At 72.5% G+C, this 56,395-nt stretch carries 48 protein-coding genes, 1 tRNA gene, 1 rRNA gene and 1 pseudogene (1 of these 51 cut by a window edge); 19 read left to right on the top strand and 32 right to left on the bottom strand.

The annotated features are described in order from the left end of the window. From hemB to ACZ51I_RS30035, 10 genes and pseudogenes are all read right to left on the bottom strand, one after another. Window positions 1-104: the start of a porphobilinogen synthase gene (hemB, locus tag ACZ51I_RS30080; protein WP_468882102.1), read on the bottom strand. The gene continues 916 nt to the left of window position 1, outside the view; only the first 104 of its 1,020 coding nucleotides appear in the window; the start codon lies at window positions 102-104; its stop codon lies beyond the left edge, outside the window. 112 nt (window positions 105-216) lie between these two features. Beyond that, a complete protein-coding gene (locus ACZ51I_RS30075; protein WP_030692337.1) occupies window positions 217-1,017 on the bottom strand; it encodes an aspartate/glutamate racemase family protein in 801 nt (266 codons plus the stop codon). Continuing rightward, a pseudogene (locus ACZ51I_RS30070) lies at window positions 986-2,293 on the bottom strand (FAD-dependent oxidoreductase); the annotation flags it as partial. The pseudogene ACZ51I_RS30070 and the gene ACZ51I_RS30075, both read right to left, overlap by 32 nt. Then, window positions 2,284-3,075: a maleate cis-trans isomerase family protein gene (locus ACZ51I_RS30065; protein ID WP_468882099.1), complete on the bottom strand. Its 792-nt coding sequence runs from the start codon at window positions 3,073-3,075 to the stop codon at window positions 2,284-2,286. The gene ACZ51I_RS30065 and the pseudogene ACZ51I_RS30070, both read right to left, overlap by 10 nt. 161 nt (window positions 3,076-3,236) lie before the next feature. Next, complete coding sequence (locus ACZ51I_RS30060) at window positions 3,237-3,650, bottom strand: tautomerase family protein (RefSeq protein WP_468882096.1); 414 nt, start codon at window positions 3,648-3,650, stop codon at window positions 3,237-3,239. A gap of 44 nt (window positions 3,651-3,694) precedes the next feature. Beyond that, window positions 3,695-4,285, bottom strand: a complete 591-nt coding sequence (locus ACZ51I_RS30055; protein ID WP_468882094.1) for a LuxR C-terminal-related transcriptional regulator — start codon at window positions 4,283-4,285, stop codon at window positions 3,695-3,697. Window positions 4,286-4,394: 109 nt separating this feature from the next. After that, window positions 4,395-5,324: a DMT family transporter gene (locus ACZ51I_RS30050; protein WP_468882091.1), complete on the bottom strand. Its 930-nt coding sequence runs from the start codon at window positions 5,322-5,324 to the stop codon at window positions 4,395-4,397. Window positions 5,325-5,490: 166 nt separating this feature from the next. Next, window positions 5,491-6,426 carry a LysR family transcriptional regulator gene (locus tag ACZ51I_RS30045; protein ID WP_468882088.1) on the bottom strand — a complete coding sequence of 312 codons (936 nt, stop codon included), beginning with the start codon at window positions 6,424-6,426 and terminating at the stop codon, window positions 5,491-5,493. Between the two features lie 47 nt (window positions 6,427-6,473). After that, entirely contained in the window at window positions 6,474-7,391 is a 918-nt protein-coding gene (locus ACZ51I_RS30040) for a TIGR03619 family F420-dependent LLM class oxidoreductase (protein ID WP_468882086.1), read from the bottom strand. Next, complete coding sequence (locus tag ACZ51I_RS30035; protein ID WP_468882084.1) at window positions 7,388-8,617, bottom strand: MFS transporter; 1,230 nt, start codon at window positions 8,615-8,617, stop codon at window positions 7,388-7,390. The genes ACZ51I_RS30040 and ACZ51I_RS30035 overlap by 4 nt, the downstream gene beginning before the upstream one ends. 183 nt (window positions 8,618-8,800) lie before the next feature. On the opposite strand from ACZ51I_RS30035, the gene ACZ51I_RS30030 reads away from it, so the two are divergent. Both ACZ51I_RS30030 and ACZ51I_RS30025 read left to right on the top strand, forming a co-directional pair. Further along, window positions 8,801-10,435, top strand: a complete 1,635-nt coding sequence (locus ACZ51I_RS30030; protein ID WP_468882082.1) for a glutamate--tRNA ligase — start codon at window positions 8,801-8,803, stop codon at window positions 10,433-10,435. Between the two features lie 156 nt (window positions 10,436-10,591). Continuing rightward, entirely contained in the window at window positions 10,592-11,590 is a 999-nt protein-coding gene (locus ACZ51I_RS30025) for a TAXI family TRAP transporter solute-binding subunit (RefSeq protein ID WP_468882080.1), read from the top strand. On the opposite strand, the gene ACZ51I_RS30020 is transcribed toward ACZ51I_RS30025, so the two are convergent. Together ACZ51I_RS30020 and ACZ51I_RS30015 are read right to left on the bottom strand one after the other, a co-directional pair. Next, entirely contained in the window at window positions 11,569-12,993 is a 1,425-nt protein-coding gene (locus tag ACZ51I_RS30020; protein ID WP_468882078.1) for a sensor histidine kinase, read from the bottom strand. The two genes, ACZ51I_RS30025 and ACZ51I_RS30020, sit on opposite strands and share 22 nt — an antisense overlap. Window positions 12,994-13,011: 18 nt before the next feature. Beyond that, entirely contained in the window at window positions 13,012-13,725 is a 714-nt protein-coding gene (locus ACZ51I_RS30015; protein ID WP_468882075.1) for a response regulator transcription factor, read from the bottom strand. A 272-nt stretch (window positions 13,726-13,997) separates the two neighbouring features. Here ACZ51I_RS30015 and ACZ51I_RS30010 point away from each other — a divergent pair, with 272 nt between their 5' ends. Beyond that, a complete protein-coding gene (locus tag ACZ51I_RS30010; RefSeq protein WP_468882074.1) occupies window positions 13,998-14,783 on the top strand; it encodes an amino acid ABC transporter ATP-binding protein in 786 nt (261 codons plus the stop codon). Window positions 14,784-14,836: 53 nt separating this feature from the next. Continuing rightward, the gene (locus ACZ51I_RS30005; RefSeq protein ID WP_468882072.1) at window positions 14,837-15,658 is read left to right on the top strand and encodes a glutamate ABC transporter substrate-binding protein; all 822 of its coding nucleotides are present in this window, start codon (window positions 14,837-14,839) and stop codon (window positions 15,656-15,658) included. On the opposite strand, the gene ACZ51I_RS30000 is transcribed toward ACZ51I_RS30005, so the two are convergent. Next, window positions 15,622-15,777, bottom strand: coding sequence for a hypothetical protein (locus ACZ51I_RS30000; RefSeq protein WP_468882070.1), 156 nt, complete (start codon window positions 15,775-15,777; stop codon window positions 15,622-15,624). The genes ACZ51I_RS30005 and ACZ51I_RS30000 overlap by 37 nt on opposite strands. 1 nt (window position 15,778) lies before the next feature. Between ACZ51I_RS30000 and ACZ51I_RS29995 the strand changes: the two genes are divergently transcribed. The 6 genes from ACZ51I_RS29995 (at window position 15,779) to ACZ51I_RS29970 (ending at window position 20,461) form a co-directional block, all read left to right on the top strand. Next, window positions 15,779-16,453, top strand: a complete 675-nt coding sequence (locus ACZ51I_RS29995) for an amino acid ABC transporter permease (protein WP_468882067.1) — start codon at window positions 15,779-15,781, stop codon at window positions 16,451-16,453. Beyond that, entirely contained in the window at window positions 16,450-17,340 is an 891-nt protein-coding gene (locus ACZ51I_RS29990) for an amino acid ABC transporter permease (RefSeq protein ID WP_468882064.1), read from the top strand. Before ACZ51I_RS29995 ends, ACZ51I_RS29990 begins: the two co-directional genes overlap by 4 nt. A gap of 223 nt (window positions 17,341-17,563) precedes the next feature. Further along, window positions 17,564-19,303 (top strand): FAD-dependent monooxygenase, encoded by a 1,740-nt coding sequence (locus ACZ51I_RS29985; protein WP_468882063.1) that lies wholly within the window; start codon window positions 17,564-17,566, stop codon window positions 19,301-19,303. 32 nt (window positions 19,304-19,335) lie between these two features. Further along, window positions 19,336-19,422: a putative leader peptide gene (locus ACZ51I_RS29980; RefSeq protein WP_311307652.1), complete on the top strand. Its 87-nt coding sequence runs from the start codon at window positions 19,336-19,338 to the stop codon at window positions 19,420-19,422. A 95-nt stretch (window positions 19,423-19,517) separates the two neighbouring features. Next, window positions 19,518-20,057 carry a cupin domain-containing protein gene (locus ACZ51I_RS29975; RefSeq protein ID WP_468882060.1) on the top strand — a complete coding sequence of 180 codons (540 nt, stop codon included), beginning with the start codon at window positions 19,518-19,520 and terminating at the stop codon, window positions 20,055-20,057. After that, window positions 20,054-20,461 carry a rhodanese-like domain-containing protein gene (locus ACZ51I_RS29970; protein WP_468882059.1) on the top strand — a complete coding sequence of 136 codons (408 nt, stop codon included), beginning with the start codon at window positions 20,054-20,056 and terminating at the stop codon, window positions 20,459-20,461. The genes ACZ51I_RS29975 and ACZ51I_RS29970 overlap by 4 nt, the downstream gene beginning before the upstream one ends. A gap of 243 nt (window positions 20,462-20,704) precedes the next feature. Here the strand turns inward: ACZ51I_RS29970 and recX are convergent, their stop codons facing one another. From recX to ACZ51I_RS29955, 3 genes are all read right to left on the bottom strand, one after another. Continuing rightward, a complete protein-coding gene (gene recX / locus ACZ51I_RS29965) occupies window positions 20,705-21,271 on the bottom strand; it encodes a recombination regulator RecX (protein ID WP_468882057.1) in 567 nt (188 codons plus the stop codon). Between the two features lie 4 nt (window positions 21,272-21,275). Continuing rightward, window positions 21,276-22,427 carry a recombinase RecA gene (recA, locus tag ACZ51I_RS29960; RefSeq protein WP_468882230.1) on the bottom strand — a complete coding sequence of 384 codons (1,152 nt, stop codon included), beginning with the start codon at window positions 22,425-22,427 and terminating at the stop codon, window positions 21,276-21,278. 324 nt (window positions 22,428-22,751) lie between these two features. Beyond that, entirely contained in the window at window positions 22,752-23,537 is a 786-nt protein-coding gene (locus ACZ51I_RS29955; RefSeq protein WP_468882055.1) for an SGNH/GDSL hydrolase family protein, read from the bottom strand. A gap of 102 nt (window positions 23,538-23,639) precedes the next feature. Between ACZ51I_RS29955 and ACZ51I_RS29950 the strand changes: the two genes are divergently transcribed. From ACZ51I_RS29950 to ACZ51I_RS29935, 4 genes are all read left to right on the top strand, one after another. Continuing rightward, window positions 23,640-24,872 carry a sensor histidine kinase gene (locus ACZ51I_RS29950; RefSeq protein WP_468882052.1) on the top strand — a complete coding sequence of 411 codons (1,233 nt, stop codon included), beginning with the start codon at window positions 23,640-23,642 and terminating at the stop codon, window positions 24,870-24,872. Beyond that, window positions 24,869-25,537: a response regulator gene (locus ACZ51I_RS29945; protein ID WP_468882049.1), complete on the top strand. Its 669-nt coding sequence runs from the start codon at window positions 24,869-24,871 to the stop codon at window positions 25,535-25,537. Before ACZ51I_RS29950 ends, ACZ51I_RS29945 begins: the two co-directional genes overlap by 4 nt. Before the next feature lie 133 nt (window positions 25,538-25,670). Beyond that, a complete protein-coding gene (locus ACZ51I_RS29940; protein ID WP_468882047.1) occupies window positions 25,671-26,981 on the top strand; it encodes a cytochrome ubiquinol oxidase subunit I in 1,311 nt (436 codons plus the stop codon). A 48-nt stretch (window positions 26,982-27,029) separates the two neighbouring features. After that, window positions 27,030-27,809: a cytochrome d ubiquinol oxidase subunit II gene (locus tag ACZ51I_RS29935; RefSeq protein ID WP_468882227.1), complete on the top strand. Its 780-nt coding sequence runs from the start codon at window positions 27,030-27,032 to the stop codon at window positions 27,807-27,809. A gap of 42 nt (window positions 27,810-27,851) precedes the next feature. Here ACZ51I_RS29935 and ACZ51I_RS29930 read toward each other — a convergent pair whose 3' ends face one another. Both ACZ51I_RS29930 and ACZ51I_RS29925 read right to left on the bottom strand, forming a co-directional pair. Next, on the bottom strand, window positions 27,852-28,967 hold the full coding sequence (locus ACZ51I_RS29930) for an AI-2E family transporter (protein ID WP_468882225.1): 1,116 nt from the start codon (window positions 28,965-28,967) through the stop codon (window positions 27,852-27,854). A 295-nt stretch (window positions 28,968-29,262) separates the two neighbouring features. After that, the gene (locus tag ACZ51I_RS29925) at window positions 29,263-29,457 is read right to left on the bottom strand and encodes a DUF3046 domain-containing protein (RefSeq protein ID WP_468882044.1); all 195 of its coding nucleotides are present in this window, start codon (window positions 29,455-29,457) and stop codon (window positions 29,263-29,265) included. Window positions 29,458-29,536: 79 nt separating this feature from the next. On the opposite strand from ACZ51I_RS29925, the gene ACZ51I_RS29920 reads away from it, so the two are divergent. After that, on the top strand, window positions 29,537-30,469 hold the full coding sequence (locus ACZ51I_RS29920; protein ID WP_468882041.1) for a hypothetical protein: 933 nt from the start codon (window positions 29,537-29,539) through the stop codon (window positions 30,467-30,469). A gap of 64 nt (window positions 30,470-30,533) precedes the next feature. On the opposite strand, the gene ACZ51I_RS29915 is transcribed toward ACZ51I_RS29920, so the two are convergent. The 3 genes from ACZ51I_RS29915 to ACZ51I_RS29905 are packed head-to-tail and all read right to left on the bottom strand — an operon-like array spanning window position 30,534 to window position 32,495. Continuing rightward, entirely contained in the window at window positions 30,534-30,842 is a 309-nt protein-coding gene (locus tag ACZ51I_RS29915) for an AzlD domain-containing protein (RefSeq protein ID WP_468882038.1), read from the bottom strand. Continuing rightward, the gene (locus ACZ51I_RS29910; RefSeq protein WP_468882035.1) at window positions 30,839-31,579 is read right to left on the bottom strand and encodes an AzlC family ABC transporter permease; all 741 of its coding nucleotides are present in this window, start codon (window positions 31,577-31,579) and stop codon (window positions 30,839-30,841) included. Before ACZ51I_RS29910 ends, ACZ51I_RS29915 begins: the two co-directional genes overlap by 4 nt. Before the next feature lie 10 nt (window positions 31,580-31,589). Further along, on the bottom strand, window positions 31,590-32,495 hold the full coding sequence (locus tag ACZ51I_RS29905) for an AraC family transcriptional regulator (protein ID WP_468882033.1): 906 nt from the start codon (window positions 32,493-32,495) through the stop codon (window positions 31,590-31,592). 91 nt (window positions 32,496-32,586) lie between these two features. Here ACZ51I_RS29905 and ACZ51I_RS29900 point away from each other — a divergent pair, with 91 nt between their 5' ends. The 3 genes from ACZ51I_RS29900 (at window position 32,587) to ACZ51I_RS29890 (ending at window position 38,938) form a co-directional block, all read left to right on the top strand. Then, a complete protein-coding gene (locus tag ACZ51I_RS29900; RefSeq protein WP_468882030.1) occupies window positions 32,587-37,236 on the top strand; it encodes an Lhr family ATP-dependent helicase in 4,650 nt (1,549 codons plus the stop codon). Between the two features lie 95 nt (window positions 37,237-37,331). After that, entirely contained in the window at window positions 37,332-38,135 is an 804-nt protein-coding gene (locus ACZ51I_RS29895; protein WP_468882028.1) for a DNA-formamidopyrimidine glycosylase family protein, read from the top strand. A 32-nt stretch (window positions 38,136-38,167) separates the two neighbouring features. Next, window positions 38,168-38,938, top strand: coding sequence for an SDR family NAD(P)-dependent oxidoreductase (locus tag ACZ51I_RS29890; RefSeq protein WP_468882025.1), 771 nt, complete (start codon window positions 38,168-38,170; stop codon window positions 38,936-38,938). On the opposite strand, the gene ACZ51I_RS29885 is transcribed toward ACZ51I_RS29890, so the two are convergent. The 9 genes from ACZ51I_RS29885 to ACZ51I_RS29845 all read right to left on the bottom strand — a co-directional run bounded on the left by ACZ51I_RS29885 (window position 38,886) and on the right by ACZ51I_RS29845 (window position 53,201). Continuing rightward, window positions 38,886-39,182 carry a hypothetical protein gene (locus tag ACZ51I_RS29885; protein WP_468882022.1) on the bottom strand — a complete coding sequence of 99 codons (297 nt, stop codon included), beginning with the start codon at window positions 39,180-39,182 and terminating at the stop codon, window positions 38,886-38,888. The two genes, ACZ51I_RS29890 and ACZ51I_RS29885, sit on opposite strands and share 53 nt — an antisense overlap. A gap of 289 nt (window positions 39,183-39,471) precedes the next feature. Next, window positions 39,472-39,855, bottom strand: coding sequence for a helix-turn-helix domain-containing protein (locus tag ACZ51I_RS29880; protein ID WP_468882019.1), 384 nt, complete (start codon window positions 39,853-39,855; stop codon window positions 39,472-39,474). Window positions 39,856-39,964: 109 nt separating this feature from the next. After that, entirely contained in the window at window positions 39,965-40,486 is a 522-nt protein-coding gene (locus ACZ51I_RS29875; protein WP_468882016.1) for a CinA family protein, read from the bottom strand. Then, window positions 40,483-41,157, bottom strand: coding sequence for a CDP-diacylglycerol--glycerol-3-phosphate 3-phosphatidyltransferase (pgsA, locus tag ACZ51I_RS29870; RefSeq protein ID WP_468882013.1), 675 nt, complete (start codon window positions 41,155-41,157; stop codon window positions 40,483-40,485). The genes ACZ51I_RS29875 and pgsA overlap by 4 nt, the downstream gene beginning before the upstream one ends. After that, the gene (gene rimO, locus ACZ51I_RS29865; RefSeq protein ID WP_468882010.1) at window positions 41,154-42,659 is read right to left on the bottom strand and encodes a 30S ribosomal protein S12 methylthiotransferase RimO; all 1,506 of its coding nucleotides are present in this window, start codon (window positions 42,657-42,659) and stop codon (window positions 41,154-41,156) included. Before rimO ends, pgsA begins: the two co-directional genes overlap by 4 nt. Before the next feature lie 88 nt (window positions 42,660-42,747). Then, on the bottom strand, window positions 42,748-43,575 hold the full coding sequence (locus tag ACZ51I_RS29860) for a helix-turn-helix domain-containing protein (protein WP_468882007.1): 828 nt from the start codon (window positions 43,573-43,575) through the stop codon (window positions 42,748-42,750). Window positions 43,576-43,799: 224 nt separating this feature from the next. Next, window positions 43,800-46,625 (bottom strand): DNA translocase FtsK, encoded by a 2,826-nt coding sequence (locus ACZ51I_RS29855; RefSeq protein WP_468882005.1) that lies wholly within the window; start codon window positions 46,623-46,625, stop codon window positions 43,800-43,802. 126 nt (window positions 46,626-46,751) lie between these two features. Next, window positions 46,752-47,426, bottom strand: coding sequence for a response regulator (locus tag ACZ51I_RS29850; RefSeq protein ID WP_468882004.1), 675 nt, complete (start codon window positions 47,424-47,426; stop codon window positions 46,752-46,754). Window positions 47,427-47,726: 300 nt separating this feature from the next. After that, window positions 47,727-53,201, bottom strand: coding sequence for a HAMP domain-containing protein (locus ACZ51I_RS29845; RefSeq protein WP_468882001.1), 5,475 nt, complete (start codon window positions 53,199-53,201; stop codon window positions 47,727-47,729). Between the two features lie 269 nt (window positions 53,202-53,470). On the opposite strand from ACZ51I_RS29845, the gene ACZ51I_RS29840 reads away from it, so the two are divergent. Continuing rightward, a complete protein-coding gene (locus ACZ51I_RS29840; protein ID WP_468881998.1) occupies window positions 53,471-56,116 on the top strand; it encodes a SpoIIE family protein phosphatase in 2,646 nt (881 codons plus the stop codon). A 108-nt stretch (window positions 56,117-56,224) separates the two neighbouring features. Here the strand turns inward: ACZ51I_RS29840 and ACZ51I_RS29835 are convergent. Beyond that, window positions 56,225-56,297: transfer RNA gene (locus ACZ51I_RS29835), tRNA-Thr, on the bottom strand. Window positions 56,298-56,301: 4 nt separating this feature from the next. Continuing rightward, window positions 56,302-56,395, bottom strand: a 5S ribosomal RNA gene (gene rrf, locus ACZ51I_RS29830); the annotation flags it as partial.

The raw sequence follows: 56,395 nt of genomic DNA, 5'->3' as shown, positions 1-56,395 counted from the left end.
GCGAAGCGGCGCAGGGCGGGCGTGCGGCGGAGCCGGCGCGGGCGGTAGTAGGGGGCGGCGGGGTCGGTGGCCGCGGTGTTGCGGCCGTAGGCGTCGTACGTCATGGGCGTGACTCCCTCGAAGGCGTGGCGGCGTGCGGTACGTGACGGTGGGGGTGCGGGCGCGGGGCGGGGTGCCCGGCGCGCGGGGCGTGCGGGGCTGCGGACACGGCATCCCCTAGAGGGCCGAGCCCAGGAAGACCTGCTCCAGGTGCTTGGCGACGGGCTCGTCGGGGCGGCTGAACCAGTAGCCGTGGCCGCTGCGCTGGAAGAGCTTCAGCTCGCCCAGCTGGACGAGGGTCTCCGCGAGCTTGACGGCGAGTCCGGCCGGGTCGATCACGGGCAGGCCGTGCAGTTCGTGGATGCCGAGGTGCCAGAGGATCTCGTTGGGGATGCCCTCGGCGGGGATGATGACCTCGGCGCCGGCCTTGGCGGCGCGCAGGGCGGCCGCCGAGTACACCTCGACGAACTCGTCGAAGTCGCCCTCCAGGGAGCGGTGTACGGAGTCCCAGCCGCCGGGCACGACCTCGTACGAGCTGAGCGAGGACTCCAGGCGGTACTGCCGGATGTTTGCCCTGATCGGCTCTTCCAGGGGCGGCATGAAGCCGAGGACGCCGAAGCGCTGCCCGGTGAGCGCCGAGAGGAAGAAGGCCGTCTCGCCGTAGCCGAGGGTGGGGATGGAGGCGAGGTGGCGGGCGTCGCGCAGACCGGGGTCCTGGCCGGCGGCGATCACCCAGGCGTCGTAGCCCTCCCGCTCCGCCACGAGCGCGGACTCGGAGAAGTGCCGGCTGAAGAGCACCTGGGCGGAGTGGTGGCCGACGAGGCCGAAAGGGGTGCGGTCGGGGTACGTGTCGGCCGGCAGGGTCTTGATGTCGACGGTGGTTCCGGGAGCGGCGATCGCGTCGAGGTGCTCGCGGTACCACTGGTCGAGCAGCGGAAGCCGTCCTTCAACGGTGTGCTTGTGAAACCAGATCCGCATGTGCGTCACCTTTCAGGGGTCGTGGTGCGACGTCGAGAAGTGAGGCCTTGATCAGGTAGTCGGTGGCCGCGCGGGGATCCGCGGCGGTGCGCCGCAGGCCGGCGACCCGGGCGAGGAGTTCGGCCGGGCTGTCCAGACCGGCCGTGCGGGCCTCGCTGCGCGGGAGGACCGCCGTCTCGACGATGGAGCGGCGTCGGCCGAGGGCCGCGTCGAGCGGTGCCTCGTCGCCCGTGCCTGCCCGCAGGACGGCGGCGAGGGCCCGGCCGGTCTCCACCGCGTCGTGGATCCCGCAGTTCATGTTCAGTCCGCCGGCGGTGGACGTGAGGTGGGCCGCGTCGCCGGCGAACAGCACGCGTCCGGCCCGGTAGCGCGGCAGCAGGAACCGCGCGAGCCGGTAGGTGTGCGCGTCCGCGATCCGTACGGCCCGTCCGGCGGCGCCCGGCAGGGCCCGCTCGACCCGGGCCCGTACGGCCCCCGGCGCGAGCACCTCGTCGCGGGGGGTCCCGCGCCGGATCCGGAAGATCAGCCGCCAGTGGTCGGGCATCCCGAGCGCGCTGAACGAGGCCCGGGGGTCGCGGACGTACGTCAGGGGGGCGAGCCCCGGGACCAGTTCGTCGAGCGGGGAGTCGGTGACCACGCGGAGCGCGTAGTCCGGGTACTCCTCGGCCGTGCCGGGCAGTCCGGCGAACTCGCGCAGCCGGCTGCGGCTGCCGTCGGCCGCCAGGACGTACGGGTGGTGGGTGACGGTGGCCCGCCCCGCCGCGTCCTCGGTGCGCAGCCGCACGCCGCCGCCGGTCTCGTCGGCTCCGGTGGCGGTGGCACCGAACCGTACGTCGGCGAGTCCGGTCGCGGTGAGCGCGTCGAGCAACAGCGGGGTGAGCCTGGCCTGTTCGACGTGGAGCCGGTACGGATGGCGGGTGTGTCCGGCGAGCAGGGCGTAGTCCAGCTCGGCGTGCACACCGCCGTCCAGGTCGCGCCACTGGACGCGGTCGACGGTCCGGCCCTCGCGGCGCAGGGCGGCCGCCACGCCGAGTTCGTCGAGGAGGTCGAGGGTGGCGGGGTGGAAGGTGGAGGCGCGGGACTCGGTGGCCAGCTCGCTCCTGGACTCCAGGACGGTCACCGGGATCCCGGCGCGGGCGAGGACGAGCGCGGCGGTCAGGCCCACCGGCCCGGCGCCGACGACGGCGACAGGCGCGTGGTAGGCGGGCCCGTAGGACGCCGCAGGGCCGTAGGGCGTCGTACGGCCGTAGGGCCCTGTATCGCCGCTCACGACACGGCCACGGCGGCGGGCCCCGCCACGTCGTCCCGGCCGCGCGGGCCGCCGCCCGTCCGCTCCGCGAGCCGGCGGAGCAGCGGGTGCGCGTCCGGTCCGCCGGCCGGGAGGCCGAGGGTGTCGCGGGCCCACCAGGCGCTCGCCAGGTTGGAGGTGAGCAGGGTGCGCCCGTTGTCCCGGCCGAGCTCGGCGAGCGCGTCGAAGGTGAACATGCCGGTGCCGGTGAACAACAGCGTGGCGTCCTCCGGGAGTTCGGCCTCCCGCACCTGCGCGACGAGTTCGTCCGTCGTCACGTCGTACGGGGAGAAGCGCGCGCCGGCCCGGATCTTGACGACCCGGTCGACCGTGAGTCCGGCCGACTCCCAGTACGCCTGGGAGAGTTCCGTGAGCCACGGCTCGTACGGCGAGACGAGGACGAGCCGCTCGGCCCCCACGGCCCGCGCCGTGTCGAGGATGGCCAGGGCGGCGGAGCGTACGGGGGCTCCGGCGCGCTCGGAGAGCTCCGCGCAGAGAGCGCGGTCGCCTTCGGGGGTGAGGAGGTAGTGCGAACCGGTGCAGGCGACGACGGCCGCGTCGAGACGCAGTCCGCCGAAATTCCCGAGCACTTCCGGGAGCACGTCGTTGTACTTCTCGAGACGACCACGCAGGTCTTTTCCGGGAAGTACCGGGAATCGTGAAGTGTGCACATTGAATTCGGGGCTTACGAGGCTGCCGATCTCGGGTTCGGCGGCGGCGTTTCCGGACGGAACCACCACTCCGAGTCGCGGCGCCGATTGCAGAGCCATGAACCAGTCTCTCCCATCGGTCGGTGCCATTGACATCACCGTACGGTCGGAGCGGCCCGCACATCGATACGGGAATCCGCACCCCCTCACCGGGTGCGGTAAATGCGAACGGCGCCGCACCGTGAATACGGTGCGGCGCCGCGGCCGGAGGAACAGGGAATTCAGCTGGCCGCCTCGGCGACGAGTTCGTCGATCTTCGCGCGGCGGGTGAGTCCGCCGTTCACGGCCCAGTTCCCCTCCGGGATCTCGTTCACGACGAGCCAGACGACGGTGTCGGGGCCCGTCGCCTCGTGCACGTGCCGGGTGATCTCGACGGAGAGGGCCTCGTTCCGCTCGGGGGTCAGGAAGCCCTCCAGGGGCGTGACGACGACCAGGACGCCCGGGGGCCGGCCGGCGCCGGTGGTCGCGAGCCCCTTGGGGGCCTCGCGGACGTAGACCCAGGTGGCGGCGGCGAAGAACTCGGTACGGGGCAGCGCCATGGCCGTCAGCACGGAGTCGGCGACCTGCTGTTGCAGGACCTCCGCGGCGGCCTCGGACAGGGTGCCCTCGGGAACGGTTATCTCGACCAGCGGCATGGTGACTCCCATCATCGGTGTGTGCGTCAGGAGGTACGGATCGATCAGCAGGCCAGCGCGGCTTCGAACCGGTCGATGGCAGCGGCCAGCTGGGCGCGCCTGCGGATGTCGAGCTTCCGGTAGATCCGGGTGATGTGCAGTTCCACGGCCCGGGTGGAGACCGTGAACGCCTCGGCGATCTGTTTGTTGGTCAGGCCGTCGAGCATCATCGTGGCGATGCGCCGCTCGTGGGCGGTCAGCTCCTCACGGGCGCTCGGCGGGGCGAGCGGGGCGACGGGGGCCGGCACGCCCCCGCGTATTCGCTCGTGGGTCCCGGCGCCTCCGGTGGACCGCTCCAGGCCGGCGAGCACCACGTGCCCCATGACGGCGTTCCATTCCCGGACCCGCAGCTCGCCGATGACCTGCGCCTGCGCGTACGGGTCGGCGTACAGCACGCGTAAGAGCGTGCGGCGGTCGGGGGCCTCGCAGACGAGGAACTCCCCGGTGCCGTCCCGCCAGGGTCCGCCCCCGAGCAGGATGCCGCGGGCGGACATTCTTTTCCAGTAGGCCCGGTGAGCCTCTCCGAAACTCAACCGGTCCGTCTCATTGCCACGGAAAACGAGTTCGACCACAAAAGCCACGTACGACTCCCCCATAAAAGGCCGGGTGTTTCCACTTGCGACGCTACCACCGACCGCCCGCCCATTGAATGAACACAATGTTGCGGGCGGCGGCCCGGCATTTCACGGGTTCCGGGGGAATGATCTAATCGGCGGCCGCCGCTGTCGGCATGGGGGCGGCCCCGGGCGCCGGTTCGGCCGCCGGCTTCGGCTTGCGCCGGAGCAGACCGGTGGCGGCGAGGACCGCCACCGCGCCCAGCCACACGGTCCAGCCGAGCGGCTCGCGCAGCACGACGGCGCCGAGCACCACGGCCACCGCGGTCATCAGATAGGTGACGGTCGAGGCCACGGTGGGCCCGTCCTTGATGATCAGCTCGAAGTTGAGCAGCGCGGCGAAGCCGGTGCAGACGACGCCGAGGACGAGGACGGAGATCACCGAGTCGGCGCGCCAGGTCACGGCCTGGAGGCCGAGGAACGGGAAGGCGGCGAGGAGCAGCACGGTCGCCACGCTCAGCTGCCCGCCGGCCAGCATCAGCGGCGGAATGCCCTTGCCCACGAGGAACTTCCCCATGTACGCGAAGCTGGCGCCGAAGCTGATCGAGCCGAGGACGAAGCAGAGGATGCTCCAACCGGTGCCTGCCGAGGCGGAGTTCCAGGGGGAGGCGATGAGCGCGGTGCCGCCGAGGCCGAGCAGCACACCGCCCGCCTTGAAGGCGGAGACCCGCTTCTCCTGGCCGAGGAGCAGGGCGGCCGCCAGGGTCCAGATCGGCGCGCTGCCGTTGACGACGGCGGCGACGCTGCTGGAGCCGGCGATCTCGCCCTCGGCGTACAGGGTCCATGGGACGGCGTTGCCGAGGAGGGCGGCCACGGCCAGATGCCCCCAGGTGGCGGGCTCCTTGGGCAGCCGGAGCCCCTTGGCGTAACCGATGGCGAGGATGACGACGGCGCCGAGGGCGAGCCGGATCAGCACCATCTGCACGGGTGAGAAGCCGTAACCGGCGATCTTGATCCACAGGAAGACGGAGCCCCAGATGAGGCTCAGCGCGGCCAGCCGCGTGTACGTGGCTTTGGACATGGGTGTTCCTGCTCCAGGAGAAGGCAAGGCGAGAAAGGGGAGAAGTAGGGGACGCGCGAAGTGGTCCGCGGTACGGGAACGAGCCTCGCAGCGACGGCCGGGCGGGTCCAGCAACGGCTGGTGGACGGTACCTTCCACGAGCCGTGGCGAATCGTGTTCCGCCCGGTCAGGCGGGAGCGACGGCCGCCCTGGCCACTGTGCGGAGCGCGTCGAGGACGGCGGCGATCTCCGGCGAGGTCTGGCTGCCCTCCCGTACGGCCGCGAAGACCGTGCGGGACGGGGCCTGCTCACTGAACGCGCGGATCGTCACCTCGGGCCGCGGGGCCGGCTTGGCCATCCGCGGGACGAGCGCGACCCCGAGGCCGAGCCGCACCGCCGCCAGCGTGGCGTCCCAGTCGCCGATGGCGTGGGAGGCCTGCGGGGTGAACCCGGCGGCCGTACAGGCGGCGACGCCGATGTCGTGACACATGCCGGTCGTCGCGAAGATCCAGGTCTCCTCGGCGAGGTCGGCGAGGAGCAGCCGGGGGCTGTCGAGGAGCCGGTGGCCCTCCGGCAGCGCGATGTCGAAGGGGTCCTCGCAGAGCGCGACCCGGTGGAACCGCCCGTCGAACCGCCCGTCCTCGCCCGCGGCTCCCGGCCGGTGGGCGGTGTCCGCGGAGATGACGACGTCCGTCTCCCCCCGGTGCAGCATCGAGAAGCTCTCCGGCGGGTCGACCTCGGCCAGCGAGGTCCGCAGGAGCGGACGGCTCTCGCGCAGCCTGGCCACGGCGGGCAGGATCAACGCCGAGAGGGTGGTGGAGAATCCGGCGACGGCCACCTCGCCGCGCTCGCCGCTGCTGTGCGCGGCGAGCTCCGCGCGCATCTGCTCGACCTGGGTGAAGACGGCGTCGGCGTGCCGGAGCACGATCCGCGCCGCGCCGGTGAGGCGCAGCCGGCGCCCGGACGGTTCGGTGAGCGGGACGCCCAACTCCCGTCCCAGGGCGCTGATCTGCTGGGAGACGGCCTGCGGGGTGAGGTGGAGGGCCTGGGCGGCCGCGCTGACGGTGCCGCGCTCGCTGAGCTCTCTGAGCACGCGCAGCTTCCGCAGGTCCAGATCGGCCACGTCCCGCACTCCCTCCCCCTCTCTCCGTACCGAACGTCAGCGTCTCGTCATCGTACGCAGCCGGTGTCGACGTCGATGATCTCCTTGACCAGTGTCTCCAGGACGTCGAGGTCCCGCGCGGTGCGGCCCGCCTCCCGCCGGTCGCCCGGATACGTGGGGTCGAGGACGACGGCGCCGGCCCCCAGGTCCTGGAGGAGCCCGAGGTCGTCGGCGATCTGCGCCAGGGTGCCCTCGCCGAGCAGCCTTCCGGGGCCCAGCGGCCGGGGGGTGACGCGCAGTTTGATGCGGGGGCTGAGGTCGGGCACCGGCAGTTCCTGCTCCTCGGCGACCTGGCGGAGGGTGGGCAGTCCCACGCCGAGGAGCCAGTCGCCGGAGACGGAGGTGGGGTGCCAGGCGTCGCCGAGGCGGACGGCCCGGCGCAGCGCTCCGTAGCTGTGGCCGCCGACCCAGACGGGCGGTCCGGGCCGCTGCACGGGCAGCGGCCCGGTGTGGACCTCGCGGAAGGAGACGTGGGCGCCGTCGAAGGAGGCGACCTCGTCGGCCCAGCAGGCCTTGATCGCGGCGAGGTACTCGTCGCTGATCGCCCCGCGCTTGCGGTACGGCACGTCGAGGACGGCGAACTCCCGGGCGGCCCAGCCGGCGGCCGCGCCGAACACCAGCCGGCCGTTGCTGAACCGGTCGATGTTGGCGGCGACGCGGGCGGTGTGCACGGGATGCCGGTACGGGAGGATCGTCACCGTCGTCCCGAGGCCCACGGTCCTGGTGACCCCCGCGAGCCAGGCGAGGGTCGCGAAGGGGTCGTAGAACGGCGCGGGAAAGAGGTGCTGGACGTCCGGGGTGAGCGCCACGTGGTCGGAGACCATGGCGTAGTGGTAGCCCATCGCCTCGACCCGCAGCGCCCAGTCGGCGAGGGCGTCGGGAGTGGCTTCGGGCCCGTAGTTGGGCAGATTGACGCCGAACTTCATGAGGCGTTCCTTTCCGGGGCGTCGGCCGCGGTCGTGTGCGCGGCTCCGGTCCCGTGGGCATGGTCCGTGGGGTCGGGCCCGGAGTGGCGCCGGGCCACCGCGAGGTGGAAGAGGACTCCCGCGAGCGCGACCCCGGCGGCGAGGAGCGGGAGCAGGCGGGCGTCGAGCCCGTGGGCGAGGGCGAGGCCGCCGAGCGCGGAGCCGACGGCGCCGCCGAGGTAGGTGGCGGAGCTGTTGAGGCCGACGGCGGCGGTCCCGCTGCCGGACGCCTCCCCCGCCAGGAGCCGGTGCTGCTGCGGGACGACGAAGGCCCAGCCGACCGCGCCCCAGACGAGCAGCGGCAGCAGGACGAGGCCGGGCACGGCGCCGGTCCACGGCAGCAGCGCCAGGGCGCCGCCGAGGATGCCGAGGAGCACGACGGCGAGGCGGGCGGGCCGTCCCGTCCGGTCGACGAGGGTCCCGGCGAGGAGACTGCCGCAGACCCCGCCGATGCCCCAGACCCACAGGTACGGCACCGCGCTGCCCACGTCGGCGACCCGGTGCAGCACCGGTTCGAGGTAGGTGTACAGCCCGAGGCTGGCCACGGTCTGGGTGAAGGTGACGACGACGACCACGGCCACCCGGGGCCGGGCGAGGGCGCCGATCCTGGCCTTCAGCGAGGGCGCCGCGGCTCCCCGTACGGGCGGCAGCGCCATGGTGACGCCGAGCAGCGCGGCCAGACCGAGCGCGGTGATCAGCCACAGCGCCGCCCGCCAGCCGGAGCCGGCCGCGACGAGCAGCCCGAGCGGCACGCCGAGCACGGTGCCCGCGCTCATCCCGCCGAGGACCGTGCCGAGGGCCCGCCCGCGCCGCCCGGGCGGGACGAGCGCGACGGCGGCGGTGGCCGCGGCCGGGGTGAAGAGGCCCGCTCCCGTACCGGCGAGGGCGCGGGTGCCGAGGAGGACGGCGTACGAACCGGCCAGCGCCGTACCGGCGTTGGCGAGGACGAAGACGACGAGTGCGGTGAGGAGGACCGTGCGGGTGCCCCAGCGGGCGAGGACGGCCGAGAAGAGCGGCGCGGCCAGGGCGTAGCAGAGGGTGAAGGCGGTGACGGACTGGCCCGCGAGGGAGACGGAGACACCAAGGTCGGCGCCCATGTCCGGGAGCAGTCCGGCCATCGCGTAGGCGTCGGTCCCCATGGCGAAGGCGCCGAGTGCGAGCAGGCCCACCGCGCGCGTGCCGCCCATCACACCCCCTTGTGGTCGTCGTACGGATCGGTCCTGGCGACGCTACTGATCCGGCATCCCGCTCGCAGCGGTCAACGCCGAAGAGGGTTCGGAGTTCCGCAGCCTCGCGCCCCCGGTCCTCTCGAACCGGCCGGTCACCGGCCTACGGTGGATCTCTCCAGGAACCCCAGGAGGGAGTCCACCGTGCTCGACCTGTCCGTCATCAACGCGATGTTCCCGCCGGACCTCCCGGAACCGGCCGACTGGGAGCGGCGGTTCGGACCGCGCGCCCTGCCGGACGGCGCCGAGGTCACACGCTTCGCCCCCAGCCCCACCGGGCACCTGCACATCGGCGGCCTGTACACGGCGGCCGTGGCCCGGGCGCTCGCCCGTCAGTCGGGCGGTGTGCATGTGCTGCGGGTCGAGGACACCGACCGGTCCCGGCAGGTGGCGGGCGCCGCCGAGGAGTTCTCCCGGCTGCTCGGCGCCTTCGGGCTCGCCCCGGACGAGGGCGGCGCCGCCGGGGACGGGGCGTGGGGCCCGTACCTCCAGTCGGAGCGCCGGGAGATCTACCTCAGCCATGTGCGGGAGCTCCTCCGCCGCGACCGCGCCTACCCCTGCTTCTGCGGCAGGGATCTCCTGGCCCGGAGCGCCGAGGAGCAGCGCGCGGGCCGCTCGCCGCTGGGATATTACGGACGCTGGGCGCCCTGCCGGACGCTGGCGCCGGAGGAGGCGGCGCGACGCCTCGCGGCGGGCGAGCCGTACGTGGTGCGGTTCCGCTGCCCGTACGAGTTCCCCGGCCGGGTCCGGTTCACGGACCGCATCCGGGCGTCCGTCACCATGCAGGACAACGGCAACGACATCGTCCTCCTCAAGTCCTCGCAGGAGGAACTGCCGCTGCCCACTTATCACTTCGCGCATGTCGTGGACGACCACCTGATGCGGGTGACGCTGGTGGTGCGCGGCGAGGAGTGGCTCTCCTCTACCCCCGTCCACCTTCAGCTGCACACGGCGCTCGGCTTCGAGCCGCCCGCGTACGCGCACCTCGCGCCGCTCATGAAGGCGGAGGGGCCCTCACGCCGCAAGCTCAGCAAGCGCAAGGACCCCGAGGCGTCCGTCGACTACTACCTGTCCGCCGGCTACCCGCCCGCCGCGGTCCAGCACTATCTGCGGGGCCTCGCGAACATCCGGCTCATGGACGTCCCCACCGCCGAGGCGCTCGCCGCCCCGGTCCGGCTCGACGGCATGCGCCCCTCGGGGCCCCTGCTGGACCTGCCCAAACTGCACTCGCTGAGCCGGGAGTTCATCGCCTCGCTCACGCCCGGAGAGCTGTACGCCCAGCTGCTCTCCTGGGCGGAGGAGTACGACCCGGAGCTCGCCACCGTCCTCGCCCGGCACAAGGACCTCGCCCTGGCGGCCGTGGCGACGGGCCGGCCGGAGGGCGCGCCCGCCCGCAAGGACCTGGAGCGCTGGTCGTGCTTCCGCGACCGGTACGGCTTCTTCTTCGCGGAGCTCTTCGGCCAGGCGCCGCCGCCCGGGGACGACCGCTACGGCGGTCTGCCGGAGGCACGGGTGAGGGAGATCGCCGCCGAGTTCGCCGCACTCCCTCCCGAGGAGTGGTACGCGCGGCTCGGGGAGATCGCCGTACGGCACGGCTTCGCCCCGGACACGGCCTCCTGGCGCCGGGACCCGGACCGCTGGGCGGGACCGCCGAGGCTGGTCGCCAACGTGGTCCGGGTCGCCCTCACGGGCGCCACCCGCAGCCCGGACCTCCTGGCCGTGGCCCGCGCCCTGGGGCGGGACGAGGTGACCCGCCGCCTGGCCGCCGTGGCGGGGTGAGGCGGGGGCTCCCGGCGCCGGGGTCCGCGCCCGTCTCCCGGCCGGCGACAACCACGTCCGGGGCCGGGGCGAGCTCGGCGAGTGCCGGGGGGCTCGCCGATCAAGGCGGGCGGCCGAGCCTGGCCAGGGGCGGCGGGGAGCTGGCAGGATCGCAGCATGTTCGCCTCGCTCTCCCGTGCCGCCCGCCGCCGTGTCCTGGTGGCCTCGGCTGCGCTGCTCGCGCTGTGCGGGGTGCTCGCGTGGTGGCTGATTCCCTTCGGCTCCCCCGTCCCGAGCGGCTCGGTCACCTTCAGTACGGGGGTCCGCAGCGGCGTCTACCAGCGGTACGGGGAGCTCCTCAAGCAGGCCCTGGCGCAGGACCTGCCCGAGGTGTCGATAACGCTCAAGGACAGCGAGGGCTCCCAGCAGAACCTGGCCCGGGTCGCCACCGGCCAGGCCGACTTCACGGTCGCGACGGCCGACGCGGTGGCCCAGTACCAGCGCGAGCGCAGGCCGGGCTTCGAGCGGCTGCGCGGTTGCGCCCGGCTCTACGACGACTACGTACAGCTCGTCGTGCGCAAGGGCTCGTCGTTGCAGAGGGTCCAGGACCTGCGCGGGCTGCGTGTCGGCGTGGGGCAGGACGGGTCCGGCGTACGGCTGATCGCCGACCGGGTGCTCGCGGCGGCCGGCCTGACCCCGGACCGGGACGTCGAGCCGGTCTCGGCGGGCATCGACACGATGCCCGGCCTCCTGGAGCGCGGCGAGCTGGATGCCTTCTTCTGGTCGGGCGGGCTGCCGACCGAGGCGGTGCAGAAGCTGTCCGAGCGCTTCCCGGTCCGGCTGATCCCGCTGGACGCGCGTCTGGTCGACCGGCTGCACGACGTCGGCGGCTCGACCCGTCACTACCGGTCGGCGGAGATCCCGGCGGACGCGTACGCGAAGGCGCAGGACGGCCGGCCCGTCGAGACCCTGGCGGTGGCGAACCTCCTGGTCACCACGGTCGACGCCGACGAGGACCTGGTGGAGGGCTTCACCCGTACGGTGATCAGGAGCCGCGACGGGATCGGCCGCCAGGTCCACCCGGCCCAGCTGGTGGACCTGCGCACCGCCGTCTACACCGAGCCCCTGACACTCCACGACGGCGCCCGCCGCTACTACCGCTCCGTGAAGCCCTGACGCGGTTCACGCTCCGCGGGCGCGTGCCGGGGGACCGTGACCGTCACCCGGAGTCCGTGCGGCTCGTTCGGGGCGAAGGACACGCCTCCCCCGCCCGCCGTGAGCAGCACGCGCGCGATGGAGAGGCCGAGGCCCGAGCCCTTGACGTTCTGGTGCCGGCCGGACCGCCAGAAGCGGTCGCCGACGCGGCCGAGCTCCTCCTCGGTGAGGCCGGGCCCGTGATCGGCGACGACGACGGCGACGGTCGACCGCTCGGGGACGACCGTGACCGTGACCTCCTCTCCGGCGGGGGTGAACTTCAGCGCGTTGTCGATCACCGCGTCGAGGGCGCTGGAGAGCGCCACCGGGTCGGCCCAGGCGGTGACCGCCCCGCACTCCCCGGTCAGCCCGACCCCCTTGTCCTCGGCGACCGGGCGCCAGGACGCGATCCGCTCCGCGGTGAGCGCGCCGACGTCGGTGAGCCGCAGCTCGGCCGCCGCGTGCTCGGCGAGCGCCAGGTCGAGGAGGTCGTCGAGGACCCGGGCGAGGCGCTTGCCCTCGGTCCGTACGGAGGCGATCTCCTCGTTGCCCTCGGGCAGCTCGAGGGCGAGCAGCTCGATCCGCAGGAGCAGCGCGGCCAACGGGTTGCGCAGCTGGTGGGAGGCGTCGGCGACGAAGGCCCGCTGCTGTTCGAGCGCGTCCTCGACGTTGTCGGCCATCTCGTTGAACGAGTGGGCGAGGCGTCGTAGTTCGGGCGGTCCGCCGGTGGCGGCGACGCGGGAGTTCATCCGGCCGGTGGCGATGTCGTGGGTGACGGCGTCGAGGACGCGGACGGGTCGCAGCACCCAGCCGGTGAGCCGGAAGGCCGCGCCGACGGCGAGCAGCATCGCGGCCGCCTCGCCCGCGAAGATCAGCAGCCAGCCGCGCAGGATGCGGGAGCGGAGCTGTCCGGTGGGCGAGTCGGTCACGACGACGGCGACGACGTCCCCGTCGCGGACGACCGGCGAGGCGATGGTGAGCTGCGCGTGCCGCTGCCAGGGCCAGACCTGGGGCGGGTCATGGCTGCGGCGCCCGAGCAGCGCCTCGTTGAAGGCGCGCCTGCCCTCCCCTTCGTACGGCACGACCCAGTCCTCGGGGGCGGCGGCCATGGCGCGGTTGTCGCGGTAGAAGATCCCGGCGCGGATGCCGTACACGTCGTGGTAGCTGGCGAGTTCGCCGCCGAGGGTGGTGCGCCGCTCGTCGGTGCCGGGGCTGCTCTCGCTGACGAACTGGGCGAGGGCGGCGAAGCGCGCGGCGTCGTCGAGCCGGTCGACGACGACCCGCTGCTGCTCGGACGCGGCGAGGCTGGCGGCGAGCGGGAAGCCGAGGGCGAGCAGCACGCCGGCCATCAGCACGATGAGCAGCGGGAGCAGTCGGGTGCGCACGTAAGAAGCCGTCCGGGCTCAGGCGGCGGGGGCGACGAGGCGGTAGCCGACGCCCCGTACGGTCTCGATCAGGGCGGGCATCCGCAGCTTGGAGCGCAGGGAGGCGACGTGCACCTCCAGGGTGCGGCCGGTGCCCTCCCAGCTGGTGTGCCAGACCTCGCTGATGATCTGCTCGCGGCGGAAGACGACTCCGGGCCGCTGGGCGAGGAGGGCGAGCAGGTCGAACTCCTTGCGGGTGAGCGGGACGCTCTCGCCGTCGACGCTGACCCGGCGGGTGGGCAGCTCGACGGTGACGGAGCCGAGCCGCAGCAGGGTCCCTTCGGTGGCGCCCGCGGTCCCGGCGGTGTCCTCGGCGCCGGTGGTGCGCCGGCTGACGGCGTGGATGCGGGCGAGGAGCTCCCCGGGGTCGTACGGCTTGACGACGTAGTCGTCGGCGCCGAGGTTGAGGCCGTGGATGCGGGAGCGTACGTCCCCGCGCGCGGTCACCATGATCACCGGGGTGGTGGTGAGCTTCCGGATGCGGCCGCAGACCTGGTATCCGTCCTGGTCGGGCAGGCCGAGGTCGAGCAGGATCACCCCGTACGAGGGCCGCTCGCCCTGGGCGGTGGGCAGGACGGCCTGGAGGGCCTCCTCGCCGTTGCGGGCGTGGGTGACCGTGAAGCCGTGCTTCGCGAGGATCGCGGAGAGGGCGGCGGCGACGTGGTCGTCGTCCTCGACGAGCAGCAGTCGCATGCGTACCTCCTCCGTGATGGTCTGCCGATGGCGGCTCTCTGTGTACCAGGTGCTACCAGGGCATGAACACCGAACACGGGTGTCACAGTCAAGTGTCCCCCCGGTACACCTCCGTTTCCGTTATGGACCCGGTACGGCAGGTGTGCCGTCTTCACACGCCGTGTCCGGTCGCGGCCGTATCGTTATCCTCAATTTCCGCTCAGATGTGATGACGCTCATCACATCGGGTCTCTAGTGTCCTCCCCAACCGAGGAGGACGGAGCAAGAGGCCGATGAGCGGAGAGTCAGTGTCCAAGGGTCCCGAGGACACCCCGCGTGCCGCGGACGACCTGGTCGTACTGTCCGACGTGAACAAGCACTTCGGCGCGCTGCATGTCCTCCAGGACATCGATCTGACGATCACCCGCGGCGAGGTCGTGGTCGTCATCGGGCCCTCCGGGTCCGGCAAGTCGACGCTGTGCCGCACGATCAACCGGCTGGAGAGCATCGACTCCGGCACCATCACCATCGACGGCAAGCCGCTGCCGCAGGAGGGCAAGGAGCTCGCCAGGCTGCGTTCCGACGTCGGCATGGTCTTCCAGTCCTTCAACCTCTTCGCGCACAAGACGGTGCTCGAGAACGTGATGCTGGGCCAGATCAAGGTCCGCAAGACGGAGAAGAAGGCCGCCGAGGCCAAGGCCCGGGCGCTGCTCGACCGGGTCGGGGTCGGCACCCAGGCGGACAAGTACCCCGCTCAGCTCTCCGGTGGCCAGCAGCAGCGCGTGGCGATCGCCCGCGCGCTCGCGATGGACCCGAAGGTCATGCTCTTCGACGAGCCGACCTCGGCCCTGGACCCGGAGATGATCAACGAGGTCCTGGAGGTCATGCAGCAGCTGGCCAGGGACGGCATGACGATGGTGGTCGTGACCCACGAGATGGGCTTCGCGCGCTCCGCCGCCAACCGGGTGGTCTTCATGGCCGACGGACGCATCGTCGAGCAGGCGACGCCCGAGGAGTTCTTCAGCAACCCGCGCAGCGACCGGGCCAAGGACTTCCTTTCCAAGATCCTTCACCACTGAGCGAGTTCGGACCTATTCTTCCCAACTCACGTCTACTCAAGGGATTTTCCTCCATGAAGCTTCGCAGCACCGCCGCCGCCGCCGCGGCCGCCGTCGTCCTCGCCCTGACCGCCACCGCCTGTGGCGGCGGCTCCGACTCGGGCAGCAACGGCGACAAGATCAACGTCGGCATCAAGTTCGACCAGCCGGGCCTCGGCCTGAAGACCCCGGACGGCAAGTTCGCCGGTTTCGACGTGGACGTCGCCCGTTACGTCGCCAAGGAGCTCGGCTACTCGGAGGACAAGATCAACTTCAAGCAGGCGCCGAGCGCCGAGCGCGAGAACCTGATCAAGAACGGTGACGTGAAGTTCGTCGTCGCCAGCTACTCGATCAACGACAAGCGCAAGAAGGAGGTCGACTTCGCGGGTCCGTACTTCCTGACCCACCAGGACCTCCTCGTCCGCGCCGACGACAAGTCGATCACCAAGGTCGAGGACCTCAACGCCAAGAAGCTCTGCTCGGTCACCGGCTCGACCTCCGCGCAGAACGTCAAGGAGAAGCTCGCCCCGAAGGCCGACCTCCAGCAGCTCGGCGGCTACTCCGAGTGCCTGACCGGCCTGGAGAACAAGGCCGTCGACGCCCTGACCACGGACGCCTCGATCCTCGCGGGCTACGCCTCGCAGAAGGAGCACCAGGGCAAGTTCAAGCTCGTCGGCCTGAAGATGAGCGACGAGAACTACGGCATCGGCGTCAAGAAGGGCGACGACGAGCTGCGCGGCAAGATCAACAAGGCGCTGGAGAAGATGGTCTCCGACGGCACCTGGGAGAAGCTCGTCAAGCAGCACTTCGGCCCCTCGGGCTACCAGTACGAGCCCGCGCCGAAGGTCGCGAACTGACCCACCCCGCCCGATGCCGTGACGGCCGCCCGCGCACGGGCGGCCGTCGCACCGGCACCGGCCGCCGCCCACGCGGCGGCCTCCACACCGACCGACCACCAGGGGAGAGCGCGGGGCATCGTGTTCGACTTTCTTGATTCCGGGCAGTACGACCTGCTCGGCGCCTTCTGGGTGACGGCGCAGCTCGCCCTCTACTCGGCGATCGGCTCACTGGTCTGGGGCACGGCCCTGGTGGCCATGCGGGTCAGCCCGGTACCGCTGATGCGGGGCTTCGCCACCGCGTACGTGAACATCGTCCGGAACACTCCGCTGACGGTGGTCCTCGTCGCCTGCCTGCTGGGCCTCAACCAGACCCTTCTCATCTCGCTCGGAGCCGAACGCTCCGAGGACATCGGCTTCCGGCTCGCCGTCCTCGGCCTCGTCGCGTACACGGGCACCTTCGTCTGCGAGGCCCTGCGCTCGGGCATCAACACCGTGCCGCCGGGCCAGGCCGAGGCCGCCCGCGCACTGGGCCTCAGCTTCACCCAGGTCCTCAGGCTCGTGGTCCTGCCGCAGGCCTTCCGGGCCGCGGTGGCCCCGCTCGCCAACGTCCTGATCGCCCTCACCAAGAACACCACCGTGGCGGCCGCGATCGGCGCCGCGGACGCGGCGTTCCTGATGAAGGCGATGCTCGAGAACGAGGCCGACGCGCTCTTCGCCGTCTTCGCCGTCTTCGCCTTCGGCTTCATCGTCCTCACCCTCCCCACCGGCCTGATCCTCGGCTGGGCGGCCAAGCGACTGGCGGTGAAGCGATGACCTCCGTCCTGTACGACACTCCGGGACCACGCGCGAAGCGGCGCAACGTCCTCTACACGATCGTCTTCCTGGCCGTCCTCGCCCTGGTGGGCTGGTGGGTGCTGGGAGCGCTGAACGCGAAGCATCAGCTGGACGCCGACAAGTGGAGCCCGTTCGTCACCGACTCCCGGGTCTGGACGACGTATCTGCTGCCCGGTCTCACCGAGACCCTCAAGGCCGCCGCGCTCTCCATCCTCATCGCGCTGCCCCTCGGGGCCCTGCTCGGCATCGGCCGGCTCTCCGACCACCGCTGGGTGCGCGTCCCGGTCGGCACGCTCGTGGAGTTCTTCCGCGCCATCCCGGTCCTGCTCCTGATGATGTTCGCCAACCAGGCCTACCGGGAGTTCACGACCGTCAGCTCCGACTTCCGCCCGCTGTACGCGGTCGTCACCGGCCTGGTGCTCTACAACGCCTCGGTGATCGCCGAGATCGTCCGGGCCGGTGTGCTCTCCCTGCCGCGGGGCCAGGGTGACGCGGCCGTCGCGCTCGGCATGCGCAAGGGCCAGACCATGCTGTACGTCCTGCTCCCGCAGGCCGTGACCGTCATGCTCCCGGCTCTGGTCAGCCAGCTCGTCGTCATCGTCAAGGACACCGCGCTCGGCGGCGCCCTGCTCGGCTTCGCGGAACTGCTCAGCCAGAACCGGCAGATCACGGCCAACTACGGCGCCAACACGATCGCCACTCTCGTCGTCATCGCGCTGATCTACATCCTCCTCAACTCCCTCCTCACCACCCTGGCGGGCCGCCTGGAGAGGCGGCTGCGGCAGGGCAGGAAGTCCCCCTCGGTGACCCTCCCGGCCCAGGCGGGCTCCACCGAGGTGAAGTCGGAAGCCGTCAGCGGCGCCTGACTCCGGAGGCCGTCCGCGGGCCTGTGGGGGCCCGCGGGGGCCTTCGTGGACCGACCGGGGTGGGCCGGAGCGGTACTGACCCGAGGTCAGCCGCACCGCGCCCACCCCGTCGCTTGACGCGGGCATCCTCAGTGGGTTGCATACGGTCTGTGATCAACCACCGGGCTCGTGCCACACTCAGCTGTGCTGCCCTCATGACCGTCCGGCCTTCAGGAGCCGCGCCGTGGACCCGGTGATCATCGTGGGCGCGGGACCGGTCGGCCTCGCGCTCTCCCTCGCGCTCGCCGCGCAGGGCGTGCCCAGCGTCGTCCTGGACGAGGGCTCCGGCAAGGAGGAGTCCCGCCCGGCCCGCAGCGTCGTGCTGCGCGCCGACATGGCGGCGATGGTGGAACGGCTCGGCTGCACGACCCTGCGTGACGAGGGCGTCCGCTGGGTCGGCTGGCGGGGGCTGCGCCGCCGCCAGGAGGCCCGCCGGCTGACGCTCGACCTGGGGCTCGGTGGCACGGAGGAATGGTCGGAGGACCCCGACGCGCCCGCCACCCCGGCCGCCCCGCTGCACATCCCGCAGCACGCCCTGGCCCGCGGACTCCGCGACGCCATCTCCCGGCAGAAGCTGGTCCGGCTCGTCACCGAGGCCCGGCTCGACACCATCGAGCAGGACCCGGACGGAGTCGTCGCCCACACCCGTGGCCCGGAGGGCACCTGGTGGCGCGGCAGCCACCTGGTCGGCTGCGACGGCGCCCGTTCGACCGTACGCAAGCTGCTCGGGATCCGCTTCCCCGGCCGCACGGCGGTGGAGCGGCACGCCGTCGCCGCGCTCCGCACCGAACTCCCCTGGCCCGGAGAGGCCCTGTTGCACCGTCAGCCCCCGTGGCGCGGCGCGGCCCAGGAGATCACCGCGCGACCGCTGCCCGACGGGGTGTGGCGGATCGACTGGCTGCTGCCGCCGCGCGGCGACCTGGTCACCCCGGACGCGCTGATCGCCCGGATCCGCGAGACCCTGGCCGGCTGGTGCGACGGGGTGACGCCCCCGTACGAACTGATCGACACCGGCGTCCACACCGTGCACCACCGGCTCGCCCGCCGCTGGCGGGTGGACCGGGTCCTCCTCGCCGGAGACGCGGCGCACCTGCTCGGCGCGGTCGGCACCCAGGGCCTCGACGAGGGGCTGCGGGACGTGGACAACCTCGCGTGGAAGCTCGCCCACACCTGGCACCACGGCGGTTCGGAGAGGCTGCTCGACAGCTACCAGAGCGAGCGGCGGACCGCCGTCGCCACCCGGCTGCGCGCGGCGGACCAGTCACTGCCGGTACTGCGCGGCGGCGGGGGCCTGCGGACGTACCTCCCGGGGGCTTCGCGCGGTCACGACGCCCTGTTGACCGACGGCCATGTGGGACGCGGCCCGCTCGGCGCGCCCCCGGCGTACCCCCACTCCCCCCTCGCGCCTCCGTACGCCGAGGGGCATGCGCCGGTCGGCACCCCCGCGGGCGCCCCGGTCGAGGACGTCCGCGTGACCGCCCCGGACGGCACGACCGTACGGCTCCGGGACCGCCTCGGCCAGGGCCGCCTCCTGGTCGTCCTGGTCGCACCCGGCACCGGTGTGTGGGACCGGCGCCACTGGCGGAGCGCGGGGTTGATGCCGCGGCTCGAAGAGGCGGTCCAGGCACTGCCGGTGAAGGCCGAGGTGCTGGTGACGGAGGCCTACCCGGGGGCTCCGGCCCACACCGTCCTGCTCGTGCGGCCCGACGGGCACCTCGTCGCCTCCTTCTCCGGGGTCCGCCCGGAGGAGCTGTACGCGGCGGCGGACGCGACCCGCGGCGGCGACGCGGCCACGGAGGGGGAACCCGGCGAGGAACCGCCTGGGAAGTCGGGCAAGGCGAGCGCCAAGGCGGGCGAGGTGTCGCGCGAGGCAGCGGCCGGCGTGGTCGCCACGGCGAGTGACCGCACGGCGGACATCCATTGATTCGCGCAGGCGCGCATGGTGTACTCCGGAGCGTGACCGACACCGATGTGCGCCTGTGGCGGAGGGTCCATATGGACCTGCTCCGCTATGCGGGCTGCGTGTGTCGCCCGTCCTGCTGATCTCGCCCCTTTCCCCGCGCGCGTCCCGCCACTGACGCATGTCCGTGTGCCGTGTGCCGTCGCGCGCTCTTTCGCGAACCTCAGGACGGTCACCCGTGCCCCAGCACGTCACTTCCTTTCCCCCTGCCGCCTCCCCCGCCCCCTCTCCGACGTCGGCCGAGCTCCTCGACTTCGTGCGGCGTACGGCCGCCGACCGGGAACTGGTCGACTCCCTCCCCCTCGACCCCGAAGGCCGCACGTGGGTGCGGCTCGACGGCCCCGGCGGCAGCGAGGCCTGGCTCATCGGCTGGCCGCCCGGCACCGGCACCGGCTGGCACGACCACGCCGAGTCGCTGGGCGCCTTCGCGACCGCGCGCGGCACGCTGACCGAGAACTCCCTCGCCGTCCGGCTGCCCGCCGACGGCTGGAAGACCCTGGAACTGACCGACGGCCTCGACCGCTCCCGGCGGCTGTCGGAGGGCACCGGCCGCGCCTTCGGCCGCCACCATGTGCACGAGGTGCTCAACGCCTCCCCGGACACCCACGCGGTCTCCGTGCACGCCTACTATCCGCCGCTCCCGCTGATCCGAAGGTTCAGCCGGACGGGCGCGGTGCTCCGCCTGGAGCAGGTCGAGCGTCCGGAGGACTGGCAGTGAGCGAGGAGCGGGTGGGCATCGACGAGCTCCTGGAGCGGGTCAGGGCGGGCCTCGACCGGATCGAACCCCGGGCCGCCTACGAGGCGTACGAGGCGGGTGACGCACTCCTGGTGGACACGCGCTACGCGGCCCTGCGCGAACGGGACGGCCTGATCCCGGGCGCGCTGATCGTGGAGCGCAACGAACTGGAGTGGCGCCTCGACCCGCTGGGCAGCCACCGTGCGGTGGAGGCCGTCAGCCACGACCTGCGGGTGGTGGTCCTCTGCAACGAGGGTTACGCCTCCTCCCTGGCCGCCGAGTCCCTGCGCCGCCTGGGCCTGCACCGCGCGACGGACCTGATCGGCGGCTTCCAGGCCTGGAAAGCCGCCGGCCTCCCGGTCCTCCTGCCCAACACCACCACCTGACCTCCCGTCACCCGGACGCCCTGGGCCACCTGGGCTGATCAGGGGGTTCCTGCCCAGGGGTCCCTGCCCAGGGGGTCCTGCCCGGGAGATCCCGGCACCAGGAACCCCGGCCATGGCATCCCCGCCCAGGGTCGTCCCGGCCCAGGCTTGGCCGGGCCGGGCTTGGCCGGGCCGGGCTTGGCCGGGCCGGGCTTGGCCGGGCTTGGCCGGGCCGGGCCGGACGAGTCCTTCTGTCCCCCCGCGTCAGAAGGACTCGTCCAGCCCGTCCGTGTCCTCGCCCTCGGCCTCCAGCGCCTGGCGGACGACGCGGAGGGCCATGCCCTCGGGGTACCCCTTCCGGGCGAGCATCCCCGCGAGCCGTCTCAGGCGCCGGTCGCGGTCGAGGCCGCGGGTGGCACGCAGCTTGCGGTCCACGAGCTCGCGCGCCGTGGCCTCCTCCCGCTCGGAGTCGAGCTGGTCCACCGCCTCCTGGATGAGGGTCGGCTCGACTCCCTTGGTACGCAGCTCCCTGGCGAGGGCCCGGCGCGCGAGGCCTCGGCCATGATGACGGGACTCCACCCACGCCCCCGCGAAGGCGGCGTCGTCGATGAGCCCGACGTCCTCAAAGCGGGAGAGGACCTCCTCCGCCACCTCGTCGGGGATTTCCCGCTTGCGCAGCGCGTCGGCGAGCTGTTTGCGCGTGCGGGGGGTCCCGGTGAGCAGGCGCAGGCAGATCGCGCGCGCCCGCTCAGCCGGGTCCTGGGGTGACGGCTCCTTCTCGGCCCTCGACGAGTCGGGGCTGTCACCCGGCCATTCCGTGCGGCCGGTCACGGGTTCAGCTCTTGACCGCGGTGGCCTTGGTCGCCTTCGCGGTCTTGCTCGCGGGAGCCGGGACGCTCTTGGCGTCGTCCGCACCGGCCGCACCGGCCGCGTCGGCGGCGCCCGCCGCGTCCGCACCCGGCTCGGTCGCCGGAGCCGCGGGCCGGACGCCGACGCCCAGCTTCTCCTTGATCTTCTTCTCGATCTCGTCGGCGAGGTCGGGGTTGTCCTTCAGGAAGTTACGGGCGTTCTCCTTGCCCTGGCCGAGCTGGTCGCCCTCGTACGTGTACCAGGCGCCGGCCTTGCGTACGAAGCCGTGCTCCACGCCCATGTCGATCAGGCCGCCCTCGCGGCTGATGCCCTGGCCGTAGAGGATGTCGAACTCGGCCTGCTTGAAGGGGGGCGCGACCTTGTTCTTGACGACCTTGACGCGGGTGCGGTTGCCGACCGCGTCCGTGCCGTCCTTGAGGGTCTCGATGCGGCGGATGTCGAGGCGCACCGAGGCGTAGAACTTCAGGGCGCGGCCACCGGTCGTGGTCTCCGGCGAGCCGAACATCACGCCGATCTTCTCGCGGAGCTGGTTGATGAAGATCGCGGTGGTCTTGGACTGGTTGAGCGCGCTGGTGATCTTCCGGAGGGCCTGGCTCATCAGACGGGCCTGGAGACCCACGTGCGAGTCGCCCATCTCGCCCTCGATCTCCGCACGCGGGACGAGCGCGGCGACGGAGTCGATGACGATCAGGTCGAGGGCGCCGGAGCGGACCAGCATGTCGACGATCTCGAGGGCCTGCTCGCCGTTGTCCGGCTGGGACAGGATGAGGTTGTCGATGTCGACGCCGAGCTTCTTGGCGTACTCGGGGTCGAGGGCGTGCTCGGCGTCCACGAAGGCGACCTGGCCGCCGGCCTTCTGGGCGTTGGCCACGGCGTGCAGGGTCAGGGTCGTCTTACCGGAGGACTCCGGTCCGTAGATCTCCACGACACGGCCGCGCGGCAGGCCGCCGACGCCGAGGGCGATGTCGAGGGCGGTCGATCCGGTGGAGATCACCTCGATCGGCTCCTGGGTGCGGTCGCCCATGCGCATCACGGCGCCCTTGCCGAATTGGCGTTCAATCTGTGCGAGCGCGGCGTCGAGCGCCTTCTCGCGGTCGGTTCCTGCCATGGGTTCCACCCGGTTTGCTTGAGTCGATCGCTTCATGTGAAAGACGCTAACCCCTGCCACTGACAATGGGCCCCGACGTCCCCTCCGACCTGTGGATAACTCGGCGACAAGCCCGTGATTCCAAGGGCCGGGCTTCCATGAGAATGGATGTTCGATTTTAGTGTCAAGCGCACCACGCGGTCTCCGGCGGACCCCCGCAAGGTCTGTCCGAGCCGCCAGGTGTCGCCTCGGCGCACGCCGGGCTCCGAACGGGGAAGTGCGGCACGCGGGGCCTCATGGGCTCCGCTCCACGGGCCCCCCGGGCCCCCCTCTCCGGTCCAGCGGACCCGCGACCTACTGACAGCCGGCCCCCACCGGCAGCAGCTCCGGGCGCTTGGCCTGGCGGTCGTCCCCGGACGAGCGGCCGCGCAGGCGGCGGCCGAGCCAGGGACCGAGGAAGGACCCCGCCCAGCGGAGCTCGACGGCCACCGCGCGCAGGCCCGCGGGAAGGGCCTGCGGTGGCAAGGGGCGGCTCCAGGAGTCGTCGGAGCCGGGCAACGCGAGCGCGTGGGCCACGGCGGCGGCTATGCGCGCGTGGCCGATCGGACCGGCGTGCAGCCGGTCGGGGCTCCACAGCCGGGGGTCGGTGACGACGGGGTGGTGGGCGGTCTCGACGACGGTGACGCCGTGCCGGTGCGCGGCCGCGCGGAGCCGGTCGTTGAGCGCCTCGACGCGAGGAGCGAGCGGGCGGGCGAGCGGGATGATCCGGCCGACGTCGGGGAAGGCGAGGGTGGCGACGCGGGCCCCCTGCCCGGTCAGCGCGGCGAACATCGCCTCCAGGTGCCCTGCCGTCGCGTCCACGTCGAAGCGGGGCCGCAGCAGGTCGTTGAACCCGGCGACGACAGTGGCGAGGTCCGGACGGAGCGCGAGGGCGGGGCCGAGCTGCTCGGCGCGGACCTGCCCGGCGAGACGGCCCCGTACTGCCAGGTTCGCGTACAGCGCGTCGGGCCGCTCACGGGCCAGGAGTTCCGCGAGCCGGTCCGCCCAGCCGCGCAGCCCGCCGGCGTCGTCGCCGTCACCGACCCCTTCGGTCTGACTGTCGCCCAGGGCGACATACCGCAGAAACGTGCCGTCCGACATGGACTCCGCCTTCCCCTCGACTCCTTCATCATAGGCACTTTCTTTACTAAGCAACTCGTCGAGCAGGCTACGGAGACCGTCCTCCGGCCTATCCTTCGACGCATGCCCCTCCCCCTCCGCGTCCCCGGCGGCGGCCGCCTGTCGCCCAGGGCGGCCGACGCCCTCGTGGCGGGAGTCGTCCTGCTCGTCGTGGCCGTCTGGACGCTGGTCTCGGCGCGGTACGCGAGCGAACCCGCGCTCCGCACGGCGCTCGGCTGGGCGCTGGTCCTGACCGGCTGCGGGGCGCTGTACCTCCGGCGGCGGCAGCCGGTCGCCGTGGCCGTCACCACGCTGCTCGCCTGCGCCGTCTACTACCCGCTGTCCGCCCAGGACGGGCCGCTCATGATCGCCTTCGCCCTCGCGCTGTACACGACCGCCGCCGAGGGCCGGTTCGCCGCGGCCGTCGCTCTCGCCGCCGTGACCCTGCTCGCGGTCGGCTTCGGCGAGATCCGGCAGCAGCCGGGCCACCGGCAGATCGACGACACCTCGCTCGCGATGCTGGCCGGGTGGCTGATCAGCCTCGTCGCCGTCGGCCGGGCCCAGCGCACCCGGATGGCCTACCTCCACGAGGTGGAGCAGCGGGCGCTCGCCGCCGAGCGGGAGCAGGAGGCCCGCGCCCGGCAGTCCGCCACCGAGGAGCGGCTGCGGATCGCCCGGGAGGTGCACGACGTGCTCGGGCACAGCATCTCGCTGATCAACGTCCAGTCGGGTGCGGCGCTGCACCGCCTCGGCAAGAAGCCGGCCCCCGAGGCCGGGCTCGTCACCGCCACCGAGGCGCTGGAGGCGGTGAAGGCGACCAGCAAGGACGCGCTGCGTGAGCTGCGGGCGACCCTCGGGGTGCTGCGCCGGGCCGACGAGCCCACCCCGACCACGCCGTCCTCCGGTCTCGCGCTCCTCGGCGACCTCGCCGCGCGCGCCCGGAGCGCCGGCCTCGACGTCCGTACGCACACCACGGGCACGCCCGTACCCCTGCCGCCGCCCGTCGACCTCGCCGCGTACCGCATCGTGCAGGAGTCGCTGACGAACGTGACCCGCCACGCGGGCGCGAGGACCGTGTCGATCACCCTGGACTGGGGCGCCGAGGCGGTACGGCTGCGGATCTCGGACGACGGCGTCGGCGCGCCGGAGGGCCGGCCGCTGGGCAGCGGCATCCGGGGCATGGCCGAGCGGGCCCGCGCGTTCGGCGGGGAACTCACCGCCGGGAACGAGGACGGCGGCGGCTTCCTGGTGGACGCCCGGCTGCCCCTGACGGCGACCACACCACCCCCCACCGTGTCCGGAAGGGACTCCCGATGATCCGTGTCGTGCTCGCCGACGACCAGACCCTGGTCCGGGCCGGCTTCCGGTCGATCCTCTCCGACGAGGAGGACATCGAGGTGGTCGGCGAGGCCGGGGACGGGGCGCAGGCGATCGGGCTCGCCCGCGAACTACGGCCGGACGTCGTCCTGATGGACATCCGCATGCCGGTGCTCGACGGCCTGGAGGCCACCCGCCGCATCACCGCCGACGCACGGCTCGAAGGGGTCCGGGTGGTCGTCCTGACCACCTTCGACGCGGACGACCATGTGTACGGGGCGCTGCGCGCGGGTGCCTCGGGCTTCCTCGTCAAGGACACCGAGCCGATGGAACTGCTCCACGCGGTACGGGTCGTGGCGCGCGGCGACGCCCTGATCTCCCCGGCCGTGACCCGCCGCCTGATCGCCGAGTTCGCCGGTCTCGCAGGCCGGCAGCCGGACCCGAGCCCTCGTCTGAACGCCCTCACCGAGCGGGAGCGCGAGGTCCTCGGGCTGGTGGGCGCCGGGCTCTCCAACGACGAGATCGCCGGCCGGCTCGTCCTCTCCCCCGCCACCGCCAAGACCCACGTCAGCCGCATCATGACCAAACTGGCCGTGCGCGACCGGGCACAGCTGGTGATCCTTGCGTACGAGTCCGGGATGATCACCCCGGGCTGGCTGGCCTGAACCCCTAAGGGTCCCCACGCGCCGCGGACAACTCAGGGGGTACGCGCGCGTGGGGCGGCACAACCGCCGGGGTACGTCCGGTGCCCACCCCGGGGTGACGCGGGGCCCCTGACCGTACGCCCACGCTGACCGGGTGAACCAGGACGTACTCGATCTCGCGCGGCTGCAGTTCGCCCTCACCGCCGGCGGCCACTTCCTCTTCGTCGCCCTCACCCTGGGGCTCGCGACCGTCGTGGCCGTGCTCCAGACCAGGGCGACGTTCAGCCGGAAGCCGCTCCACGCGCGCATGGTGCGGTTCTGGGGTCAGCTGTACGTGATCAACTACGCGGTCGGGATCGTCACCGGCCTCGTGATGGAGTTCCAGTTCGGCATGGCGTGGAGCGGGCTCACCCACGAGGCGGGCAACGTCCTCGGAGCCTCGCTCGCCGTCGAGACGATCGTGGCGTTCTTCGTCGAGTCGACCTTCCTCGGCCTGTGGATCTTCGGCTGGAACCGGCTCAACCGCTGGGCCCACCTGGCCGCGATCTGGATCGTCGTCCTGACCGCCTACCTCTCGGCGTACTGGATCCTCGTCTCCAACGGCTTCCTCAACCACCCGGTGGGGTACGCCTCCGAGGGCGGCGAACTGGTCCTCGACGACCCGGTCGCCGTCCTCACCAACCCCTCCGCGCTGCTCGCCCTCGGGCACGTCCTGGCGGGCGCGCTGCTGACCGCCGGGTTCTTCATGGCGGGGGTGAGCGCGTACCACCTCTTCCGGCGCAGCCCGGAGTGGGAGTTCTTCGGCCGCAGCCTGCGCGTCGGGGTCTTCCTCTCGGCGCCCTCGCTGATGGCCGCGGCCGTCTTCGGCGGACTGCAGTTCGGCACCCTCACCACCTTCCAGCCCATGAAGTCGGCCGTCTTCAACGGGAAGGAGGCCGAGATCGCACGGGTCCAGGCGGAGATGACGGACCGCTTCGGGCCGGGCGACTACGTGCCCTCGGAGGCGTGGACCCGGGGCGGCGGTCTGGTGATGCTCATCTGCTTCGCGCTGATGATGTACCTCTGCTTCGCCGGGGTGATCCTGGCCTGCTTCAAGAAGGCCGTCTTCCGTTTCCGGCTCTGGCACCTCGTCCTGATGGCGGCCGTGCCGCTGCCGTACCTCGCGATGATCGCCGGCTGGGTCTTCCGGGAGGCGGGACGGCAGCCGTGGGTGGTGTACGGGCTCCTCAAGACCGAGGACGCGGTCTCGGACCTCTCCCCCGGCACCATGCGTCTCTCCCTCACCGTCTTCACCACGGTCTTCGTCCTGCTCGCCGTCCTGAACGCCTGGCTCCTCACCCGGCACGCCCGTCGTGGCCCGGTCGAGTCAGGCCTCGGCCACGACGAGCGTCCGGACCCGCGCGACGGAGCGGACGAAGCGCCACCCGCCGACCCGGCGGACTCGCTCCCGGCTCCCCGCTACTGACAGCCCCGCACCACCCGTCACCGATACCGAGGAGCCCCCGTGGAGACCATGGAGACCCTGGCCATCGCCCTGCTCGCCTTCTTCGCCGCGGGCTGGTTCGTCTTCGCCGGAGCGGACATCGGCACCGGCATGCTCATCCCCTGGCTCGGCCGGAGCGATCGCGAGCGGCGCCTCGTCCTCGCCTCCTTCGCCCCCTTCTTCCTGGGCAGCGAAGTCTGGCTGGTCGCCGCCGCCGGCGTCCTCGTCGGCTGCTTCCCCGCCCTCGAAGGGGAGCTCCTGAGCAGCCAGTTCCCGGTCCTCGTGGCCCTCCTGACCGGCTGGGTCCTCCGGGACGCGGGGCTCTGGACGCGCGGCCGGGGCCCCGGGCCCCGCTGGCGCGCGGGCTGCGACGCCGCCGTGGCGTGCGGCAGCTGGACCGTGGCGCTCTCCTGGGGGTGGCTGCTCGCGGCCCTCCTGACCGGGCGCCCGTACGACCCGGCGACGGGCCCCACGGCGGTGCTCGCCGCGCTCGCCGTGGCCGCGCTGTTCGCCGCGCACGGGCTCGGTTTCGCCGCGCTGCGCCTCACGGGGGTGCCGTACGAGCGGGCCCGACGGCTCGTCGGACGCACCGGGCGCCCCTGGCAGTCCTTCGCGCTCACCGGCTTCCTGCTCGCCGGGCTGCCGCTCTCGGCGGGCACCGCACTGCCGCTGGCCGCGCGGACCGCCTCCCCCGCGACGCTCGGCCTGCTGGTGCCCACCCTGCTGGTCGTCACCCCGCTCCTGGTGGCCGTCCAGGCATGGATCTGGCACACCTTCCGGCACCGGGTGACCGGCCCTTCGTACCTCTGACCGGGCAGAAGACCAGGACTCCTCCCGTCAGGACTCCTCCCGTCAGGACTCCTTCTTGTGGTGCAGGGCCTTCTGCAGCCGGGCCACGACCGCCTCGCCGTATCTCCGGTGGCCGTGGACGCGCGGGTCGTCCGTCACGTCGTACCGCTTCACGTACGCGCCGAGGAAGGCCTGGAGGGTGGCGACGGCCGGAATGGCGATCAGCGCGCCGACGGCCCCGAGCAGCGCCGTCCCCGCGATGACCGAGCCGAAGGCCACCGCCGGGTGGATGTCCACGGTCTTCGAGGTGAGCTTCGGCTGGAGCACGTAGTTCTCGAACTGCTGGTAGATCACGACGAAGCAGAGCACCCACAGCGCGTACCAGGGGTTGACCGTGAAGGCGATGAGCATCGGCAGGGCGCCCGCCAGGTAGGTGCCGATGGTCGGGATGAACTGCGAGACCAGTCCGACCCACACGGCGAGCGCCGGGGCGTACGGCACGCCCAGGATCTCGAAGAGCACGAAGTGCGCGACGCCGGAGATGAGCGCCATCAAGCCGCGCGAGTAGAGGTAGCCGCCGGTCTTGTCGACCGCGATCTCCCAGGCCCGCAGGACCTCGGTCTGCCGGGCAGGGGGCAGGACGGAGCAGAGCGAGCGGCGCAGCCGGGGCCCGTCGGCGGCGAAGTAGAACGAGAACAGGAAGATCGTGAGCAACCGGAAGAGCCCGCCGAGGACGGTGGCGGAGACGTCGAGGACGCCGGCCGCGCTGTTCTGCACGTACTTCTGCAGCCAGTCGGAGCTCAGGAGGCTGTCCTGGACCTCGACGCGCGAGAGGTCCGTGTGGAAGTGCTCGTTGCTCCAGTTGATCAGGGAGTCGAGGTACTTGGGGAAGTTCTCGACCATGTCCACGATCTGGCCGGCCAGCATCGAGCCGAGGAGGACGACGAAGCCGACGCCGAAGACCATGACGGCGAAGAAGACGAGGAAGGTGGCAAGGCCGCGGCGCATGCCGCGCGCCGCCATGCGTCCCACCGCGGGCTCTATGGCGAGGGCGAGGAAGAAGGCCAGCAGGATGTTGACGAGGAGGCCGATGAGCTGGTGGAAGGCCCAGTTGCCCAGCTGGAAACAGGCGTAGAGGGCGAAGGCCAGCACGAGCGCGCGGGGCAGCCAGCGCGGCATCCGCGCGGCGCCGGCGGCCGACCCGCCGGCCGGGTCCGACGGCACGCCCGCCCCGCCCGACGGTACGGCTGCCGGAGCGGCGGGCGCGGCCGGCGGGACGCTCGCTCCCTTTCCCGCTGCTGCCGCCGCGTCGGCCGGGTCCGGGCCCCGGGAAGGCGTCACGTCGGGCACATCGTTCGGTTCGGTCTTGTCGCTGTCGTCAGTCGAGGCCACCCCGCCAGTCTCGCGCACCGCACGGACATTCCCCCCGCGGCCCCGCACATCCCCGCCAGTCAGCCCGCGGTCCGGGTTCCGGTCACCGCTTCTCGGCCGGTACGTCGGCGGCCGCGCAGACGGCACGCCACACGTCCTTCGCCTCCCAGCCGGCGTCCAGCGCCTCCCGTACCGTCCGCCCACCGAGCTCCGCCATCACGTGGTCTCGCGCGAAGGACTCGGCGTAGGACGGACCGAAGTGGTCGGCCATCCGTTCCCAGAAAATCGTCAACCGCATGACCCCAGTATCCCGCTCCCAAGAGTGCAGCCCGCCCCTCAGACCTTGTCTCCGGGCCTTTCCCCCCTACGGTCGGAGCATGGCCGAAAATCCCCACTCCTCCCCGCCCTCGACTCCCCTGGCGCGCGCCGAGCGTTTCGTCTGGCAGACGGCCCGCGTCCTCGAACAGCGCCGGTTCGCCTACCACTTCCTCCGCGGTGGCCCGGACCAGGTCGAGACGGCCCTCACGGCGTACCTGAACGAGGACGGCGGTTACGGACACGCGCTCGATCCGGATCTGCGCGGCCCGGTGAGCCAGCCGCTGCACACCGCGCACGGGCTGCGGGTCCTGGACTCCATCGGCCGCTGCGGCGGACTGCGCGTGGAGCGGATCTGCCGGTACCTCACGGAGGTGTCCACGCACGACGGGGCGCTCCCGGCGATCCACCCGTCCCAGCGCGGCTACCCCTCGGCGCCCTTCGTCACGGTCGTCGACTCCCCGCCGAGCGCGCTGCTCTCGACCGGCCCGGTGGTCGGCGTGCTGCACCGCAACCAGGTGTGGCACGCGTGGCTGTTCCGGGCCACCGAGTTCTGCTGGTCGGCCGTGGAGTCGCTCGAGAAGTCCCATCCGTACGAGATCCAGGCGGCCCTCGCCTTCCTGGACGGCGCTCCCGACCGCCCGCGCGCGGAGGCGGCCGCCGACCGGCTCGGACGGCTCGTCCGCGAGCAGCGGCTCGCCGTCCTGGACCCCGACCGGCCGGAGGACCACCCGGTCGCGGACGGGTACTACGCGCCGGACGAGCACCACTATCCGCACGACTACGCGCGCGTGCCGGACTCGCTGGCGGGGCGCTGGTTCACGGACGAGGAGATGGCCCGCTCGCTCGACCGGCTGGAAGCCGACCAGCAGGAGGACGGTGGCTGGCCGGCCCGCCGGCCGGCGTGGGCGCCCGGCTCGGCCCTGGAGTGGCGCCCGATCGTCACCGTCGAGGCGCTGCGCACCCTCCGGGCCCACGGCCGCGCGATCGACTGAGCGCCGCTGACTTCCGAGGTGGCGAGGGTACGGGGCCGGGCGGCGGCCCCGTCGGAGGCCCCCGTCACCACCCCAGGGCCCGGACCCCGGCCGTGACCGCGACGGCGGCGCCCACGACGACCAGGAACGGCGCGCGCAGGACGAGGGCGACGGCGGCCGCGGCGAGCCCGGCGGCCCGGGCGTCCAGGACGAGGCCGCCGCCCGCGCTGAAGGTCTGCTGGGCGGTGAGCGCGGCGAGCAGCGCGACGGGAAGCAGGGCGGCGAGCCGCTGGACGAGCGGGCGTTCCAGCGTCCCGGCGGGCACGAGCAGGCCGAGCAGCTTGACGAGGTAGCAGCCGGCGACGGTGAGGGCGATCGCGATCCAGACGTTCATCGGGATTCCTTCTCTCGTCCGGTGCGGGCGGTGCGCCGACCCTGGGCCCAGAGGACGGCGGGCGCGGCGAGGGCGGCGGCGAGAACCGGGACGCCGGCGGGCAGGACGGGCAGGAGCCCGAGGCCGAGCAGGACGGCGATCCCGGCGGTGGCGCGCTCGGTCGGGGACTTCAGCATGGGCGCGAGCAGGGCGAGGAAGACGGCGGGTCCGGCGGCGTCGAGCCCCCAGGCCCCGGTGTCGCCGATCGCCTCGGCGCCGAGCGCCCCGAGGAGCGTGGTCAGGTTCCACAGGACGTACAGGGTGAGGCCGGTGACGGTGAAGCCGATCCGGGCGGCCCGGCGGGTCGGCTGGGGGAGGGCGACGGCCGTGGTCTCGTCGATCACCCAGTGCGCCGCGAAGGGCCGGACGGCCTTCGGCAGGGCGAGGAGCTGGGAGAGCCGCAGCCCGTAGAAGGCGTTGCGGGTGCCCAGGAAGAAGGCGCCGGCGGCGGCCGTGAAGGGGTTGCCGCCCGCGGCGAGCGCTCCGACCAGGGCGAACTGCGAGGCGCCGGTGAAGACGAGCAGGCTCAGGACGCAGGTCTGGAGGAGGCTGAGGCCGGAGCCCGCCGAGGTCACGCCGAAGGCGAAGCCGGAGAGCCCGACGGCGACGCCGACGCCGAGCGCGTCGCGGACGACGGCCGCGTCGGACTTGACCGGGGAGTCGTCGCGTATGACGGGGGGTGCTGTCTGTTCTGCCACGTCAGGGACGTTACGGGGCGGGTGTCGTCCCGGTCTTGTACGTTCTTGCGCCGACCTGCGGGGACCGGCGTCCGGCGCCCCGCGCGCGCTGGTAGGCGCCCGGCGGCACCCCGACGCTGCGGGTGAAGTGCCGGCTGAGGTGCGACTGGTCGGTGAAGCCGACGGCGGCCGCCGCCTCCGCCGGGGGCGTCCCCGTGTCGAGGAGCCGCCTGGCCCGGCGTACGCGCGCGTCGGTGAGCCAGGTGTGCGGCGGCATACCGTACGCCTCGCGGAAGGCGCGGAGCAGGGCGAAGGGGCTGGTGCCGAGGTCCGTGGCGAGCCGCTCCAGGGTGGGAGGCTCGACCATCCCGGCCTCCAGGACCTCACGCGCGCGTGCCGCGTTCAGGGCGCCCGCCGAGCGGGGCGGGAGCGGGGTGACGAGTCCGCCGTGGCTGCGGAGCACTCGCGCGGTGACCAGACGCAGGAGGCTGTCGGCGGCGAGCGCGTTGCCCTCCTCCGCGGCCCGGTGGACACCGACGACAAGACGGGCGGCGTACGGGTCGTCGACGACGGGCGAGGTGAAGCCGGCCGTGCCGCGCAGGGCGAGGGTGTCGGCGGCGATCGACCGGACGATCTCCGCGTCGGGGTAGATCGTCCGGTAGGTCCAGCCCTCGGGCACGCCCGCGTGCCCGGTGTGCGGGGTGTCCGGATTGACGAGGGCGATCTGTCCGGGCCCGGCGTGCACGAGGTCGTCGCGGTAGTGGAAGGCCTCGACGCCCTCGGTGATCGCCGCGAAGACGAAGGTCTCGTGGGTGTGCCGGGCGAAGGCCTTGTGGATGTAGTGGGCGTGCAGCAGGTCGACCCCCGGCAGCTCGGCGTACCGCCAGTACCTCGCCCGCTCCCCGCTCGCGCCGCCCGTGTCCGTACCCCTTGCCATTCCCCCATTCTGCGCCCGGCCGGCGCCCCGCGACGATCGGGATTCCCCCAGGTCCGGGCCATTGTCAGTGGTCGGGTGCACGATGGGGGACATGGTCAGGTCCGCGCTCGACTCGTTCTCCCCCGCGACCCGTGGTTGGTTCACCGGGGCCTTCACCGCGCCCACGGCGGCGCAGGAGGGCGCCTGGAAGGCCATCGGCGCGGGCTCCGACGTGCTCGTCGTCGCGCCGACCGGCTCGGGCAAGACGCTGGCGGCGTTCCTCGCCTCCCTGGACCGGCTCGCGTCCTCCCCGCCGCCCGCCGAGGCGAGGAAGCGCTGCCGCGTGCTGTACGTGTCGCCGCTCAAGGCCCTCGCCGTGGACGTCGAGCGGAACCTGCGCTCGCCGCTGACGGGCATCCGGCAGGAGTCGGTGCGGCTCGGCCTGCCCGAGCCGGACGTCCGGGTCGGGATCCGCTCCGGGGACACCCCGCCGGCCGAGCGCCGGGCCCTCGCGACGCGGCCGCCGGACATCCTGATCACCACCCCCGAGTCCCTGTTCCTGATGCTGACCTCCGCCACGCGCGAGGCCCTGTCGGGCGTGGAGACGGTCATCCTGGACGAGGTCCACGCGGTCGCGGGCACGAAGCGGGGCGCGCACCTGGCCCTGTCCCTGGAGCGGCTCGACGAGCTGCTGCCCCGTCCGGCGCGCCGGATCGGCCTGTCGGCCACGGTCCGCCCGGTCGACGAGGTCGCCCGCTACCTCTCCCCCGGGCGCGCCGTGGAGATCGTGCAGCCGCCTTCGGGCAAGGAGTTCGACCTCTCCGTCGTCGTCCCGGTGGAGGACATGGGCGAGCTGGGCGGCTCCCCGGCCTCCGAGGGCAAGGACGGTGGGGACAAGCCGTCGATCTGGCCGCACGTCGAGGAGCGGATCGCCGACCTCGTCCAGTCCCACCGCTCCACGATCGTCTTCGCGAACTCCCGGCGGCTCGCGGAGCGCCTGTGCAACCGGCTCAACGAGATCGCGTACGAGCGGGCGACGGGCGAGCCGCTCCCCGAGGGCGCTCCCCCGGCCCAGGTCATGGCCCAGTCGGGGGCGGCGCAGGGCGCCCCGCCGCTGCTCGCGCGGGCGCACCACGGTTCGGTGTCGAAGGAGCAGCGCGCCCAGGTGGAGGAGGACCTGAAGGCGGGCCGGCTGCCCGCCGTCGTGGCGACCTCCAGCCTGGAGCTGGGCATCGACATGGGCGCGGTCGACCTCGTGGTGCAGGTCGAGTCGCCGCCCTCGGTCGCCTCCGGGCTCCAGCGCGTGGGCCGGGCCGGCCACCAGGTCGGCGCCGTGTCGACGGGCGTGGTCTTCCCCAAGTACCGGGGTGACCTGGTGCAGGCGGCCGTGGTCACGGAGCGGATGCGGTCGGGCGCGATCGAGTCCATGCGGATCCCCGCCAATCCCCTCGACGTGCTCGCGCAGCAGCTCGTCGCGATGGTCGCGCTGGACACCTGGCAGGTGGACGACCTGCTCGCGGTGGTGCGCCGCGCGGCCCCGTTCTCGTCCCTTCCGGAGTCGGCGTTCACGGGCGTGCTGGACATGCTGGCCGGCCGCTACCCCTCGGACGCCTTCGCCGAGCTGCGCCCGCGCGTGGTCTGGGACCGGGTCGCCGGGACGGTCACGGGGCGGCCGGGCGCGCAGCGGCTCGCCGTCACCTCGGGCGGCACGATCCCCGACCGCGGCCTGTTCGGCGTCTTCCTGGCGGGCTCGGACCCCAAGAAGGGCGGGGGCAGGGTCGGCGAGCTCGACGAGGAGATGGTGTACGAGTCGCGGGTCGGCGACGTCTTCACGCTCGGCACCACCTCATGGCGGATCGAGGACATCACCCGGGACCGGGTCCTCGTCTCCCCCGCGCCCGGCGTTCCGGGCCGGCTGCCCTTCTGGAAGGGCGACCAGCTGGGCCGTCCGCTCGAACTGGGACGGGCGGTGGGCGCGTTCCTCCGCGAGGTCGGTGCCCTCGGCGACGAGGACGCGCGCCTGCGGCTGCTCGCCGCGGGCCTCGACGCCTGGGCCGCGGAGAACGTCCTGGCGTACCTCAAGGAGCAGCGCGAGGCCTGCGGCCATGTGCCGGACGACCGGACGATCCTGGTGGAGCGCTTCCGTGACGAGCTCGGGGACTGGCGGGTCGTCATCCACTCCCCGTTCGGCGCGCAGGTGCACGCCCCGTGGGCTTTGGCGCTCGGCGCGCGGCTCGCCGAGCGGTACGGCATGGACGCGCAGGTGATGCACGCGGACGACGGCATCGTGCTGCGTCTCCCGGACGCCGACCTGATGGGCCTGGACATGGGCCTGGACCTGCTCGATCACGAGCCGGTCGACCCGGGCCGCCACCTGGACAAGACGTACGACGCGGACAAGGCGCCCGTCGGCGCGGCCGACGCCCTCTTCGACCGGGGCGAGATCGGGCAGATCGTCACCGACCAGGTGGGCGGCTCCGCGCTGTTCGCCTCCCGCTTCCGCGAGTGCGCCGCCCGCGCTCTCCTGTTGCCCAAGCGCAACCCCGGCAAGCGCACCCCGCTCTGGCAGCAGCGGCAGCGCGCGGCCCAGCTGCTCCAGGTGGCGAGCGAGTTCGGCTCGTTCCCCATCGTTCTGGAAGCCGTCCGCGAGTGCCTCCAGGACGTCTTCGACCTCCCGGGCCTGACCGAGCTGATGGGGGACATCGAGGCCCGCCGGGTCCGGCTCGTCGAGGTCACCACCCCCGAGCCCTCGCCCTTCGCCCGCTCGCTGCTCTTCGGCTACGTGGCGCAGTTCCTGTACGAGGGCGACTCACCGCTCGCCGAGCGGCGGGCGGCCGCGCTCTCCCTGGACTCGCGGCTGCTCGCGGAGCTCCTCGGCCAGGCGGAGCTCCGGGAGCTGCTCGACCCCGAGGTCCTGGCGGAGCTGGAGCGGGAGCTCCAGTGGCTCACCGAGGACCGGCGGATCAAGGACGTGGAGGGCGTCGCCGACCTGCTGCGGGTCCTGGGACCGCTGACCGGGGCGGAGCTGGCCGAGCGCGGCGCCCAGCCGGCCTGGGCGCCCGAGCTCGGGGCGGCCCGCCGCGCGATCCAGGTGCGGATCGGCGGCCGGGACCACTGGGCGGCGATCGAGGACGCGGGCCGGCTCCGGGACGCCCTGGGCACGGCCCTGCCGGTCGGCGTGCCCGAGGCCTTCACCGAGCCGGTCAAGGACCCGCTGGGCGACCTGCTCGCGCGGTACGCGCGCACGCACGGCCCGTTCACCTCCTCCCAGGCCGCCGACCGCTTCGGCCTCGGCGCGGCCGTCACCGACGGCGCCCTCCAGCGCCTCGCCGCCTCGGGCAGGGTCGTCCAGGGCGAGTTCCATCCCTCCGGCATCGGCCAGGAGTGGTGCGACGCGGCCGTCCTGCGACGGCTGCGGCGCCGCTCCCTCGCGGCCCTGCGGCAGGAGCTGGAGCCGGTGCCCCCGGCCGCTCTCGCCACCTTCCTGCCGCAGTGGCAGCACCTGGGGAGCAACAGCCTGCGCGGCATCGACGGCCTCGCGCGCGCGATCGAGCAGCTCCAGGGCGCGCCGGTCCCGGCCTCGGCCCTGGAGAAGCTGATCCTGCCGTCCCGGGTCCGGGACTACTCCCCCGCGCTGCTCGACGAGCTGACGACCACCGGTGAGGTCGTGTGGGCGGGTGCGGGCGCGCTGCCCGGCAAGGACGGCTGGGTCTCGCTCTACCTCGCGGACGCGGCCCCCCTGCTCCTCCCACCGCCGCACCCGCTGGAGCTCTCGGCGCTGCACGAGTCGGTGCTCACGACCCTCTCCGGCGGGTACGGCCTGTTCTTCCGGCAGATCGCCGACCAGATCCGGGCCACCACCCACCCGGACGCCACCGATCCGCAGCTCGCCGACGCCCTCTGGGACCTGGCCTGGTCGGGCCGGCTCACCAACGACACCCTGGCACCGCTGCGCGCGTTCCTCGGTTCGGGCCGCACGGCGGGGTCCACCGCCCACCGCGCGCGGCGCACGGTCCCGCGCGGCCGGTACGGCACGCTGACCGCGTCCGCCCGCCCCGTGTCCCGCACCGGGCCGCCCACGGTCTCCGGCCGCTGGTCGCTCCTCCCGCCCGCCGAACCGGAACCGACCCACCGGGCGCACGCCCTCGCCCGCACCCTCCTGGACCGGCACGGAGTGGTCACCCGGGGCGCGGTGGCCGCCGAGGGTGTGGAGGGCGGTTTCTCGGCGACGTACCGGATCCTGGCCGCCTTCGAGGACAGCGGGCAGGCCCGTCGGGGCTATGTAGTGGAGGGTCTCGGGGCGGCGCAGTTCGCGATGGACGGGGCGGTGGACCGGCTGCGTGCGGCGGCGACCGCCCGCGACCGGGGGGCCGAGGCGGCGGCCGGGCCGCGCGCGCTGGTCCTCGCCGCCGCCGACCCGGCGAACGCCTACGGCGCGGCGCTGTCCTGGCCGGAGCCGCCGACGGGTGCCGGGCACAAGCCCGGCCGCAAGGCGGGCGCGATGGTGGTCCTCGTCGACGGCGAGCTCACGCTCTACATGGAGCGCGGCGGCAAGACGCTGCTGTCCTGGCCGACGGACCCGGAGGACCCGGCGCTGAGAGCGGCGGCGGAGGCGCTGGCGGCGGCGGCCAAGGCGGGGACGCTGGGGACGGTCACGGTGGAACGCGTCAACGGCACGGCGTCCCTGACGTCCCCCCTGTCCCGCCCCCTGGAAGCGGCCGGCTTCCTGGCCACCCCCCGAGGCCTCCGCCTCCGCCCCTGACTCCCCGGTGGGGCTCCCCTGCACCCCCGGTCCGTGAAGCGTGCCGCCCAAAGGACCGGGCCCACCTCGGCCCGTCCTCGCGACACAATGGTCCCGTGCCCGAAGGAGATACCGTCTGGCTGGCCGCCCGTCGCCTGCACACCGCGCTCGCCGGCCATGTCCTCACCCGAGCCGACCTCCGCGTGCCCCGGTTCGCGACCGCCGACCTCACCGGCCGGACGGTCCTCGACGTGACCCCGCGTGGCAAGCACCTGCTCGCCCGCATCGAGGGCGGTCTGACCCTCCACTCACATCTGCGGATGGACGGCTCCTGGCGGGTGTACGCCACCGGGCAGCGCCCGCACGGCGGCCCCGACCACCAGATCCGGGCGATCCTCGGAAACGAGGAGCACACCGCGTACGGCTACCGCCTCCCCGTCCTGGAGCTCATCCGTACCGCCGAGGAGTCCCGCGCCGTCGGCCACCTCGGCCCGGACCTGCTCGGCCCGGACTGGGATCCCGAGGAGGCCGTCCGGCGGCTCGGCGCCGACCCGGAGCGCACGCTCGGCGAGGCCCTCCTCGACCAGCGCAACCTGGCGGGCATCGGCAACGTGTTCAAGTCGGAGCTGGCGTTCCTCGCCGGCGTCACCCCCTGGCTCCCGGTGGGCGAACTCTCCCCGGAGGTCCCGGCCCGCCTCGTCGCCACGGCCCACCGTCTCCTCGACGCCAACAAGGACCGCCCGGAGCGGCGCACCACGACGGCCCGCCACCCCCGCACCCCGCTCCACGTCTACGGCCGCGAAGGCCGGCCCTGCCTCCGCTGCGGCACCGCGATCCGCAAGGCGGAGCTCGGCGACCGGGTCACGTACTGGTGCCCGGGGTGCCAACGGGGCCCCGACGGAGACCGCCCCATCAATTGACGACCCGTCAGATACGGTCGTACGGTCGGCACATGACGAGGACCCTTCCGGCGTACGACCTGACCGGCCGCACCGCGTTCGTCACCGGCGCGGCGAGCGGCATCGGCCGCGCCACCTCGGCCCTCCTCGCCCAGGCCGGCGCCGCCGTCCACTGCGCCGACCGCGACGAGGACGGCCTCGACGAGACCGCAGCCCTGATAGCCCGTCAGGGCGGCACCGCGCACGCCCACCCCCTGGACGTCACCGACCGGCCCGCGCTGGCGGCGGCCGTCCGCGCCGCCGGTCCGCTCCACGTGATGGCCGCCATCGCGGGGATCATGCACACGAGCACGGTCCTGGAGACCCGGGAGGAGGACCTCGACCGCGTCCTCGCCGTCAACTTCAAGGGCGTGCTCTACGCGTGCCAGGAAGCGGCCCGTTCGATGATCGCCTCGGGCGTCCCGGGCTCGATCGTGACGATGGCCTCGGGCGCGATGGACACCGCGAGTCCGGGCCTGCTCTGCTACAGCGCCACCAAGGCTGCCGTCGTCCAGCTGACGAAGACCCTGGCGACGGAGGCGGGCCCGCACGGCATCCGCGTCAACGCGGTCGCCCCCGGCTGGATCCGTACGCCGATGACGGACCGGCACGAGCCGGCCGCCCAGCAGCAGGCCGAGGCCGCGATGGTCCGTCACTCACCGCTGGGGCGGGTCGGCGAGGCCGAGGACATCGCGCACGCGGTCCTGCACCTCGCCTGCGACGCCTCCGCGTTCACGACCGGCCAGATCCTCCGCCCCAACGGCGGCGTCGCGATGCCCTGGTGACGACTCGGACGAACGAGCCCGGAAGACCTGCAGAGGCGGTCCCACCGCGACGCCCCGACGACGACGCCACATGCACCGGAAGCAGGCTGAGCCCCCAGCCGCCCGCGGCCACCGCGCCCTCGACCGACCCGGTCTCCCCGGGCAGAAGAAGCAGGCGCAGCACCGCCCACCACCAGAGCCCCCCGGCCGCGATGCCGCACGCGAGCAGCGCGAGCGTCACCAGCGGAACCCGTCGCCGTACCATGGCCGCCTCCTGCGGTCGACGCTAGACCGGCAGGATCACCCTGCGGGAGGGCGCACCGGAGTCAACCCCGGCGCACACGGCCCAGTCGTACGTCCCTCCCACCATGGCACGCCGGACCGGAACCCGGCATCTCAGGAGAATCCCGCCAGGGCCTGGACCAGAGCCCTGCACCCGGAAGCCCCGAGCCGACGCCCTGACCCCAAAGCCCCGGACCAAGCCCCGGCCATGAGAAAAGCCCCGGTCAGCGCCCTGTGAACAGGCACCGACCGGGGCTTCGCCCCACTTCGGTTCAGGCAGCGACGACGTCCACCGCTTCCGCGGGCGCCTTGATGGTCACCCGCTCGGTGGGCACACCGGCCACCGACGTCACCGACACCGAATTGAGCCTCGGGCGGACCGGTGTCGGCACCGGTTCACTCGACGCTGCGGACTGGGCCAGTTCGGCGAGCGACAGCTCGTCGCTCACTTCGCGCATGAGCTCGGACATCCGTACGTCCAACGCGTCGCAGATCGCGGAGAGCAGCTCGGAGGATGCCTCCTTCTGCCCCCGCTCCACCTCGGAGAGATAGCCGAGCGAGACTCGGGCGGACGAGGAGACTTCGCGCAGAGTACGGCCCTGGCGCTGGCGCTGCCGACGCAGCACGTCACCCAGCAGGCGACGGAGCAGAATCATCGGTGGCTCCCTCCTCGGACCGCGTAGCCGCATCCTTCACGCCCCACCGTACCGCCTCGCGCCGCGGCCGTGCGGGGAGCGATGTCGTGTTCACTCAGGGCTGCAAACATCAATTCCCCCCGTTGTGTTCCGTATCCTGTGCCCGCGCATTTCCCGAGAGTTCCTCATGGAGCAGTTCCAGCACGCTCCGTACGCTCTCTCTACGGATTTCCTTGCGGCCACCGTTCAACCGCAACGAGACCACTTTCCCCACGCGGGCGCTCGTCGCGGCCGGGCCGGCGACGGCCACGTAGACGGTTCCGACGGGCTGGCCGTCCTGCGGGGCGGGCCCCGCGACCCCGGTCGTCGAGATGCCCCAGTCGGCGCCGAGCCGGTCCCGTACACCGGCCGCCATCTGCAGCGCGACCTCGGGGTCCACCGCTCCGCGCTCCGCGAGCAGAGCCCCGTCGACGCCCAGCAGCTCGTGCTTCACGGCCGTGGCGTAGGCCGTGACCGACCCGAGGAAGGTGACCGAGGAGCCAGGCGCTCCGGTGAGCTCGGCGGCCACCAGACCGCCCGTGAGGGACTCGGCCGCGGCCACCGTCTGACCACGCTCCGCCAGCAGCTCCAGGACCCGGGCGGCCTCTTTCATCGCGTCGTCGCCTCCGCTCGTGCGGCGGCCCGCTCGGCGGCGAGTCCCCTGCGCCGCAGTACGACCGCCTGTCGTACGTAGTCCAGACCGGTGACCACCGTCAGCACGACCGCCACCGCCATCACCCAGAAGCGGAGGGTGGCCAGCGGTCCGGTGAGCATGAGGACGTACATGCCCACGGCGGTGCCCTGGGCGAGCGTCTTCATCTTGCCGCCGCGGCTGGCGGGGATGACCCCGTGCCGGATGACCCAGAACCGCATCAGGGTGATGCCGAGCTCGCGGGCCAGGATGACCGAGGTCACCCACCAGGGGAGGTCACCGAGCGAGGACAGCGAGATGAGTCCGGCCGCCATGATCGCCTTGTCGGCGATGGGGTCGGCGATCTTCCCGAAATCGGTGACCAGGTTGTACGTACGGGCGAGGTGCCCGTCGAAGATGTCCGTGATCATGGCCACCGCGAACGCCGCCCAGGCCCAGGCCCGCCACGCGGGGTCGTGCCCGCCGTCCTGGAGGAGCAGCACCACGAAGGCCGGCACGAGGACGAGCCGGATCATGGTGAGGATGTTCGCGATGTTCCACAGGCTGGCCTGGTTGACGGCCGCCGCGCCCAGCTTGCCGCGGGGCGCCGGCCTACCGGTCCCGCCCGTCGCGGATGCCGGGACTCCGGTCATCTGCCCGCCTCCTCGAAAAGACACTCGGCCACCAGGTCGACGCCCTCCGTGCCGACGACCTTCGCCCTGACCATACGGCCCGGGGCGAGGTCGGGACCCGCACCGCCGTCCGGGTTGAGCAGCAGCACCTGTCCGTCGGTCTCGGGCGCCTGGTGGGCCGCGCGGCCGATCCAGCCGCCCTTCTCGTCCTCGTCGTCCGACTCGGTTTCGACGAGTACTTCCAGGGTCTCTCCGATCCGCTCCTCCGCACGCTGTGCGGTGAGCTCCTCGGCGAGCCGGGAGAGGTGGGCGAGCCGCTCGTCGACGACGTCCTGGTCGAGCTTGTGCTCGTACGTGGCGGCCTCGGTGCCGTCCTCGTCGGAGTAGCCGAAGACGCCGATGGCGTCGAGGCGCGCGTGGGTGATGAAGCGTTCCAGCTCGGCGAAGTCGGCCTCGGTCTCGCCGGGGAAGCCGACGATGAAGTTGGACCGGGCACCGGCCGTGGGGGCCTTGGAGCGGATGGTCTCCAGGAGCTCCAGGAAGCGGTCGGTGTCGCCGAAGCGGCGCATGGCCCGCAGCACGTCGGGGGCGCTGTGCTGGAAGGACAGGTCGAAGTAGGGCACGACCTTCTCGGTCGACGTGAGGACGTCGATCAGGCCGGGGCGCATCTCGGCCGGCTGGAGGTAGCTGACGCGGACGCGCTCGATGCCGTCCACCGAGGCCAGCTCGGGCAGCAGGCTCTCCAGGAGCCGGATGTCGCCGAGGTCCTTGCCGTAGGACGTGTTGTTCTCGGAGACCAGCATGATCTCCTTCACGCCCTGCTCGGCGAGCCAGCGCGTCTCGTTCAGCACGTCCGAGGGGCGGCGGGAGACGAAGGAGCCGCGGAAGGAGGGGATGGCGCAGAAGGAGCAGCGGCGGTCGCAGCCGGAGGCCAGCTTCACGGAGGCGACGGGGCTGGTGTCCAGGCGGCGGCGGAGCGGCGCGCGCGGCCCGGAGGCGGGCGCGACGCCCTCGGGCAGGTCGCTCGGCACGTTCTCGGGGGCTTCCACGTCACCGTGCCCCGGCAGGGCCACGGCCGCGGCGGCCTCCTGGCGCTCCACGGGCGACAGCGGCAGCAGCTTGCGCCGGTCACGCGGGGTGTGGGCCTCGACACTGCCACCGCTGAGGATGGTCTGGAGGCGGTTGGAGATGTCGGCGTAGTCGTCGAAGCCGAGGACGCCGTCCGCCTCCGGGAGGGCCTCGGCGAGCTCCTTGCCGTACCGCTCGGCCATGCAGCCCACGGCGACGACGGCCTGGGTCCTGCCGTGGTCCTTCAGGTCATTGGCTTCGAGGAGGGCGTCGACGGAGTCCTTCTTGGCGGCCTCGACGAATCCGCAGGTGTTGACGACGGCGACGTCCGCTTCCTCGGCGTTCTCGACGAGCTCCCAGCCGTCCGCTGCCAAGCGGCCTGCGAGCTCCTCCGAGTCCACCTCGTTACGGGCGCAGCCAAGAGTGACAAGGGCGACGGTACGGCGTTCGGGCATGGGCTCAAGACTACTTCGTCCCGGCCGTTCCCCCGTCGCGCAGGGTTCACCTGCGCGACAGAGGTCACATCGGCCGCCACGGCCGGGCTCATCCGGCCTCGGGGTCGCCCTTGGTGTAGCTGAGCCGCTCGACCTGGCCGGATTCGAACTTGTCGTCGAGCTTCTTGCCGTTCACGTAGAGCTCGATCGCACCGGCGTTGCCGAGGACCAGGTCGACGCGCTCGTCGTCCTGGAAGGTCTTGGACTCGCCCTTGAGGAGGAGCCCGTCGAAGAGGAGCTTTCCGTCGTGCGCCTTGGCCGAGATCCAGCTCTTGTCGTCGACGGCGGTGAGCTTGACCGTGACCTTGTCCCGCGGGACCGCGGCGATCGCGCTCTCGGTGGGCTTGGGCGCGGTGGGCTTCGCCGGCTTCGGCTTGGCCGCGGAGCTCGCCTTCTCCGGGGCGGGGGCCGGACCGCCGTCGGCCACGGAGGTCCCCGTGGAGGCGTCGTTCCCGTTGAACATCGTGAAGCCGACGAAACCGACGACGGCGACGATGGCCGCGACCATCGCGGCGGTCCAGTTGGGCCTGCGCGGCTCGGGGCGGATGCGTTCCGCCTCGAAGAGCGGGGCGGCGGGGGTGGGCGCGGGACGGCCACCGTGCTCGGCGTCGTACTGCTCGACCAGCGGAGCCGGATCGAGGCCGACGGCGCGCGCGAGGGTACGGATGTGGCCGCGGGCGTAGACGTCGCCGCCACAGCGCGAGAAGTCGTCCTCCTCGATCGCGTGCACGATCGGAATCCGGACACGGGTGGAGGCACTGACCTCTTCGACGGTGAGACCGGCGGCGATTCGGGCCTGCTGGAGGGCACGACCGATCGCGTCCCGGTCGTCTGCCGGGAAGATCCGGTCGTCTTCGGGGGAGTTGCCGATGGACACGAGAGCGCCTTTCGAGCGTGTAGCCACCTGCTGGACGTTCAGTCTATGGGTGGTACGAAAGGGTGGGGCAACCGGGCGGGTGCTGTTTGTACGCCATGAGGCTGGGACATCCTTCTGTCCCTCCCTCCAACTTGACGTACGGCCAGGGGAAACGGTTGCCCACCGTTCCCTTACGAGTGAGTCTCGGCCAGGTCTCGAACGTGCAGCCACGCCCTCCCGGATCGCTACGCCTCCGACTCCCCCCGGATCACGGCGAGGACCCCGTCCAGCTCGTCCGGCTTCACGAGCACGTCCCGCGCCTTCGAGCCCTCGCTCGGTCCGACGATGTTCCGCGACTCCATGAGGTCCATCAGCCGGCCGGCCTTCGCGAAGCCCACGCGCAGCTTCCGCTGGAGCATCGAGGTGGAGCCGAACTGGGTCGAGACGACCAGTTCGGCCGCCTGGCACAGCAGGTCGAGGTCGTCGCCGATGTCCTCGTCGATCTCCTTCTTCTGCTTGGTGCCGACGGTGACGTCGTCCCGGAAGACGGGCGTCATCTGGTCCTTGCAGTGCTGCACGACGGCCGCGACCTCGGCCTCGGTGACGAACGCGCCCTGCATGCGGACGGGCTTGTTGGCGCCCATCGGCAGGAAGAGGCCGTCGCCCTTCCCGATCAGCTTCTCGGCGCCGGGCTGGTCCAGGATGACCCGGCTGTCGGCGAGCGAGGAGGTGGCGAAGGCGAGCCGCGAGGGCACGTTCGCCTTGATCAGGCCGGTCACGACGTCCACGGACGGCCGCTGGGTGGCGAGCACGAGGTGGATGCCGGCGGCGCGGGCCAACTGGGTGATGCGGACGATGGAGTCCTCGACGTCACGCGGCGCGACCATCATCAGGTCGGCCAGCTCGTCGACGATCACCAGGAGGTACGGGTAGGGGCTGAGCTCCCGCTCGCTGCCCTCGGGCAGCTTGATCTTGCCGTCCCGGATGGCCTGGTTGAAGTCGTCGATGTGCCGGTAGCCGAAGGCGGCCAGGTCGTCGTAGCGCAGGTCCATCTCGCGCACGACCCACTGGAGTGCCTCGGCGGCCTTCTTGGGGTTGGTGATGATCGGGGTGATCAGGTGCGGGATGCCCTCGTAGGCGGTGAGCTCGACCCGCTTGGGGTCGACGAGCACCATCCGGACGTCCTCGGGAGTCGCTCTTATCATGACCGACGTGATCAGGCAGTTGATGCACGAGGACTTTCCCGAGCCCGTGGCACCGGCGACCAGGACGTGCGGCATCTTCGCCAGGTTGGCCATCACATAGCCGCCCTCGACGTCCTTGCCGAGCGCGACCAGCATCGGGTGCTCGTCCCCGGCCGCGTCCGCGAGCCGCAGCACGTCCCCGAGGTTGACCATCTCGCGGTCGCTGTTCGGGATCTCGATGCCGACCGCGGACTTCCCGGGGATCGGCGAGATGATCCGCACGTCGGGCGAGGCCACGGCGTAGGCGATGTTCTTCGTCAGGGCCGTGATCTTCTCGACCTTCACGGCGGGGCCGAGCTCGACCTCGTACCGCGTGACCGTCGGACCGCGCGTGAAGCCGGTGACCGCCGCGTCGACCTTGAACTCGGTGAAGACGTTGGAGAGCGCGTCGACGACCGCGTCGTTTGCGGCGCTGCGGGTCTTGCCCGGCCCGCCGCGCTCGAGGAGGTCGAGCGAGGGCAGGGAGTACGTGATGTCGCCCGCGAGCTGGAGCTGCTCGGCCCGGGACGGCAGCTCGGTCGGCTCGGGCGCCGGCTTGGTCAGATCCGGTACGCCCCCGCCGGGACGGTCTCCCCCACGGGCCGGCGGTACGGGCGCCGCCGGCGCGGTCTTCTCCCCGGCAGCGGCGGCTCCGGTGGCTGAGGCCGCAGCGGCGGCGTTCCGCTCGGCGGTGACGTCCTTGGTCAGGTCGGCGACGATCGGGGAGGGCGGCATGCCGTTCAGTACGGCACCGTCGAGCGCGGCGGCGGCCGCCGCGGCGACGTCCACCGGGTCGAGACCGGCGTCGACGCCGTCCCGCCCGGAGGTGCGGCGGGCCGAGCGGCCGCGCCGCTCCAGCAGCTCCGTCTCGGCCCGGTCCACGTCGTACGGCTCCGCGGGCCCGCTCCCCCGGCGCCGGACGGGCCGTGCCGGGCGGGGGGCCGCCTCGCGCCACTCCTCGTCGTACCCCTCGTGGCCCGGGTGGCCCGCGTATCCCTCGGCCTCCGCCGGGTCGTACGGAAGCTCGACGATGCCCAGCCGCGCGCCGAGCGCGCGCAGCCGCTGCGGGATCGCGTTGACGGGGGTGGCGGTGACCACGAGCAGCCCGAAGACGGTGAGCAGCACCAGCATCGGTACGGCGAGGACCTCGCCCATCATGAAGACGAGGGGCTGGGACGCGGCCCAGCCGATGAGCCCGCCGGCGTCCTGCATGGCCCCGCTGCCGTCGCCGCGCCCCGGCGAACCGCAGGCGATGTGCACCTGGCCGAGGACGCCGATGACGAGGGCGGAGAGGCCGATGCTGATCCGCCCGTTGGCCTCGGGCTTCTCCGGATAGAGGATGAGCCGGATGCCGATCGCGCCGAGCAGCAGCGGTACGAGCAGGTCGAGCCGGCCGAAGGATCCGGTCACCAGCATCTCGACGAGGTCGCCGACCGGGCCGCGCAGGTTGGACCAGGTGCCGGCGGCGACGATCAGCGCGAGGCCGAGGAGGAGCAGCGCGAGCCCGTCCTTGCGATGGGCCGGGTCGAGCCCCTTGGCGCCGCGCCCTATCCCCCGGAACATCGCCCCGATCGCGTGGGCGAGGCCGAGCCAGGCCCCCCGCACGAGTCGGTAGACGCCCCCGGTCGGGGACGGGGCGGGCCGGGGCGGGGCCTTCTTCGCGGCGGTCTTCCGCGCGGGCGCGCGTTTCGCGGGTGCGGCCTTCCTGGCCGCCGCCTTCTTCGCGGGCGCCTTGGCGGGGGACTTCGCGGGCGTCGCTTTCCTCGCGGCACCCGTCGTCCGGCCGGCGCGCGGTTTCGCGGTGGCCGCCGTGCCCTGGGAACCCTTGCCGGACGTACGTGAAGCCATGATGCCGAGGTTACCGGTGTGAAGACCCGCTGTCCGCCTCACCCGTTCGTGTCGTCCGTGCAGGGGCGCGGTGCTGACGCCGCATCACACCGAGCCGCACCCTCCCGAAGGGGTGATGACGGTACGTCAGCTCTGGCTGGGCAGCGTCGGCGCGGCGCCCGTCCCCGGCTCCAGCGCGTCCAGCGCCCGGCGCAGCCCGGTGAGCTTGCGCTCCAGGTGCGCGGCGGTGGCGACGGCGGCCGCGTCGGCGGAGTCGTCGTCGAGCTGCTTCGACAGCGCCTCGGCCTGCTCCTCGACCGCCGCGAGCCGGGCGGAGAGCTCAGCGAGCAGTCCGGCGGCCTCCTTGCCGTGACCGCCCTCGCCCCCGCCCTCCAACTGCAGCCGCAGCAGGGCGGCCTGCTCTCGCAGCTTGCAGTTCTTCATGTAGAGCTCGACGAAGACGGAGACCTTGGCGCGCAGCACCCACGGGTCGAACGGCTTGGAGATGTAGTCGACCGCCCCGGCCGCGTACCCCCGGAAGGTGTGGTGGGGGCCGTGGTTGATGGCGGTGAGGAAGATGATCGGGATGTCCCGGGTCCTCTCCCGCCGCTTGATGTGGGCGGCAGTCTCGAAACCGTCCATACCCGGCATCTGGACGTCGAGCAGGATGACCGCGAAGTCGTCCGTCAACAGCGCCTTGAGCGCTTCCTCCCCGGACGATGCCCGCACCAGCGTCTGATCGAGCGCGGAGAGAATGGCCTCCAGCGCCAGCAGATTCTCCGGCCGGTCATCGACCAGGAGGATCTTGGCCTTCTGCACCATGCCCCGTCCTCCTCGTCCCGGCAACGGCTCTCCCCGGACCCCCGAACCGGGGGAAGCACCGGGCGCCGCCCCAGAAGACGACTCCCTAGCGCCGTCCGTCCTTGTGCCGGTCATCGTAGCCGCACCCCGCCCGTCGCCACACCCTGTCACCGCGATGTCACTGTGCACGTAGCGGAAACGCGGTGGGAGACCAGAAGGTTCCCCGTATCCAGCCCTCTCACACGCCCCAGGCGACAGCCGGTCGGAGCGGCACCGACGGAGCCCGGGGGTCCGCGCCCGGCGCGGACCCCCGGCGCCAGGTCACTTCCCTCGCATCCACTGCTCCATGACCGACAGCAGATGATCGGGGTCGACCGGCTTCGTCACGTAGTCCGAGGCACCGGACTCGATCGCCTTCTCCCGGTCGCCCTTCATCGCCTTCGCCGTGAGCGCGATGATCGGCAGCCCCGCGAACTGGGGCATGCGCCGGATCGCGGTCGTCGTCGCGTACCCGTCCATCTCCGGCATCATGATGTCCATCAGCACGACCGTCACGTCGTCGTGCTGCTCCAGGACCTCGATGCCCTCCCGCCCGTTCTCGGCGTAGAGCACCGCGAGCCCGTGCTGCTCCAGGACGCTGGTGAGCGCGAAGACGTTGCGGATGTCGTCGTCGACGATGAGCACCTTCTCGCCGGAGAAACCGTAGGTACGGCGCGGCTGCTCGGCCTCCTGCTCCTCACGGTCCGCCGCGGCCGGCTGCCCGGGGCCGGCGCTCCGGGCCCCGCTCGCCTCCGCGGCGGCCTTCCGCCGGTGACGGAACAGCGCCCCGGCACCGGACCGTGCCTCGGTCCGTACGGGCGGCGGCGGGAAGTGCGGGAACGGGTGGGCTGCCCCGGCCGCCCCCTCCTCGCCGCCCTGCTGCTGATCGTCGGCGTCCTGCGCGCCCTGCCCCTGGCCGCCCGACGGCAGCTCCGTCGGGCTCAGCGGCAGGTAAAGCGTGAACGTCGAACCGCGGCCGGGCTCGCTCGCCGCGAAGATCTCGCCGCCGAGAAGCCGCGCGATCTCCCGGCTGATCGAGAGACCGAGACCCGTACCGCCGTACTTCCGGCTGGTCGTGCCGTCGGCCTGCTTGAACGCCTCGAAGATGACCCGCATCTTGCTCGCCGCGATCCCGATGCCGGTGTCGGTGACCGAGAAGGCGATCAGATCGGCCTCCGGGTCCCGCAGCGAACCGGCCTCCAGGAGCTGCTCGCGGATCGACTGCGGCACGTCCGCGCCCGCCGGCCGGATCACCAGCTCCACCGCGCCCGTGTCGGTGAACTTCACCGCGTTCGACAGCAGGTTCCGCAGGACCTGGAGCAGCCGCTGCTCGTCGGTGTGGAGCGTGGCCGGCAGCTCGGGCGAGACCCGCACCGAGAAGTCGAGCCCCTTCTCCGCCGTGAGCGGCCGGAACGTCGCCTCCACGTAGTCGACGAGCTGGACGAGCGCGATCCGGGTCGGCGAGACGTCCATCTTGCCCGCCTCGACCTTCGACAGGTCGAGAATGTCGTTGATCAGCTGGAGCAGGTCCGACCCCGCGCCGTGGATGGTCTCGGCGAACTCGACCTGCTTCGGCGTCAGGTTCGTCTCGGCGTTGTCGGCGAGCAGCTTGGCCAGGATCAGCAGCGAGTTGAGCGGCGTGCGCAGCTCGTGCGACATGTTGGCGAGGAACTCCGACTTGTACCGCATGGAGACGGCGAGCTGTTCGGCCCGCTCCTCCAGGACCTGCCGGGCCTCCTCGATCTCGGTGTTCTTCACCTCGATGTCGCGGTTCTGCCGCGCGAGGAGTTCGGCCTTCTCCTCCAGCTCCAGGTTGGAACCCTGGAGCTCCTTCTGCCGGTGCTCCAGCTCGGCCGACCGCTCCTTGAGCTGCTCGGTGAGCTCCTGCGACTGCTGGAGCAGCACCTCGGTCTTGGTGTTGACGCTGATGGTGTTGACCGTGGTCGCGATCAGTTCGGCCAGCTGGTTCAGGAAGTCCCGCTGGATCTGCGTGAACGGCTGGAACGACGCCAGCTCGATCACTCCGAGCACCTTCCCCTCGAAGAGGACCGGCAGCACGATCACGTGCGCGGGCGCGGCCTCGCCGAGTCCGGACGAGATCTTCAGATAGCCCGGCGGCACGTTGACCTGGATGGTCCGCTTCTCCTCCGCCGCCGTCCCGATCAGGGTCTCCCCTGGCCGGAACGAGGTCGGCATGGAGCCGGCGGAGTATCCGTAGCTCCCGCGCATCCGCAGCTCGTACGAGCCGTCGCCCTCACCGACGAGTTCGGCGTCGCCGTGGGACGAGCCCGTCGGCATGGCCACGAAGAAGGCACCGTGCTGGGCCGAGACCACCGGGGTCAGCTCGCTCATGATGAGAGAGGCCACGTCGTCCAGGTCCCGCCGGCCCTGCATGAGGCCGGAAATACGGGCCAGGTTGCCCTTGAGCCAGTCCTGCTCCTCGTTGGCGAGAGTGGTGTCGCGCAGGTTGGCGATCATGGTGTTGATGTTGTCCTGGAGGGCCTGGATCTCGCCCGCCGCGTCGACCCCGTCGATCTTCAGGTTGAGGTCGCCCCGGGTGACCGCCGTGGCGACGGCCGCGATGGCCCGCACCTGACGGGTCAGGTTCCCGGCCATCTCGTTCACGGACTCGGTGAGGTCGCGCCAGGTCCCGTCGACGTCCCGGACGCGCGCCTGGCCGCCGAGGATGCCCTCCGTACCCACCTCGCGGGCCACGCGCGTGACCTCCTCGGCGAAGTTCGACAGCTGGTCGACCATCGTGTTGATGGTGTTCTTCAGCTCCTGGATCTCACCGCGCGCGTCGATGTCGATCTTCTTGGTGAGGTCGCCCTTGGCGATGGCGGTGGTGACGGCGGCGATCTGGCGCACCTGACCGGTCAGGTTGGAGGCCATCGAGTTCACCGACTCGGTCAGGTCCTTCCAGGTGCCCGAGACACCGGGAACCCGCGCCTGACCGCCCAGCTCGCCCTCCGTGCCCACCTCCCGGGCCACGCGCGTCACCTCGTCCGCGAAGGACGACAGGGTCGTCACCATCGTGTTGACGGTCTCGGCGAGCTCGGCGACCTCGCCGCGCGCCTCGACCGTCACCTTCTTCGTCAGGTCGCCGTTGGCGACGGCCGCCGAGACCCGTGAGATGTTCCGCACCTGACTAGTCAGGTTGTTGGCCATCAGATTGACGTTGTCGCTGAGGTCCTTCCACGTGCCGGTGACCCCGCGCACGCGCGCCTGGCCGCCGAGGATGCCCTCGGTGCCCACCTCGCGGGCCACGCGCGTGACCTCGTCGGCGAAGTTCGACAGCTGGTCGACCATGGTGTTGACGGTCGTCACCAGCTCCAGGATCTCGCCCCGGGCGTCGACCGTGATCTTCTTCGACAGGTCGCCCATGGCGACCGCCGTCGTGACCTCGGCGATGTTCCGCACCTGGATGGTGAGGTTGTTCGCCATGAAGTTCACCGACTGGGTGAGGTCCTTCCAGGTGCCGGAGACCCCCTGCACCTCGGCCTGACCACCCAGAATGCCCTCGGTGCCCACCTCGCGGGCCACCCGCGTCACCTGCTCGGCGAAGTTGGAGAGCTGGTCCACCATCGTGTTGAGGGTGTTCTTCAGCTCCAGGATCTCGCCGCGCGCGTCCACGTCGATCTTCTGCGACAGGTCACCGCGCGCCACCGCGGTGGCGACCTGCGCGATGTTGCGGACCTGGGTGGTGAGGTTGCCGGCCATGCCGTTCACGGAGTCCGTCAGATCCCGCCACACACCGGCCACGCCAGGCACCTGCGCCTGACCGCCCAGACGCCCGTCCGTGCCCACCTCACGGGCCACCCGGGTCACCTGGTCCGCGAAGGCGGAGAGCTGGTCGACCATCGTGTTGATGGTGTTCTTCAGCTCCAGGATCTCGCCGCGCGCGTCCACGTCGATCTTCTGCGACAGGTCACCGCGCGCCACGGCCGTGGTGACCTGCGCGATCTGCCGCACCTGCGAGGTCAGGTTCCCGGCCATGAAGTTCACGGAGTCCGTGAGCTCCCGCCAGCGCCCGGACACCCCGTCCACCCGCGCCTGACCGCCGAGGCGTCCCTCGGTGCCCACGTCCCGGGCCATCCGGGTCACCTGGTCCGCGAAGGACGACAGCTGCGACACCATCGTGTTGACGGTGTTCTTCAGCTCCAGCATCTCGCCGGCCACGTCCACCGTGACCTTCTGCGACAGGTCACCGTTCGCGACCGCCGTCGTCACCTGCGCGATGTCCCGCACCTGACCGGTCAGGTTGCGGAAGGCCGTGTTCACCGAGTCGGTGAGGTCCTTCCAGGTGCCCGCCGCACCCGGCACCTCGGCCTGGCCGCCGAGGAGACCCTCGACGCCGACCTCCCGGGCCACCCGGGTCACCTCGGAACCGAAGGCCGACAGCTGGTCCACCATCGTGTTGACGGTGTTCTTCAGCTCCAGCATCTCGCCGGCCACGTCCACCGTGACCTTCTGCGACAGATCACCGTTCGCGACCGCCGTCGTCACCTGCGCGATGTCCCGCACCTGCGTGGTGATGTTCCGGAACACCGTGTTGACGGAGTCCGTGAGGTCCTTCCAGGTACCCGCCGCGCCCGGCACCTGCGCCTGCCCGCCGAGCAGACCCTGCGCGCCGACCTCGCCCGAGACGCGGGTCACCTCGTCGGCGAACGTCCGCAGCGTCTCCGTCATCTGGTTGATGGTGTCGGCGAGCTGGGCGATCTCACCGCGCGCGGAGACCCGTACCTTCTGCGACAGGTCACCGTTGGCGACCGCCGTCGTCACCTCGGCGATCCCCCTCACCTGATTGGTGAGATTTCCCGCCATCGTGTTGACGGAGTCGGTGAGGTCCTTCCACACACCGGCGACCCCGGCCACCTCGGCCTGACCGCCGAGCTCACCCTCCGTACCCACCTCACGCGCGACCCGGGTCACCTCGGAGGAGAACGACGACAGCTGGTCCACCATCCGGTTGACGGTGTTCTTCAGCTCCAGCATCTCGCCGGCGACGTTCGCCGTGACCTTCTGCGACAAATCACCGTTGGCGACCGCCGTCGTCACGAGCGCGATGTCCCGCACCTGGGCCGTCAGCCGGTTCGCCATCGTGTTGACGGAGTCCGTGAGGTCCTTCCACGAACCGGACACCCCGCGCACCTGCGCCTGACCGCCCAGCTTGCCGTCCGTACCCACCTCGACGGCGACCCGGGTCACCTCGGAGGCGAACACCGACAACTGGTCGACCAGGTTGTTGGCGGTACGGGCGACCTTCAGGAACTCCCCGCGCAGCGGCCGGACCGTCCCGTCGGCACCCTCCGAACGCAGGTCCATCCGCTGGTCCAGATCACCCTCGGCCACCGCCGACAGGACCCGTCCCACCTCGGACACCGGCCGCGCCAGATCGTCGACGAGCGCGTTCGCGGCCTCGATCGCCGCCGCCCACGCACCCTCGCTGGCCCCCGCCTCGAGCCGCTCGGACAGCTTGCCCTCACGGCCGACCACGCGCCGGACGCGCGACAGCTCACCCGTGACGTGCATCTGCCGGTCGGCGACCTCGTTGTACACGGCGGAGATCTCCGCCATGACCCCGTCACCGGACACCGTCAGCCGCCTGCGGAAGTTCCCGTCCCGCATCGACACCAGCGCGGCCAGCAACCGCTCCAGCGCCGCCGCGTCCACCTGGACCGTCCCCCCACGGGAACGGCCGCCTCTCGCGCGCGTGCCAGTGCCTCCGCCGCGTCGCGCCGCCGTGCCAGACTCCACCGTGTCCCTCCCGAAAGGGGTCGACCGTACTGCTCCGGCTCTCGCCGTCAGCCTCCCCAGTGTTTCACCGTGACCGAACCAGGCGATAACAGTTCGGCAGCTTCGTACGGCGTCCCTACCCCCGAGGGACGGAATCAGCGGTGACCGGCATCCGCTCGGACAGCGAAGGTAAGTAACCTGGCATCCGGCTGTCCAGCCGCCCCGGGCCGCCCGGCGGGGGCGGCGTGGTGCGCGGACGACCACCGGGCAGCGGGAGGGACAGACCGACCATGGCGGAACCGGGCGTCGAGACGCGTACGAGGAGTGCTGTGATCACCGCGCGGGCGAGTGCCAGCTTCGAGCCGGTCGGGCGGTCCGTCGCGGCCGCCCGCGCCTTCGTCCGGGACACCCTCCAGGGCTGGGGGCACCCCGAGCTCGTCGACGACGCCGTCGTCCTCACGAGCGAACTCGTCACCAACGCCGTCATCCACGCCGGCACCTCCGCCGAGGTCCTCTGCCTCCGCTCCGACGACAGCGTCCGCGTCGAGGTCGCCGACCGCTACCCCGAGCGCGAGATCCCCGTCCAGAGCGGCCGCTCGCTCGGCAGCCCGGACCGCGAGAACGGCCGCGGCCTGCTGCTCTGCGCCGCCCTCGCCCACCGCTGGGGCGTCGACTACTCCCCCACCCGCAAGCACGTCTGGTTCCACCTCGACCTCCCCCAGCGCCCCGTCGGCACCCGCTCCGCCGGGCCCGTCCTCCCCGACGCGCTCCTCCCGGTCGCCGAGAGCCGCGTCCGCGTCGCCGTCGTCCAGATCGACCGCGGCGGCGCGATCAGCGCGTGGAACGAGGACGCCGAGGAACTCTTCGGCTACGGCTCCGAGCAGGTCACCGGCAAGCCCCTCGGCGACCTGGCCGCCTGGCCGCACACCCCCGGCATCGGCACCGGCCTCGCCGAGGCCCTCCGTCTCTCCCGCTGGGAGGGCAGCTACGGCATCCGCTGCGCCGACGGCCGGGTGATCCCCGTCTACGCCGCGCACCTCCGGGTCCGCGACGCCCAGGGCGAGCCCTCCACGGTCTGTCTGCTGGTACGGGAGCACGAGCGCGCCGTCCTCCAGACCCCCCAGCGCCCCGCCGTCGAGCCCGGCGCCGAGAGCCGCGCCGCCGACCCCTTCGAGGTCTTCATCGGCTCACCGGCCCCCGACGACCTCGACGGCCTCCTCCAGCGCACGGTGGAGCGCGCCCGCGACATGCTCGACGGCGACGCCGCCTTCCTCCTGCTCGCCACCGACGACGAGACGGAACTGGAGGTACGGGCCACCACCGGCCTCCCGGCGGCCCGCCAGCGGTTCGCCCGCGTCCCCGTGGAGACCGGCGCCAGCCGTTACGGCTCCGCCCGCATGCCCGCCGTCCACGAGGACCTGGCGGCCGTCCCCGGCGCCGTCCCCCTCCTCGAGGGCACCGGCATGCGCTCGGTCGTCACCGTCCCGCTGAAGGTCGAGGGCCGGCTCACCGGCTCCCTCGGTGTGGCCGCCGAGGCCGCGAACCGCTACTCCAACGAGGAGGCGCTCCGCCTCCAGTTCGCCGCCGACCGCATCGCCCTGGCCGTCGAGTCGGCCCGCCTCGGCGAACTCGAGCGGCTCCGCCGCGGCTCCCTCAGCTTCCTCGTCGAGGCCTCCGACCTCCTGGCCGGCACCCTCGACCGTGATCAGACCCTGGCCCTCATGGCCCAGATGACGGTCCCCACCCTCGCGACCTGGTGCGCGGTCTACACGATCGCCGACCAGGCCTCCGACCCGTACCTCTCGTACGTGCTCCACGAGGACGAGGACCGCATCGACGGCCTCAAGGACCTGCTGTCCTCCATCGCCCCTCCGGACCCGGTGCCGACCCCGGGCGCCCGCGTCTGGTCCGCTCCTGGCGAAGCCGCGCACCGCGCCGCGCTGACCGCCTCGGTCCGCGCCCTCGATCACCCGACGAGCCCGCTCTCCTCCGGCGTCGACACCACGCTGGCCACCGCGAGCACGGTGGCCGGCGAGACGGTCGTCCTGCCGCTGGTCGCCCGCAACCGGGTCATCGGCATGCTGACCCTGGGCAGGCCCTCGGAGGACCACTTCCGCCAGGAGATCCTGGAGCTCGCCGAGGACCTCTCACGCCGGGCCGCCCTGGCCCTGGACAACGCCCGCCTGTACTCGGAGCGCGTGGCGATCAGCCAGTCCCTCCAGCGCAGCCTCCTCCCGCCCGGCCTCCCCACGATCCCGGGCGTCGAGGTCGACGTCATCTACCGCGCGGCCGGCGAGGGGAACGAGGTGGGAGGCGACTTCTACGACCTCTTCCCCATCAGCGACGGCGTCTACGGCTTCGCCATCGGCGACGTGTGCGGTACGGGCCCGGAGGCGGCCGCGGTCACCGGCCTGGCCCGCCACGCCCTGCGCCTCCTGGCGCGCGAGGGCTTCGGCGGCCCGGCGGTCCTGGAGCGGCTGAACGCGGCGATCCTCGACGAGGGCGCCCGCAGCCGCTTCCTGACCCTCCTGTACGGCGAGATGCGCCCGCAGGAGGACGGCTCGGCGATCCTCAAGGTCGTCTGCGCCGGGCATCCTCTCCCGCTGCGCCTGCGTCCGGACGGCACGGTGGAGCCCGCGGCCGAACCGCAGCCCCTCCTGGGCGTCATGGACGACCTGGAGCTGTACGAGGAGACGATCACGCTCGACCCGGGCGACGTCCTCCTGTGCGTCACGGACGGCGTGACGGAACGCCGCGAGGGCACCCGCATGCTGGGCGACGACGGCCTGGCCGAGGTCCTCAAGACGTGTACGGGCCTGACGGCCGGGGCGGTCGCCTCCCGTGTCCTGAGGGCGGTCGAGCGCTTCGCCCAGGCCCCCGCCTCCGACGACATGGCGATCCTGGCGATGCGCCTGCACGAACCGCACGATCAGTGACGCAGCCGGCCCCGCCGACGATTCCCCAGCGGGGATCGCCGGCGGCGCCCCGTCCGCATGGGAAACGCAAAAAGGCCCCCGCCACTTGGCGGGGGCCTTCTTACTCGGAGCCCTTTAACGGAATCGAACCGTTGACCTTCTCCTTACCATGGAGACGCTCTACCGACTGAGCTAAAAGGGCAGGTGTTCGGCGGTGTCCTACTCTCCCACAGGGTCCCCCCTGCAGTACCATCGGCGCTGAAAGGCTTAGCTTCCGGGTTCGGAATGTAACCGGGCGTT

This window comes from Streptomyces sp. NPDC034084 (assembly GCF_055575535.1).
The sequence above is the reverse complement of the archived record's forward strand: the minus strand, read 5'-3'. Positions and strand labels throughout refer to the sequence as shown.

Excerpts from the sequence above, each read along its gene's own strand:
- ACZ51I_RS30075 (WP_030692337.1), bottom strand. The coding sequence starts at position 1,017 with ATGCGGATCTGGTTTCACAAGCACACCGTTGAAGGACGGCTTCCGCTG.
- ACZ51I_RS30065 (WP_468882099.1), bottom strand. The coding sequence starts at position 3,075 with ATGGCTCTGCAATCGGCGCCGCGACTCGGAGTGGTGGTTCCGTCCGGA.
- ACZ51I_RS30060 (WP_468882096.1), bottom strand. The coding sequence starts at position 3,650 with ATGCCGCTGGTCGAGATAACCGTTCCCGAGGGCACCCTGTCCGAGGCC.
- ACZ51I_RS30055 (WP_468882094.1), bottom strand. The coding sequence starts at position 4,285 with ATGGGGGAGTCGTACGTGGCTTTTGTGGTCGAACTCGTTTTCCGTGGC.
- ACZ51I_RS30050 (WP_468882091.1), bottom strand. The coding sequence starts at position 5,324 with ATGTCCAAAGCCACGTACACGCGGCTGGCCGCGCTGAGCCTCATCTGG.
- ACZ51I_RS30040 (WP_468882086.1), bottom strand. The coding sequence starts at position 7,391 with ATGAAGTTCGGCGTCAATCTGCCCAACTACGGGCCCGAAGCCACTCCC.
- ACZ51I_RS30035 (WP_468882084.1), bottom strand. The coding sequence starts at position 8,617 with ATGGGCGGCACGCGCGCGGTGGGCCTGCTCGCACTCGGCGCCTTCGCC.
- ACZ51I_RS30025 (WP_468882080.1), top strand. The coding sequence starts at position 10,592 with ATGTTCGCCTCGCTCTCCCGTGCCGCCCGCCGCCGTGTCCTGGTGGCC.
- ACZ51I_RS30015 (WP_468882075.1), bottom strand. The coding sequence starts at position 13,725 with ATGCGACTGCTGCTCGTCGAGGACGACGACCACGTCGCCGCCGCCCTC.
- ACZ51I_RS30010 (WP_468882074.1), top strand. The coding sequence starts at position 13,998 with ATGAGCGGAGAGTCAGTGTCCAAGGGTCCCGAGGACACCCCGCGTGCC.
- ACZ51I_RS30005 (WP_468882072.1), top strand. The coding sequence starts at position 14,837 with ATGAAGCTTCGCAGCACCGCCGCCGCCGCCGCGGCCGCCGTCGTCCTC.
- ACZ51I_RS30000 (WP_468882070.1), bottom strand. The coding sequence starts at position 15,777 with ATGCCCCGCGCTCTCCCCTGGTGGTCGGTCGGTGTGGAGGCCGCCGCG.
- ACZ51I_RS29990 (WP_468882064.1), top strand. The coding sequence starts at position 16,450 with ATGACCTCCGTCCTGTACGACACTCCGGGACCACGCGCGAAGCGGCGC.
- ACZ51I_RS29955 (WP_468882055.1), bottom strand. The coding sequence starts at position 23,537 with ATGTCGGACGGCACGTTTCTGCGGTATGTCGCCCTGGGCGACAGTCAG.
- ACZ51I_RS29950 (WP_468882052.1), top strand. The coding sequence starts at position 23,640 with ATGCCCCTCCCCCTCCGCGTCCCCGGCGGCGGCCGCCTGTCGCCCAGG.
- ACZ51I_RS29945 (WP_468882049.1), top strand. The coding sequence starts at position 24,869 with ATGATCCGTGTCGTGCTCGCCGACGACCAGACCCTGGTCCGGGCCGGC.
- ACZ51I_RS29935 (WP_468882227.1), top strand. The coding sequence starts at position 27,030 with ATGGAGACCCTGGCCATCGCCCTGCTCGCCTTCTTCGCCGCGGGCTGG.
- ACZ51I_RS29930 (WP_468882225.1), bottom strand. The coding sequence starts at position 28,967 with ATGCCGCGCTGGCTGCCCCGCGCGCTCGTGCTGGCCTTCGCCCTCTAC.
- ACZ51I_RS29925 (WP_468882044.1), bottom strand. The coding sequence starts at position 29,457 with ATGCGGTTGACGATTTTCTGGGAACGGATGGCCGACCACTTCGGTCCG.
- ACZ51I_RS29920 (WP_468882041.1), top strand. The coding sequence starts at position 29,537 with ATGGCCGAAAATCCCCACTCCTCCCCGCCCTCGACTCCCCTGGCGCGC.
- ACZ51I_RS29915 (WP_468882038.1), bottom strand. The coding sequence starts at position 30,842 with ATGAACGTCTGGATCGCGATCGCCCTCACCGTCGCCGGCTGCTACCTC.
- ACZ51I_RS29905 (WP_468882033.1), bottom strand. The coding sequence starts at position 32,495 with ATGGCAAGGGGTACGGACACGGGCGGCGCGAGCGGGGAGCGGGCGAGG.
- ACZ51I_RS29900 (WP_468882030.1), top strand. The coding sequence starts at position 32,587 with ATGGTCAGGTCCGCGCTCGACTCGTTCTCCCCCGCGACCCGTGGTTGG.
- ACZ51I_RS29890 (WP_468882025.1), top strand. The coding sequence starts at position 38,168 with ATGACGAGGACCCTTCCGGCGTACGACCTGACCGGCCGCACCGCGTTC.
- ACZ51I_RS29885 (WP_468882022.1), bottom strand. The coding sequence starts at position 39,182 with ATGGTACGGCGACGGGTTCCGCTGGTGACGCTCGCGCTGCTCGCGTGC.
- ACZ51I_RS29880 (WP_468882019.1), bottom strand. The coding sequence starts at position 39,855 with ATGATTCTGCTCCGTCGCCTGCTGGGTGACGTGCTGCGTCGGCAGCGC.
- ACZ51I_RS29875 (WP_468882016.1), bottom strand. The coding sequence starts at position 40,486 with ATGAAAGAGGCCGCCCGGGTCCTGGAGCTGCTGGCGGAGCGTGGTCAG.
- pgsA (WP_468882013.1), bottom strand. The coding sequence starts at position 41,157 with ATGACCGGAGTCCCGGCATCCGCGACGGGCGGGACCGGTAGGCCGGCG.
- rimO (WP_468882010.1), bottom strand. The coding sequence starts at position 42,659 with ATGCCCGAACGCCGTACCGTCGCCCTTGTCACTCTTGGCTGCGCCCGT.
- ACZ51I_RS29855 (WP_468882005.1), bottom strand. The coding sequence starts at position 46,625 with ATGGCTTCACGTACGTCCGGCAAGGGTTCCCAGGGCACGGCGGCCACC.
- ACZ51I_RS29850 (WP_468882004.1), bottom strand. The coding sequence starts at position 47,426 with ATGGTGCAGAAGGCCAAGATCCTCCTGGTCGATGACCGGCCGGAGAAT.
- ACZ51I_RS29840 (WP_468881998.1), top strand. The coding sequence starts at position 53,471 with ATGGCGGAACCGGGCGTCGAGACGCGTACGAGGAGTGCTGTGATCACC.